37 protein-coding genes and 1 tRNA gene are annotated in these 41,143 nt (G+C 66.7%); 25 read left to right on the top strand and 13 right to left on the bottom strand.

The genetic code is table 11. From position 1 onward, the window contains the following. Window positions 1–551: phosphate ABC transporter ATP-binding protein (locus AC5RW2_RS34200; RefSeq protein WP_494075007.1), on the top strand; the 551-nt coding region annotated here is incomplete at its 5' end. A 175-nt stretch (window positions 552–726) separates the two neighbouring features. Here the strand turns inward: AC5RW2_RS34200 and AC5RW2_RS34205 are convergent. From AC5RW2_RS34205 to AC5RW2_RS34215, 3 genes are all read right to left on the bottom strand, one after another. Beyond that, window positions 727–1,737 carry an inorganic phosphate transporter gene (locus AC5RW2_RS34205; protein WP_493963554.1) on the bottom strand — a complete coding sequence of 337 codons (1,011 nt, stop codon included), beginning with the start codon at window positions 1,735–1,737 and terminating at the stop codon, window positions 727–729. Beyond that, the gene (locus tag AC5RW2_RS34210) at window positions 1,738–2,355 is read right to left on the bottom strand and encodes a nuclease PIN (RefSeq protein ID WP_493952512.1); all 618 of its coding nucleotides are present in this window, start codon (window positions 2,353–2,355) and stop codon (window positions 1,738–1,740) included. It lies immediately after the preceding gene. A gap of 378 nt (window positions 2,356–2,733) precedes the next feature. Then, window positions 2,734–3,381, bottom strand: coding sequence for a hypothetical protein (locus AC5RW2_RS34215; RefSeq protein WP_493963553.1), 648 nt, complete (start codon window positions 3,379–3,381; stop codon window positions 2,734–2,736). A gap of 191 nt (window positions 3,382–3,572) precedes the next feature. Between AC5RW2_RS34215 and AC5RW2_RS34220 the strand changes: the two genes are divergently transcribed. The 8 genes from AC5RW2_RS34220 to AC5RW2_RS34255 all read left to right on the top strand — a co-directional run bounded on the left by AC5RW2_RS34220 (window position 3,573) and on the right by AC5RW2_RS34255 (window position 13,063). Next, window positions 3,573–3,645 (top strand) — tRNA-Lys (locus AC5RW2_RS34220). A 323-nt stretch (window positions 3,646–3,968) separates the two neighbouring features. Further along, a complete protein-coding gene (ectA, locus tag AC5RW2_RS34225) occupies window positions 3,969–4,478 on the top strand; it encodes a diaminobutyrate acetyltransferase (protein WP_494075008.1) in 510 nt (169 codons plus the stop codon). Between the two features lie 152 nt (window positions 4,479–4,630). Beyond that, window positions 4,631–5,902 carry a diaminobutyrate--2-oxoglutarate transaminase gene (gene ectB / locus AC5RW2_RS34230; RefSeq protein ID WP_493963551.1) on the top strand — a complete coding sequence of 424 codons (1,272 nt, stop codon included), beginning with the start codon at window positions 4,631–4,633 and terminating at the stop codon, window positions 5,900–5,902. A 103-nt stretch (window positions 5,903–6,005) separates the two neighbouring features. Beyond that, window positions 6,006–6,404, top strand: a complete 399-nt coding sequence (locus AC5RW2_RS34235) for an ectoine synthase (protein WP_493945034.1) — start codon at window positions 6,006–6,008, stop codon at window positions 6,402–6,404. Between the two features lie 87 nt (window positions 6,405–6,491). After that, entirely contained in the window at window positions 6,492–7,397 is a 906-nt protein-coding gene (thpD, locus tag AC5RW2_RS34240) for an ectoine hydroxylase (protein WP_493963550.1), read from the top strand. A gap of 439 nt (window positions 7,398–7,836) precedes the next feature. Continuing rightward, on the top strand, window positions 7,837–10,803 hold the full coding sequence (locus tag AC5RW2_RS34245; protein WP_493963549.1) for an FAD-binding and (Fe-S)-binding domain-containing protein: 2,967 nt from the start codon (window positions 7,837–7,839) through the stop codon (window positions 10,801–10,803). 84 nt (window positions 10,804–10,887) lie between these two features. Next, on the top strand, window positions 10,888–11,520 hold the full coding sequence (locus tag AC5RW2_RS34250; protein ID WP_493963548.1) for a hypothetical protein: 633 nt from the start codon (window positions 10,888–10,890) through the stop codon (window positions 11,518–11,520). A gap of 97 nt (window positions 11,521–11,617) precedes the next feature. Then, window positions 11,618–13,063 carry a glycosyltransferase family 2 protein gene (locus AC5RW2_RS34255; RefSeq protein ID WP_493963547.1) on the top strand — a complete coding sequence of 482 codons (1,446 nt, stop codon included), beginning with the start codon at window positions 11,618–11,620 and terminating at the stop codon, window positions 13,061–13,063. A 197-nt stretch (window positions 13,064–13,260) separates the two neighbouring features. Here AC5RW2_RS34255 and AC5RW2_RS34260 read toward each other — a convergent pair whose 3' ends face one another. After that, window positions 13,261–14,172, bottom strand: a complete 912-nt coding sequence (locus AC5RW2_RS34260) for a LysR family transcriptional regulator (protein ID WP_493963800.1) — start codon at window positions 14,170–14,172, stop codon at window positions 13,261–13,263. Between the two features lie 153 nt (window positions 14,173–14,325). Between AC5RW2_RS34260 and AC5RW2_RS34265 the strand changes: the two genes are divergently transcribed. Continuing rightward, window positions 14,326–17,775: a bifunctional proline dehydrogenase/L-glutamate gamma-semialdehyde dehydrogenase gene (locus tag AC5RW2_RS34265; RefSeq protein ID WP_493963546.1), complete on the top strand. Its 3,450-nt coding sequence runs from the start codon at window positions 14,326–14,328 to the stop codon at window positions 17,773–17,775. Between the two features lie 138 nt (window positions 17,776–17,913). Here AC5RW2_RS34265 and AC5RW2_RS34270 read toward each other — a convergent pair whose 3' ends face one another. Continuing rightward, the gene (locus AC5RW2_RS34270) at window positions 17,914–18,387 is read right to left on the bottom strand and encodes a hypothetical protein (protein WP_493963545.1); all 474 of its coding nucleotides are present in this window, start codon (window positions 18,385–18,387) and stop codon (window positions 17,914–17,916) included. 277 nt (window positions 18,388–18,664) lie between these two features. Between AC5RW2_RS34270 and AC5RW2_RS34275 the strand changes: the two genes are divergently transcribed. Then, window positions 18,665–18,895: a hypothetical protein gene (locus AC5RW2_RS34275; RefSeq protein WP_493952522.1), complete on the top strand. Its 231-nt coding sequence runs from the start codon at window positions 18,665–18,667 to the stop codon at window positions 18,893–18,895. A 216-nt stretch (window positions 18,896–19,111) separates the two neighbouring features. Further along, the gene (locus AC5RW2_RS34280) at window positions 19,112–19,510 is read left to right on the top strand and encodes a hypothetical protein (protein ID WP_493952523.1); all 399 of its coding nucleotides are present in this window, start codon (window positions 19,112–19,114) and stop codon (window positions 19,508–19,510) included. A gap of 104 nt (window positions 19,511–19,614) precedes the next feature. On the opposite strand, the gene AC5RW2_RS34285 is transcribed toward AC5RW2_RS34280, so the two are convergent. Further along, window positions 19,615–19,866 (bottom strand): DUF6458 family protein, encoded by a 252-nt coding sequence (locus tag AC5RW2_RS34285; protein ID WP_493963544.1) that lies wholly within the window; start codon window positions 19,864–19,866, stop codon window positions 19,615–19,617. 179 nt (window positions 19,867–20,045) lie between these two features. On the opposite strand from AC5RW2_RS34285, the gene AC5RW2_RS34290 reads away from it, so the two are divergent. The 4 genes from AC5RW2_RS34290 to AC5RW2_RS34305 are packed head-to-tail and all read left to right on the top strand — an operon-like array spanning window position 20,046 to window position 23,167. Then, entirely contained in the window at window positions 20,046–20,930 is an 885-nt protein-coding gene (locus AC5RW2_RS34290; protein ID WP_493963543.1) for a hypothetical protein, read from the top strand. Further along, window positions 20,923–21,681 carry a LamB/YcsF family protein gene (locus tag AC5RW2_RS34295; protein ID WP_493963542.1) on the top strand — a complete coding sequence of 253 codons (759 nt, stop codon included), beginning with the start codon at window positions 20,923–20,925 and terminating at the stop codon, window positions 21,679–21,681. The genes AC5RW2_RS34290 and AC5RW2_RS34295 overlap by 8 nt, the downstream gene beginning before the upstream one ends. Window position 21,682: 1 nt before the next feature. Then, window positions 21,683–22,300: a 5-oxoprolinase subunit B family protein gene (locus AC5RW2_RS34300; protein WP_493963541.1), complete on the top strand. Its 618-nt coding sequence runs from the start codon at window positions 21,683–21,685 to the stop codon at window positions 22,298–22,300. 3 nt (window positions 22,301–22,303) lie between these two features. Further along, window positions 22,304–23,167: a 5-oxoprolinase subunit C family protein gene (locus tag AC5RW2_RS34305; RefSeq protein WP_493963540.1), complete on the top strand. Its 864-nt coding sequence runs from the start codon at window positions 22,304–22,306 to the stop codon at window positions 23,165–23,167. Between the two features lie 17 nt (window positions 23,168–23,184). On the opposite strand, the gene AC5RW2_RS34310 is transcribed toward AC5RW2_RS34305, so the two are convergent. After that, window positions 23,185–24,390, bottom strand: coding sequence for a DUF445 domain-containing protein (locus AC5RW2_RS34310; protein ID WP_493963799.1), 1,206 nt, complete (start codon window positions 24,388–24,390; stop codon window positions 23,185–23,187). A 262-nt stretch (window positions 24,391–24,652) separates the two neighbouring features. Here AC5RW2_RS34310 and AC5RW2_RS34315 point away from each other — a divergent pair, with 262 nt between their 5' ends. The 4 genes from AC5RW2_RS34315 to AC5RW2_RS34330 all read left to right on the top strand — a co-directional run bounded on the left by AC5RW2_RS34315 (window position 24,653) and on the right by AC5RW2_RS34330 (window position 29,071). Next, window positions 24,653–25,519 (top strand): glycerophosphodiester phosphodiesterase family protein, encoded by an 867-nt coding sequence (locus AC5RW2_RS34315; RefSeq protein ID WP_493963539.1) that lies wholly within the window; start codon window positions 24,653–24,655, stop codon window positions 25,517–25,519. Between the two features lie 57 nt (window positions 25,520–25,576). Next, a complete protein-coding gene (locus tag AC5RW2_RS34320; RefSeq protein WP_493963538.1) occupies window positions 25,577–27,835 on the top strand; it encodes a glycoside hydrolase family 15 protein in 2,259 nt (752 codons plus the stop codon). Between the two features lie 94 nt (window positions 27,836–27,929). After that, a complete protein-coding gene (locus tag AC5RW2_RS34325) occupies window positions 27,930–28,763 on the top strand; it encodes an AzlC family ABC transporter permease (protein ID WP_493963537.1) in 834 nt (277 codons plus the stop codon). Further along, window positions 28,760–29,071: an AzlD domain-containing protein gene (locus tag AC5RW2_RS34330; protein WP_493963536.1), complete on the top strand. Its 312-nt coding sequence runs from the start codon at window positions 28,760–28,762 to the stop codon at window positions 29,069–29,071. Before AC5RW2_RS34325 ends, AC5RW2_RS34330 begins: the two co-directional genes overlap by 4 nt. A gap of 79 nt (window positions 29,072–29,150) precedes the next feature. On the opposite strand, the gene AC5RW2_RS34335 is transcribed toward AC5RW2_RS34330, so the two are convergent. Next, the gene (locus AC5RW2_RS34335) at window positions 29,151–30,101 is read right to left on the bottom strand and encodes a zinc-binding dehydrogenase (protein ID WP_493963535.1); all 951 of its coding nucleotides are present in this window, start codon (window positions 30,099–30,101) and stop codon (window positions 29,151–29,153) included. A gap of 214 nt (window positions 30,102–30,315) precedes the next feature. Here AC5RW2_RS34335 and AC5RW2_RS34340 point away from each other — a divergent pair, with 214 nt between their 5' ends. Genes AC5RW2_RS34340 through AC5RW2_RS34350 form a run of 3 tightly spaced genes read left to right on the top strand, consistent with a single transcriptional unit; the run spans window position 30,316 to window position 32,210 of the window. Next, window positions 30,316–30,645 (top strand): thiamine-binding protein, encoded by a 330-nt coding sequence (locus tag AC5RW2_RS34340; RefSeq protein WP_493952533.1) that lies wholly within the window; start codon window positions 30,316–30,318, stop codon window positions 30,643–30,645. Continuing rightward, entirely contained in the window at window positions 30,642–31,349 is a 708-nt protein-coding gene (locus tag AC5RW2_RS34345; RefSeq protein WP_493963534.1) for an O-methyltransferase, read from the top strand. The genes AC5RW2_RS34340 and AC5RW2_RS34345 overlap by 4 nt, the downstream gene beginning before the upstream one ends. 3 nt (window positions 31,350–31,352) lie before the next feature. Next, the gene (locus AC5RW2_RS34350; RefSeq protein ID WP_493963533.1) at window positions 31,353–32,210 is read left to right on the top strand and encodes a spermidine synthase; all 858 of its coding nucleotides are present in this window, start codon (window positions 31,353–31,355) and stop codon (window positions 32,208–32,210) included. Between the two features lie 293 nt (window positions 32,211–32,503). Here AC5RW2_RS34350 and AC5RW2_RS34355 read toward each other — a convergent pair whose 3' ends face one another. Then, window positions 32,504–33,439, bottom strand: a complete 936-nt coding sequence (locus AC5RW2_RS34355; protein WP_493963532.1) for a LysR family transcriptional regulator — start codon at window positions 33,437–33,439, stop codon at window positions 32,504–32,506. Between the two features lie 158 nt (window positions 33,440–33,597). On the opposite strand from AC5RW2_RS34355, the gene AC5RW2_RS34360 reads away from it, so the two are divergent. Beyond that, the gene (locus tag AC5RW2_RS34360; RefSeq protein WP_493963531.1) at window positions 33,598–34,989 is read left to right on the top strand and encodes an MFS transporter; all 1,392 of its coding nucleotides are present in this window, start codon (window positions 33,598–33,600) and stop codon (window positions 34,987–34,989) included. A 149-nt stretch (window positions 34,990–35,138) separates the two neighbouring features. On the opposite strand, the gene AC5RW2_RS34365 is transcribed toward AC5RW2_RS34360, so the two are convergent. Together AC5RW2_RS34365 and AC5RW2_RS34370 are read right to left on the bottom strand one after the other, a co-directional pair. Then, the gene (locus AC5RW2_RS34365; RefSeq protein ID WP_493963530.1) at window positions 35,139–36,608 is read right to left on the bottom strand and encodes an NCS2 family permease; all 1,470 of its coding nucleotides are present in this window, start codon (window positions 36,606–36,608) and stop codon (window positions 35,139–35,141) included. A gap of 105 nt (window positions 36,609–36,713) precedes the next feature. Beyond that, complete coding sequence (locus AC5RW2_RS34370) at window positions 36,714–37,364, bottom strand: FAD-binding protein (protein WP_493952541.1); 651 nt, start codon at window positions 37,362–37,364, stop codon at window positions 36,714–36,716. Window positions 37,365–37,560: 196 nt separating this feature from the next. Between AC5RW2_RS34370 and AC5RW2_RS34375 the strand changes: the two genes are divergently transcribed. Beyond that, window positions 37,561–38,583 carry a universal stress protein gene (locus AC5RW2_RS34375; RefSeq protein ID WP_493952542.1) on the top strand — a complete coding sequence of 341 codons (1,023 nt, stop codon included), beginning with the start codon at window positions 37,561–37,563 and terminating at the stop codon, window positions 38,581–38,583. A gap of 64 nt (window positions 38,584–38,647) precedes the next feature. Here the strand turns inward: AC5RW2_RS34375 and AC5RW2_RS34380 are convergent, their stop codons facing one another. Continuing rightward, complete coding sequence (locus tag AC5RW2_RS34380; RefSeq protein ID WP_493963529.1) at window positions 38,648–40,240, bottom strand: C40 family peptidase; 1,593 nt, start codon at window positions 40,238–40,240, stop codon at window positions 38,648–38,650. A 344-nt stretch (window positions 40,241–40,584) separates the two neighbouring features. After that, the gene (locus AC5RW2_RS34385) at window positions 40,585–40,956 is read right to left on the bottom strand and encodes a metallopeptidase family protein (protein WP_493963528.1); all 372 of its coding nucleotides are present in this window, start codon (window positions 40,954–40,956) and stop codon (window positions 40,585–40,587) included. Window positions 40,957–41,143: the final 187 nt, after the last annotated feature.

A 41,143-nucleotide genomic window follows, 5' to 3' on the forward strand; every position in this document is an offset into this window, starting at 1 on the left:
GCGTGGACCCGGTGACCGTGCGCAGCCAGATCGGCATGGTCTTCCAGCGCCCCAACCCGTTCCCCACCATGTCCATCCGCGACAACGTGCTGGCCGGCGTCAAGCTGAACAACAAGCGGATGTCCAAGTCGGACGCCGACGCTCTGGTGGAGAAGTCGCTGACCGGCGCCAACCTCTGGAATGAGGTCAAGGACCGGCTGAACAAGCCCGGATCAGGCCTCTCCGGCGGCCAGCAGCAGCGCCTGTGCATCGCCCGCGCCATCGCTGTTTCCCCGCAGGTGATCCTGATGGACGAGCCGTGTTCAGCACTCGACCCCATCTCTACGCTCGCCATTGAGGACCTGATCGAGGAACTCAAGACGCAGTACACCGTGGTGATCGTGACCCACAACATGCAGCAGGCGGCCCGCGTGTCCGACAAGACCGCGTTCTTTAACATCGCCGGCACCGGCAAGCCGGGCAAGCTGATCGAATACGGCGACACACCGACGATCTTCAGCAACCCGATGGAGAAGGCCACCGAGGACTACGTGTCCGGACGCTTTGGATAAGCCCCACAGCAAGCACACGACGGCGGTGCCTCCCCACGCCCGGGAGGCACCGCCGTCGTGGTTAAGCCGTCGTGGTTAAGCGGCGGCGGGATCTCCACGCAGGCGCAAGCGCCTTTGGCCGATCACCGGGGCAACCTGCTGCCCGTCGTCAGGACCGCACGCTCCCTGTTCCGGCTTAGAGCACCGGATCCATGGCCAGCAGCAGGATGGCGCCGAGCAGCGAGGTGGCCACCAAGGTCAGCACCCAGGTGGCCAGCACGCGGATGGCGACCCGCCAGCGCACCGCATGCAGCTTCTGGCTCGCGCCGGCGCCCAAAATCGAAGAGGTCATGGTTTGCGTGCTGGAGAGCGGCATGTGCAGGCCGATCGCGCCGATGAACAGCATGGCAGAACCGACTCCCTGCGCGGCGGCCCCGTGCAAAGGATCGATCCGGACCAGCCGGGACCCGAGGGTGTAGGAGATCCGCCAGCCGCCGAAGAGCGCGCCCACCGCCAGCAGGATCGCGGCGAAAACTTGCACCCAGAGCGGCATCTGCTCGCCCGTGGCATAGCCGGCAGCTACCAGCGCCAGCAGCACCACAGCCATCGTCCGCTGGCCGTCCTGCAGGCCGTGTCCCAGCGAGAACGTCCCCGCGAAGACCGCTTGCGCCAATCTGGTGGTCCGGCCCACTTCACGCGGCGTCCGGTACCGGGCCAGCCAGGTCAGCGGCACCATCACCAGGTAGGACAACGCGAACGCCACCAGCGGGGACAGCAGCAACGGCAGCACCAGCTGGGCCCAAATCGGATTCTCGGTGGCGCTGATGTTCTCGCCGCCCAGTACGGTGGATGCCGCTCCGGCCCCCACCAAACCGCCGAGCAGCGCATGCGTGGACGAGGAAGGCATCCGCAGCCACCAGGTGAGCACTCCCCAGGCGCTGGCGCTCAGCAGCCCGGCCAGCAGGATAGCCAGTCCGGACTGCCCGGCGGGCAGGCCGATCCAGCCGGTACTGATCACCAACGCCAGCGTGCTGGACAGCAAGGCGCCGGCCAGGTTGCAGACGGAGGCCAGAACGACGGCGATGCGCGGCGTGAGGGCGCGGGTGCGCACGGCGGTCGCTACGGCATTGGAGACGTCATGAAAACCATTGATGAACGCAAAGCAGCCGGCGAAAGCAACGACCAGCACCAGCAGGACAAGCTCCACCTACGATTCCTTGACCAGGATCTGCCCTACATGGTGGGACGCCTGGCGCAGGGTCTTGGTGGCAGCTACCAGCTGGTCGGCCACGTCGCGGTGCCGGGCCAAGGTGGCACCCTTGTGGTCCGACAAGAGCTCCGACACCCACACTCGGTGGGTACGTTCGGCGCGCTTGGCCAGCCGGACCATCTCGATGCAGTACTCCTCGAGGTCCTCCAAAGAGTTCAGCCGCGGCATGGCGTCCCGGGTCATCTCCGACATCCGGCCGATGACTTCCAGCTGCTCGGAGGCCCGGGCAGACAGGCGTTTGACCCGGTTCAGGGCGATCAGTTCCGCGGCGGCGTCAAGGTGTTCGAAGGTGTGGACCAGATGCAGCGAGAGCTGGAACATGTCCTCGCGCGGAAGGGGATTCACAAAGCTGGTGCGCAAGGTGGTGAGCAGTGCGAAGCGCAGGCGGGAGACGTTGCCGTCCCGGTCGTGCAGCTCTTCGGAGAGTTTGTCGTAGTCGTCTGCAGGTGCCCCGAGGATTTCCGAGAGGCTCTTGACTCCTGCCATGAGCTCTGCTGCCGTCTGTGCGAGCAGTTCTAGGCTCTTGGTGTCCTGCGGGAAGAGGCTTAACTTCATGTCACCGGCGGTTTTCTCACTGGTCCGAACGGCGGAAGGGAAGCATCCGCCGTGCCTAGATTATCGCCTCTGGGTGAACAAGATTAATGGTGCCGAACCGGGAGCGCCTCTCGGCGGAAGGCCGCTCGAGGCGGCTAAAAGTTGGAGCCCGGGGCTGCCACGGTTCGACACCACCTTCAGTTTTCTACGCCTCAGAGCCGATGTCAACAGCCGCAGAAAACCGGGGAAAAACGTGTCAACCCGGCGTATTTGTGGTACACGCGCGCGTCATGTTTGGGCCGTTCGCAGTGCTTTGGGCCCTCCGGGGTGGCCGTTTGCCGGCAGCGGCGAAGGCACGAAATTCCTGCCGCGTGGGCGAGTGTGCTGGAGCTCCAGCCGTCAGTCGAGTTCGCCGCGGCGCCACGCGGCGGCCGCCGCCTCAAGGTCCTCGGCGGTCTTCACCAGCCGGTGCGAACTGAGCGTCAGCTTGCTGGCGTGGTTCTCGTTGGCAGGCTCAGCTGAGTCAGCGTGATGGGTCTGGCCGAGCGCGACGATCCGGCAGAAGGCCGCGGACCGGTCCAATGCCACATCGAAATCGCCGTCGAAGGCTCCGGACAGGATCGTGTCAGCCATGGCGCGCACTTCATCGGCGCCGGGCGGCTCGGCCACGCCCGCTATCACCTTGGACACCTCCGCAGATGAGGTGCCCGCCTTGAAGAACGCCGCCAGTTTGTCCGGATGGGACTGCACCGCGGCGCGGATGGCGTAGAGCCGCCAGAGCGCACCGGGCAGCGACCGGGCCGGGCTCTCGGACCACATTTCGGCTATGGCCTCGAGCCCCTGCTGGTCGGCGAGCTTGACCAGGCGCTTGGTGACCTCGGGATCGTCGGAGCCACGGCCGCGGTGCACCAAAGCCTGGGCTGCCAGATGGGCAGCCTCGGAAACTCGTGCCGGGTCGGCGCCGCCGGCGAAGTCCTCAAAGTCCAACGGGGCAAAAGGCTTCGGCTTGTGCGGCCTGGGGACGTCATTTCCGTTGTTCGGGCTCATGCCACGACCTTACTCCCGCCTCTGACGCCGGTACAGGGAGGCGGTCCGTCGGGGTTACGGCAGGCCGCAGCAAGGCGAACGCCACCGTCGGCACGGCGGATTCGAATGCGCGGCGGTGGGTGCGATAAACTGTGAACCGGCCAAATCCGCCCACCTCCGGGTCTCCACCAGGATGGACGGAACAGGCTGGCGGGCCTTTAGCTCAGTTGGTAGAGCATCGGACTTTTAATCCGCGGGTCGCGGGTTCGATCCCCGCAGGGCCCACCGCGAAAGCGGCTTCGACTGGTTGTCACCGGTCGGAGCCGCTTTTCCTTTGCCCGGCCCCGACGTCCACGTAACGGCCTCTAAGACGCTCATGACACCGTTCTCAGCGGCAAACGAGTAGTCCGTCACACAGCTAATGTCACGAAATGATAACGAAAGAATGTGTGCCGGGCACCGCCGTCGTAATTCCGCTGGAGCGCAACTGGCACAAGGGATCCAGCGGAAGCGGGCGGCGCCGACCCGGCCGCCAATCTGCCGGAAACCCTTGTCAAATTGCCGGAATGCCGGTTGATAACGCATCGATCCTCGTTAGGTTGGAGGTGATGGTTGAAGAACTAGCAGAAACCCAGACCAGTCCGAGGATCAAAGCAAAATTCCGTAAGCCAACCCTGAAGGACGGGCAGTCCCTGTGGCGCATGGCCAGGGACTCACAGGTCCTGGACCTGAACTCGTCCTACTCCTACCTGCTGTGGTCCCGCGACTTCGCCGAGACGTCTGTTGTGGCCACAGTGGACGGCGAGCCGGCCGGCTTCATCACCGGCTACATGCGCCCCGACGAACCGGGCACGCTGATGGTGTGGCAGGTCGCCGTGGACCACGAATTCCGCGGCCGCAAGCTGGCCGCCGAGATGCTGGACCGCTTGGCCGGGCAAGTGCGGGCCGAGCGCGTGGAAACCACCATCACAGCGGACAATGAGGCCTCCATCCGGCTGTTCGCCGGCTTCGCGTCGCGCCGAGAGGCGCCGATGGAACGCGAGCCGCTGTTCACCGCAGAGCTCTACCCGGACGGGCACGACACCGAGTACCTGTACCGGATCGGCCCACTCAACTAATTCCCGCCGGCGTCCAGCCTGCTGTGCGCAACGAACGCCGGCCAATCACCAATTGCACCAACGCACATCCGCACGAAATCGACCTGCGGCTGCTGTGGCGCTGTCCCGTACCCGGGATGGTGCGCGGCCGCGCTGAGGAAGGAAGCGTTTTCATGACTGACATTTTCGAAACCCTGGAGTCCGAGGTCCGCGGTTACTGCTGCAGCTGGCCCGCCGTGTTTACCCGCGGCGAGGGCAGCACCCTGACCGCCGAGGACGGCCGCACCTACCTGGACTTCTTCTCGGGTGCCGGCGCCCTCAACTATGGGCACAACAACCAGCAGCTGCTGCAGCCGCTGCTGGAGTACCTGGCCAGCGGCGCCGTGGTCCACTCGCTTGACATGAAGACCCCGGCCAAGCGGAAGTTCCTGGAAACCTTCCAGGACGTCATCCTGCGGCCGCGCAATCTGGACTACAAGGTGATGTTCCCCGGCCCCACCGGCACCAACACGGTTGAGGCGGCGCTGAAGCTGGCCCGCAAGGTCACCGGGCGCCAGCACATCCTGTCCTTCACCAACGCCTTCCACGGCATGACCCTGGGCTCGCTCTCGGTGACCGGCAACTCGATGAAGCGCCGGGGCGCGGGCATCCCGCTGACCAACAGCTCCAAGATCCCCTACGACGATTACTTCTCCGGCGAGACCACGGACTTCCTCTGGCTGGAACGCGTGCTCGAAGACAGCGGCTCCGGCGTGGATAAGCCGGCGGCCATCATCGTGGAAACCGTCCAGGGCGAAGGCGGCCTGAATGCTGCGCGCGCCAGCTGGTTGCGCGGCCTGTCCGAGTTGTGCCAGAAGCACGAAATCCTGCTGATCGTGGACGATGTGCAAGCCGGCTGCGGGCGCACCGGCACGTTCTTCAGCTTTGAAGAAGCAGGCATCACCCCTGACATCGTCTGCCTGTCCAAGTCCATCTCCGGCTTTGGCCTGCCGATGGCGCTCACGCTGTTCCGCCCGGAGCTGGACGTCTGGGACGCCGGCGAGCACAACGGTACGTTCCGCGGCCACAACCCGGCCTTCGTCACGGCGACGGCTGCGCTGGAGACGTACTGGCGGACCGGTGAGTTCCAGCAGCAGGTCAAGGCCCGGATCACCCAGCTGCACGAGGGCTTGGAGCGGATCGCCGCCTCGGTGGAAGGCGCCAGCGTGCGCGGCCGGGGACTGCTGGCCGGAGTCAAGTTCGCCGACGACGAGACCGCCGGCAAGATTGCCGCCGAGGCCTACCAGAACGGGCTGCTGGTGGAAACCTCCGGGCCGGAGAGCGAAGTTGTGAAGCTGATGCCGGCGCTGACCATCAGTGCGGCTGATCTGGACCGCGGCCTGGACATTCTGGTCGAGGCCACCCGCGCCGTCACCGCGGTTCCGGAACTGGTCGGCGCGCACTAGATCCCGGTGGCAGGGGCCGCACCGATCCCCGCCGCCGCCGCATAGGCAGCACAAACGGCTGCCGCACGACCGACTTGTAGATGATCCACATTGAGGAGTTCCCATGATTGTTACCAACCTGAATGACCTGAACGACACCGACCGCGACGTGAAGTCGGAGACGTGGCGGAGCCGCCGGATGGTGCTGGCCGGGGAAGGCGTGGGCTTTTCCTTCCACGACACGGTGATCTACGCCGGCACCACGTCCACGTTCCACTACGCCAACCACATCGAGGCCGTCTACTGCGTCCAGGGCGAAGGCACGCTGACCAACGAGGAAACCGGCGAGGTCCACGACCTGCGCGACGGCACCATGTATCTGCTGAACGGGCACGAGAAGCACACCGTCCGCGCCACCACTGAACTGCGGATGGCCTGCGTGTTCAACCCGCCCGTTACCGGCCGCGAAGTCCACGACGAGAACGGCGTGTACCCGCTCGTCGAGGCTGAGCCGGTTCACTGACTCCGGCGGCAGGAGGGCCCGGTCGGCAACCTTGTCGGCCGGGCTTTTCCGCACCCGGCACAAGAAATAACCCACAGGAGGATAAAGATGACTGCGACCGCAGACCGAAGCCGTGTTGACCTCTACCCGACACGATCCGCAGGCACCGCCAGCGTGCAACCCCGCCAGGACAAGGTCGTCTGGGGATCCGCGGAGTCGGGCCCGATGGACGCGGCCACGCTGGCAGGCTTCGAGGAGAAGGGCTACCTCAACATTAAGGAGCTGATCTCGCCTGAAGAGGTGAAGGAGTACCAGGCGGAGCTGGATCGGCTCGCCGCGGATCCGGCCGTCCGTTCGGATGAACGGTGCATTGTCGAGGCTAAGAGCCAGGAGGTGCGCTCCATCTTCGAAGTGCACAAGATCAGCGAGGTCTTCGCGAAGATCGCCAACGATCCGCGGGTGGTGGACAGGGCCAAGCAGTTGCTGGGCTCTGACGTCTATATCCATCAGTCCCGGGTGAACTTCAAGCCCGGTTTCGAGGGCAAGGAGTTCATGTGGCACTCCGACTTCGAGACCTGGCACGCGGAGGACGGGCTGCCGCGCATGCGCACGGTGTCCATCTCCATCTCGCTCACGGACAACTACTCCTACAACGGGCCGCTGATGATCATGCCCGGATCGCACCAGGAGTACATCTCCTGTGTGGGCGAGACCCCGGACGACAACTACAAGCAGTCGCTGGTGATGCAGGGCGCCGGAACTCCGGACAAGGCCACGCTGCGCGACTTCGCCGACCGCTACGGGATCGACGTGATGGAAGGCAAGGCAGGCGGGGCCACCATGTTCGACTGCAACTGCATGCACGCCTCCAACGGCAACGTCACGCCGTACCCGCGCTCCAACCTGTTCTTCGTGTACAACAGCGTGGAAAACACGGCCGTGGATCCCTTTGCCGCCAAGAATCCGCGGCCTGACTACATCGGAGCCCGGGACTTCACCCCGGCGGGCCGGTAGCTGCACCGTTTCCCAGCAACGGGGACCGTCCCCAGGGGACGCCCCCTTGCTGAAGAGCGGCACATAACGACGGCGTGGCTCGCCTTCCGCAGGACATCGGCGGAGGGCGGGCCACACCTCATCACCTCCGGGCTTCCGCAGCAAGCCCGCCGGCCGCCCCGCCGAGCTGTACGTTATACGCCACATTGCGGAATTCTCGTCGCTGCACGATCCGCAAAAGCGGAAGCATGCGCGCAGGAGCGCCGCGCTACGCCATTGCTGGTAGCTCTGGGAAGCCAATGTGGCGTATAACGTACGCGGCGCTCAGTACCCTGGCTGTCCGGAGCGGACACGCAGGCACGCAACGACGATCCAGGTCAGCTGACAGATCAGAGCCAGTCAAGACCCAGCCACCGCGAGGGGCAGACACCTGCCGGTGCCGGTCGGTAGTGTGAGCTGCATGCAAGCGGTTCACGGGGCTGCGGTGGACGGCGCGGCGGCGGCCGGAGTGATCGAGGCGCTGCGGCGGAACGGCGTGGCGGACGTCCGGGCCGACGCCACAACCCGGGACGTGTACTCTTCCGACGCCTCGCTCTTCCGGGTGCGGCCGGCGGCCGTGGCCTTTCCGCACGACGCGGACGAGGTGCTGGCGGTGCTGGCAGCCTGCCGCGAGGCGGGCGTCCCGCTCACCTCGCGCGGAGCGGGCACCTCCATTGCGGGCAATGCGGTGGGCCCCGGCGTGGTGCTGGAATTCAGCCGCCATATGAACCGCGTGCTCCAGTTGGACCCGGAAGCCCGCACTGCCACCGTGCAGCCCGGCACCGTCCACGCCTCGCTGCAGCGGATGGCGCTGGCCCAGGGACTGCGTTTTGGACCGGACCCGTCCACGCATACCCGCTGCACCATCGGCGGAATGATCGGCAACAACTCCTGCGGCGCACGCACCCCGGCCTACGGCCGCACCGTGGACAACGTGGAGCACCTCCAATTGGTCACCGGTTCCGGACGCCTACTGCGGCTGGACGCAGGACGGGTTCCCGACGCACCGGAAACCGGGGCGCTGCGTGAACTGGCGGCCGGACACCTGGAGGCGCTGCGCACGGAATTCGGCCGCTTCGGCCGCCAGGTCTCCGGCTATGCCCTCGAGCACCTGCTGCCGGAGAAGGGGTTCGACCTGCGCAAGGCGCTGGTGGGCAGCGAGGGGACCCTCGCCGTCGTGCTGGAAGCGGGCGTGCGGCTGGTCAAGGACCCGGCGCACAAGACGATGGTGGCGCTGGGATTTGCCGACATCGGCACCGCCGCGGACGTGGTGATGGACGTGATGGCATTTTCGCCGACCGCCTGCGAGGGGCTGGATCGGCGGATTGTGGACGTGGTGCGTCGCCGGAAAGGACCGGGATCCGTGCCGGAACTGCCCGCCGGCGGATCGTGGCTGTTCGTGGAATTGGCCGGCGACCGCGCCGCCGAAGTGGCCGACCGCGCCGCCCGGCTGGTCCGGTTGCCCGAGGCCGTGGAAGCCCGGGTGGTGGACCATCCGGCCGAGGCGGCCGCGCTGTGGAGGATCCGCGAGGACGGGTCCGCGCTGTCGGGGCGGTCGCCGGCCGGCGAGCCGGCGCACTCCGGCTGGGAGGATGCTGCCGTGCCGCCAGAACGGCTAGGCGCCTACCTGCGCGAATTCGACGACCTGGTGGAGCGGCACGGGTTCAGCGGCTTCCCGTACGGACACTTCGGCGACGGCTGCGTGCACGTGCGGCTGGACTTCCCGTTCGGCAACCGCGGTCCCAACGAAACCGACGGCCGCCCCGAATACCGCGCCTTCATGAGCGACGCCGCCGACCTGGTGGCCAGCTACGGCGGCTCGCTCTCCGGCGAGCACGGAGACGGCCGGGTGCGCAGCGAACTGCTGCCGCGGATCTATTCGCCAAAAGCCATCCGCCTGTTCGGTACGGTCAAGGGCATCCTGGATCCGGACAACACGCTCAACCCGGGCGTGCTGGTGGACCCGCGGCCGCTGGATGCGGACATCCGCACCGCCACCGTGAAGCCCGTCCGGATTCCGCTGGGCCTTTCCTACCAGCACGACGGCGGGGACTTCAGCCGTGCGGTTCACCGCTGCACCGGGATTGGCCAGTGCCGCACGGACGCGGCGACCCGCCCGGGCATGGTGATGTGCCCGTCCTACGTGGCAACCAAAGAGGAGAAGGATTCGACCCGCGGCCGCGCCCGCGCGCTGCAGGAAATGATCCTGCGTGCGTCGGGCGGTCATGACGACGGCGCTGCTCGGCTTGGCGACGGCGGCGCCGGCCCCGGCGGGGCAGGGGGCGGGAGCGGCGGTCCGGCCGAGGCTGCGCCGGACTGGCGCTCGCCGGCAGTGCATGAGGCGCTGGACCTGTGCCTGTCCTGCAAGGGGTGCCTCTCCGACTGCCCGACCGGCATCGACATGGCCTCCTACAAGGCCGAAGTTTTGTACCAGAGCTACCGTGGCCGACTGCGGCCGGCGTCGCACTACTCGCTCGGGTGGCTGCCGCGCTGGGCCAGATTGGCCTCGTTCGCACCGGCGCTTGCGAACGGGCTGCTGAAGGTCCCGGGCCTGCGGCAGGCCGGCTTACGGCTGGCCGGCGTGGACGCACGGCGCGGACTACCGCAGTTTGCGCAGGAGACGTTCGATCAGTGGTTTCGGGACCGGGATGCATCGGCTGGCTCAGCGCCGAACGGGCCGCTGCTGTTGTGGGCCGACACCTTCACCAACTACTTCTCGCCCGAGGTCGGACAGGCAGCCGTCAGGGTGCTGGAGCATGCCGGCTATGAGGTGCTCGTTCCGGGGCAACGGCTGTGTTGCGGGCTGACCTGGATCTCCACCGGACAGCTGGACACCGCGCGCCGGATCGTGGGCCGCACCGTTGATGCGCTCGCCGCATACGTTGCCGCCGGCGTGCCCGTGCTGGGACTGGAACCGTCCTGCACCGCTGTGCTGCGGTCCGATGCGCTGGAGCTGCTCGGTGGCACGGCGCTCCCGGTCGCCCAATCCACCCGGACCCTAGCGGAACTGCTCTCGGGCACCCCGGGGTGGGCACCCCCGTCGTTAGCGGGGGAGGAGATAGTGGCCCAGCCGCATTGCCACCACCACGCCGTCCTTGGCTGGCGAACCGATCTGGCCCTGCTGGGCGACGCCGGCGCCAACGTACAGAGCCTGGGCGGGTGCTGCGGCCTGGCCGGCAACTTCGGCGTCGAGCGCGGTCACTACGACGTTTCCGTGGCCGTCGCGGAGTCCCAGTTGCTGCCAGCGGTCAGGCGGGCCGGGGCCGACACCGTGCTGCTGGCCGATGGATTCTCCTGCCGGACCCAGCTCGCCGATCTGTCCGAACGTCGCGGAGTGCATCTGGCACAACTGCTGGATGGTGCGTCGGGCCCAGGCCGAGCGGGCTAAAGAGTGCGCCTGACGCGGTCAGCTGGCAGAATCGCCGGATGAACGACGTTTTTGCCAGGGCAAACGATCGACGGGGGCCGCCCGGTGACTACTGACTCGAGAGCCCGACCCCAGCAAACCGTGCTGAAGGAAAAATCCGGGTACTGGGCCGCGATCCTGCTGTGGACCGCAGCACTGGCGGCTCTGCTTCTGCTGTTCGTTCTGGCGGACGGGGAATCCCTCCTGACGTGGATCCCGTGGTCTCTGGTTGTTGCAGCCTTTGCCTACATCTTCCTGTGGATCCCCCGATTGGTTTTCGACGACGATTCCGTCCTCATCATCAACAGCTTCCGGTCGCACGCCATCCCCTTTGCCGTGGTGGACGATGTCAGCACCGGAAGCACGGTCACGATCAGGGCAGCGGGCAAGACCTACACCAGTTGGGGTGCGCCCTTTCCGCCCAGCGCGCGGGCAGCCGGCAGCCAGCGCAGCGGCGCGATCGGTCCGGCAACGGTGACACCCTGGGACAGGCCAGGCTCTGCCGGGCAACGGCAGGGACTGGAACAGCATCCTCTGGTACGCGCTTGGACAAGGTCCCGTCCGGACCGCACGCCGTCCGTACCGCCGGGTGAAGCTGCTGCCGCGACCAGTTGGAATAAATCGGCCCTCGTCTTGGGCCTCCTGTGCGGCCTCCTGCTCGCCGGGCAGCAGCTGATGCTGTTCCTGTTCCAAACGTGAGAACCAGCGGAGCAGCGGTCGGACCTCTCCGCGGCGGAGGTGCCCGACCGCTCGCGGTGGCAGAATGCAGTAACGGCAAACGATCGAAGGGGACATCGTGGCCATCAAGGACAAGCTGGCGGGCGCCCAGCGCAAGCTGAAGAAGTACGCGGCGCGGACGGGCCAAATCCGCGTAAGGGAGAGCGACTCCGGTCCGACGGCCAGTGCGCAGACCGCCAGGGTGTCCGTGGTCATCCCCGTGTTCAATGCAATGCCGTACCTCAAGGAACTGCTGGACTCGCTGGTGGCGCAGGACATGGACCCGGCGCTGTTTGAGGTGGTGGCGGTGGACGACGGCTCCACCGACGACGGCGGCAAGCTGCTGGACCAGTACGTGGCGCAGCATCCGAATTGGCGGGTAATTCACCAGCACAACAGCGGCTGGCCGGGCAAGCCGCGAAATGTGGGGATCAACGCCAGCACGTCCGACTACGTCTTTTTCTGCGACGCCGACGACAAGCTGGGCGTCGAGGCGCTGCGCCGGATGGTGGCTTTCGCCGACCGGCATCAGGTGGATGTGCTGGCGCCGCGCATGGTCGGGATCGGCGGCCGGCGGGTACAGTCCTCGCTTTTCACCGAGACCATCCCCGACGTTCCGGTACGGAAAATCCTAGGCACGCTCTCGCCGCAGAAGCTGATCCGGCGCGAGCTGCTCGACACCCACGGCATCCGTTTCCCGGAAGGCAAGGTCCGCCTGGAAGACGGCATGATGCTGACCCGCTGCTACCTGGCCTCGCGGCGGAATGCGATCGCGGCCGACTACGACTACTACTTCATCCGTACCCGGCAGGACGGTACGAACATCAGCTCGCAGTTGGCCATCCCGGAAAGCTACACCGGCTCGGTGGCAGAGATCGCCCGGATCATTACCGAGAACCATGACGACGCCGGTGAAGCCGAGCTACTGGTGCTGGACTTGTACCGGCGCAAACTTCTTCGCACATACGTGCCCTCCCGCTACCGTTCGATGTCCGCCGGAATTCGGAAGCGCTGGGTGGCAGCCCATGCGGACTTCGTGGAACGGTACATTCCGGAGCGGCTGGAGGCACAGCTGGGCTTCCCGTTCCAGCAGCGCTCAGAGCTGGTCCGGGCACGGGATGCGGAAGGCCTACTAAAGCTGGCGGCCACTGAGGAAGCTCTGAAGCCCACAGCACGCGCCCTGCTGCCGCAACTCGACGAAGAGTCGGTGGCGTTCGGTCTGCGGCTTGAACCGACAGCCGAATTCGAATCCGTCCGAATTGTCGCGCGTGGGCGCGGTACTGCTGAAGCACGCACGTTCGACGTCAAGCGCGACGCCGGCGAGCACCGTGCCGTCCTGCCGCGGGCCGACCTGGCCGGATTGGGCAATGTGCTGGTGGACCTCTTTGTGCAGCTGGGCCTTGATGGCGTGGAAGGGCCTCCCCGGCGGATCCTGGCGCCGGGGGAGGGGCTGCCGGTGAAGTCCGGCGGTCTGCGTGTTTACGCCACCGTCCACGGAAACCTCAGCCTGGACCAGCGCCGCTGAACATCTCGGCGGTCGAGGGGTCCTGTCGGTGGTCGATGGAGGCGCGCTGTTCTGGCGGTGGTCGATGAAGGCGCGCCAGATGTGGCGGTGGTCGATGGAGGCGCGCCAGCGCCGAGTAGAGACCCGAGGGACATCCAGGTCTCCATCGACCACCGGGGGGCTAGGGGCGATGGCTCGGTTGGCTACCGAAGGGAAGGCTAAGCGCGCTCGCCGCTGACCTTCCGGGCGGTTTCCTCCAATACTCCCCGGAGCGCAAGAATGGCGGGCCGGTTGGCCGAGCCCCGGCGGGCGGAGGTGAAGACGGTCCGACGCGGATGATTTGTCAGGTCCAGCATCCGGCAGGTGGTGCCCCGGCCGCTCCAGACCAGATCCGGGAGGAAAGCCACGGCATTGCCGGATTCGATCAGCCGGATGTGGGCCTGCAAGTCAGCGGTTTCGTAGCGGACATCCGGCTCAAACCCGGCTTGGCGGCAAGCCTGCTCGGCCCAGTGCCGGGACGCTGCCCCGCGCGGTTCCATCACCCAGGGCAGGCCGCCGGCATCCTCAAGGGATCTGGCCTCTCCGCCGGCCAGGTGGGCCGGCGGGACGGCCAGCCGGATGGCGTCGGTGGTGAGCCTCTTGCGGTCCAGTTCCGGATGGTGCGGCGCCGCGTGGCCCGGGTACTGCTCGGCTACCACCAGGTCGAAGTCGCGCGCCCACGTCTCGTACAGCGCGGTTTCCGGTTCCCGCTGGACCATTTCGATCCGCACCTCCGGGTACTGGCGACGCATGCTGGTGAGCGCATCCGGCAGCAGCGCCAGCGCCGCTGACTGGAAGACCGCCAGCCGGACGCTTCCGGTGACCGTGGTCAGCGATGCGGACAGGTCGGTTTCGGCCTGTTCGAGCCGGGACAGCAGCGATTCCGTGTGGGCCACCAGGATCTCTGCCTGCGGTGTGAGCTGTACGCGGCGGCCGGCCTTCCGCAGCAGTTCCACCCCGGCTTCTTTCTCCAGCAGCGTCAGCTGTTGGGATACGGATGACGGGCTCAAATTCAAAGCAGCGGCCACTTCGGCCAGCGTGCCGCGCACTTTGACCTCCCGCAGCAGCCGCAACCTCCGGACGTCCAGCACGAGCGCTCCATTCATCACGAAAGTCGATGATTACTGGTCGAAAAAGATCGCTTTTTCTTCACGAAGTCTAGTCCCATACTGGTCCTCAACGGGCAATGCAATTACGTTGAAAGGACTGATGCTGCCGTGACCGACGTCCTCAAGGAGGCACCGATGCAGACCACAAGCTTGGCGGATTCCCAGGTAGATGACCTCGCCGCCGACACCATCAAGCTGGTCCGGCACTGGCTGACCGAAGCAGAAAAGATTCCGGCCGACGCCGCGGCCGAGCAGTTGGCTGGTGTGCTGAACGATCCCAATGGTCTCGGTTTCACCGTCGGATTCGTCGACGGCGTGATCCGGCCCGAGGATCTGAAGGTTGCCGCCCGCAACTTGGCGGCGCTGGCGCCGAAGGCTCCGTCCTTCCTGCCCTGGTACATGCGCGCCGCCGTGCGTGTAGGCGGCACGATGGCGCCGGTGCTGCCGCAGGTGGTCATTCCCGCAGCCCGCAAGGTGCTGCGGGAGATGGTGGGCCACCTGATCGTCGATGCCACCGACGCCAAACTGGGGCCGGCGATCGCTAAGATCCGCCAAGAGGATGTCCGGCTGAACATTAACCTGCTGGGCGAAGCGGTGCTGGGCAGCCGCGAGGCCGAACGCCGACTGGAAGGCACCAAGCACCTGTTGGCTCGGGACGACGTCGACTACGTCTCGATCAAGGTCTCCTCCACCGTGGCGCCGCACTCTCACTGGGCTTTCGATGAGGCAGTGGAGCACGTCGTCGAAAGCCTCACCCCGCTCTACCGGCAGGCCGCCAAATCCCCGCAGCGTAAGTTCATCAACCTGGACATGGAGGAATACAAGGACCTGGAGATGACCATGGCGGTCTTCACCAAGATCTTGGACCAGCCCGAGTTCGAGCAGTTGGAAGCAGGCATTGTGCTTCAGGCCTACCTGCCGGACGCGCTCAAGGCCATGATCCGGCTGCAGGAATGGGCTGCAGCCCGGCGTTCCCGCGGCGGCGCCGCAATCAAGGTGCGGGTGGTCAAGGGCGCCAACCTGCCCATGGAACAGGTGGAAGCGTCGCTGCACGGCTGGCCGCTGGCCACCTGGGAAACCAAGCAGGACTCGGACACTAACTACAAGCGCGTGATCAACTATGCCCTGCAGCCGGAGCGGATCGGCAACGTCCGCATCGGCGTGGCCGGGCACAACCTCTTCGATGTCGCGTTCGCCTGGCTGCTCGCCAAGCAGCGCGGTGTGGAGGCGGGCATCGACTTCGAGATGCTGCTGGGCATGGCGCAGGGCCAGGCCGAAGCGGTGAAAAAGGACGTCGGTTCGCTGCTGCTCTACACCCCCGTGGTCCATCCTGCTGAATTCGACGTGGCGATCGCCTACTTGATCCGCCGGCTGGAAGAGGGCGCCAGCAGCGAGAACTTCATGTCCGCTGTCTTCGAACTCAGCAAGAATGAACAGCTCTTCGAGCGCGAAAAGCAGCGCTTCCTCGCATCGCTAGAGGCGCTCGACGACGAAGTGCCGGAACCGGCCCGGCAGCAGGACCGCTCGAAGCCGGAACCGGCCCGTCCCAGCGACTCCTTCGACAACATTCCGGACACCGATCCGTCGCTGCCCGCCAACCTCGACTGGGGCCGGGAGATCCTGGCCCGGGTGCCGTCATCGACGCTCGGCCTGGACACCGTCGCAGCCGCCCAGGTCAAGGACGAGGCAGGGCTGGAGCAAGTGATCGCCAAGGCCGTGGAGCAGTCCAAGAGCTGGGGCGCGATGAGCGGGGCCGAACGCGCCGAGGTGCTGCACAAGGCCGGCGACAAGTTCAACGCCAACCGCGCCCGGCTGCTGGAAGTGATGGCAGCCGAGGCGGGCAAGACGCTGGACCAAGGCGATCCGGAAGTCTCCGAGGCCGCCGACTTCGCGCATTTCTATGCCGAGTTGGCCCGGAAACTGGACACCGTGGACGGCGCCACTTTCATCCCGTCGCACCTGACGGTGGTGACCCCGCCGTGGAATTTCCCGACGGCGATCCCCGCCGGAGGTACCCTCGCCGCGCTCGCCGCTGGCTCCGCCGTCATTATTAAGCCTGCCCAGCAGGCCGCACGCACCGGTGCCGTGATGGTTGAAGCCGTGTGGGAGGCGCTGGACGAAGCGGGCGTGCCGCGCGACGTGCTGCAGTTGGTGCAGCTGGGCGAGCGCGAACTGGGCAGGCAGCTGATCTCCCACCCCGAGGTGGACCGCGTGATCCTCACCGGCGCGTACGAGACCGCCGAACTGTTCCGTTCCTTCCGTCCGGACCTGCCGCTGCTGGCCGAGACCTCCGGTAAGAACGCCATCATCGTCACCCCGAGCGCGGACTTCGACCTGGCCGCCAAGGACGTGGCGTACTCCGCGTTCGGCCATGCCGGGCAGAAGTGCTCCGCGGCGTCGCTGGTGATCTTGGTGGGTTCCGCAGCCAGCTCGCCGCGGTTCCGGAACCAGCTGGTGGACGCGGTCACGTCCATGAAGGTGGGCTACCCCCAGGACGCCACATCGCAGATGGGCCCGATCATCGCGCCGGCAGAAGGCAAGCTGCTGGACGGGCTGACCACGCTGGGCGCCGGGGAAAGCTGGCAGATCCAGCCCCGGCAGCTGGACGATTCCGGCAAGCTCTGGAGCCCGGGCGTGCGGACCGGAGTGAAGCGCGGATCCCGCTACCACTTGACCGAGTTCTTCGGTCCGATCCTGGGGGTGATGACCGCCGAAACTTTGGAAGAAGCCGTGGCCATCACCAACGACATTGAATACGGGCTGACCTCCGGCCTGCATTCGCTGGACGCGGACGAGCTGGATTACTGGCTGCAGAACATCCAAGCCGGCAACCTCTACGTGAACAGGGGAATCACCGGAGCCATCGTGCGGCGCCAGCCGTTCGGAGGATGGAAGAAGTCCTCGGTGGGCGCCGGTACCAAGGCCGGCGGGCCCAACTACTTGATGGGGCTGGGCGAGTGGGAGACTGCCCCGTCTACGGCAGCGGCGGAGGTGCACGGGGCAGCAGCCAAGCTGCTGGATGCCGCGCGCAGGGCCGGGCAGGCACTGTCCATCGAGGAACTGCGCGGACTGGAGCGTTCGCTGCGTTCCGATGCCGCAGCCTGGGCCGACGAGTTCGGCGTGGCCAGGGACGTCTCCGGGCTGACTGCCGAGCGCAATGTCTTCCGCTACCTGCCCGTCCCGGTCACCGTCCGGCTGTCCGAGGGCGAACCGCTGGCACAGCTGGTCCGCGTGCTGGCCGCCGGCGTGCTGGCCGGCTCCGAGGTGGCGGTTTCCACCGCCGTCGCGCTTCCTGCGTCATTGCAGGCGGTGGCCACGGAGCTGGGCCTTGCCGTGACGGTGGAGGACGACGGCGCCTGGCTGGCTCGGGTGCCCCGGCTCGGCGCCGGCAGGATCCGCCTGATCGGCGGGGACGCCAAGGCGCTCGCCGTCGCTACCGGCGGACGGCCCGATCTGGCGGTTTATGCCCATACCGTGACCGAAGCCGGCAGGCTGGAAATGCTGCCATTCCTGCACGAGCAGGCCGTCAGCATCACCGCTCACCGGTTCGGCACACCGAACCATCTGGCCGATGGCCTGATCTGACCGCTGCGGCAACCCGTCCCAACGACTGCTCAGCAGGCGCCCTTTTCCCGCATGGAAAGGGCGCCTGCTGAGCAGTGGATGCCCGCGGCCGCCCGGATCGGCCCGCGTCGCATAGCCGTGCCGCCGTTTAGCTGCCGCTTAGCCGTGCCGGCGCATCCAGCCGACCGCATGCAGGGTGAGCACACCGGCGATGGTGACCAGGCCTGCGACCAGCACGTTGGGTGCCACAGAGGACAACATGAAATACCATGGCGGTCCGAACGGGCTGGTCGGCGCGGTGGCTTGCATCTCGATTACGTACGGCGCGACCGACCACCACGCTCCGAAGGCGGAGAGCGCCAAGCCCAGCAACCAAAGCGCCACCAGGTAGGGATTGATTTTCCGGCGCGCAGCGGGAGCGCCTTCCAACTGGACCTGTGGCGCAGCACCCGGTGGAATGACCTCGGCAATGTCGGTGGACTGGGCGGCGACGTCGGCGGAAGGCTCTACAGCTGCGGTCCGGAATGCCGGGCTGGTGGTGGCGGACCGGCCGCCCGCTCGTGCCGCTTCACGGGCTTCACCGCCCCGCTGGTAGATCGAGTCATACCGCTGGTCGAACTGTGATGCGGACATGGTGCCCCCTTGTCGCCGTCCTTTGTTTGAATCTACCGGATGCCAAGCAACGCTGTTAGGCTGTGCGCCATGGGAATTCTGATTTTCGAGTAACCAGGTCCTGGACCGGTCAAACCGACAACCGAAAACAATGCTTGCTGAGGCTCTACCTCGCGAGTGGTTCCCTGAATCCACCTCCGCTTCCCGGATTTGATCCGGTTTTTTGGCGTCTTCGCCATGAACGCTGATCCGGCGGAAAAGTCTTCAGCAGGCTCGACGAGAATAGCGAAGGAGAGCCATGACTGATATTGATCCGCGGGCGCCGAAGCCCGCAGAACTCAGTGCACCGACCATCCACCTAGCTCCGGCTGCAGCAGCCAAGCTGACCGCTGAGCAACAGGCCAAGTTGGCGTCCCCACGGGGCGCGAAAGCCGGCGATCTGCCCGGCTGGCACAGCATCGGCAACAGCCACAAGCCGAAGCACGCCAGTGGCCGGCAGGGGCCGCCGGAGAAGAAGGTGCGCTGGTAATACCCGCGCAGTGCCACACGCAGTGCCCCGGACGGACATGTTCCGCCGGGGCACTGCTCTCTATGGGGCACCTGCATACAGCGGCACCGCATGCACTGGGCACTCAAGCTACGCAGTGCAGCCACTAGGGCATTGCCTTCTGTAGGGTGGTCGGACCAGTCACCCTGGTCCCGTGGGCTGCACCCATGGGCGCCGGACCTGCAGGGAGGAAGCAGCGTGAGACCTGATGTGCGCCGCATGCTGGTAATCCAGGCAGGCAACGTTCTGCTGCTGGCCATTGCGGCCGGCGTCATCGTGATGGCCGTGAACGCTCTGACCGCTTTCGCCACCGGGGCGCGGGACGAGCCGGACGCGGGCGGCGCCCTTGCCGTGATTTCCCTGGCCGGCGCGCTCACCGTCGTGGTGCTGGCGATTTTTGCGTACCGGTGGACGGCCCGGGGCGAACGCTATGCGCCGTTGTTCGCCGTGCTCGGCTGGGCCGTGCTCTGGCTGCCGCTCAGCCTGGCCTTGGGCGCAGCCAGCGGCACGCCGGCCCTGGCGTACATCGCCACACTCATCTGTGGGGCGGGCATCGTGCTCTCGCTGGTCGCGCTGGGGAGCAAGAAGCCGCGCTGACCCCCGCGGCCCACGCCGCCCGCTCAGACTTCCGTGGCCGCGCCGCCCGCTCCGACTTCCGTGGCCGCGCCGTCGGCCCTCGCCGTTGGCTCGAAAAGGTTGGCCTACAGGCTGCCCCGGGTTTCGTCACGACGGATGGTTTCGCCGGTGTTCGGGTCCTGCACCTGGCGGCTCTCAGTCACGCGGTGGTCGCCGCGCGGAATGGCCATGACAATCGAAATGATGAGGCCCAGTAGGCCGACCCCCATGAGGATCCAGCCGATCAGCGTCAGGTCGACGAAATCCACGACGTCCGCAACAGCGAAGGCAAGGATGGCGCCGATGGCAATCAACGCAATTGATGATCCGATTCTCATAGCCTGCAACTCCTTTTGTATTGGGCGGCCGGCGCAGCAAGTGCTGCTGCGGGCCGTCGGACAGGAAGTACGCGGTGCAATTGTCAGCATACTTGCTGTTTGCGGAATCGTCCCGGAAGCTGTGATTTACGCTTAAGACCGGAACAGCATTGCGGTGCTGAGAGTCTCCAGGAGGTTTTGTGGCCAAAGGACGGAAGATCAATCCAGCTATACGGGTGGCTACGGATGCGGCCTTCGACAAGCAGGGCAACCCGAAGCCTGGCACGACGACTGCCTTCATGCGGGCCCTGGACGTCCAGCGTCCGCTGGTGCTGGCCAACCTGGATCGGCTGCGGCGCAAGTATCCGGACGCCACGCCGGCGGAGCTGGCCGCGACGCTGGAGAAGAACTACCTGATAGCCGTGACCAGCGGCGGTACGGCGGTAGGGGCCACAGCCGTCATGCCCGGTGTAGGCACAGTGGCCACACTCGGCCTTTCCGCGGTGGCCACTATCGGCTTCCTGGAATCCACGGCGCTCTTCGCCCAGTCAATCGCCGAGCTGCACGGCATTGATACTGAAAACCCCGAGCGCTCGCAGGCAATGGTGATGGGCGTCTTGATGGGCGAGGAGGGGAGCTCGCTGATCAAGGAGTTCGCCGGACAGGTCGGCGGCCGCGGCGGGAATCCAGCCCGCGCCTGGGGGAACGCCGTGGGTAGCAGCATGCCCTCCGGAATGGTCAGTTCCTTGCTGGACAGCCTGCAGAAGCGCTTCCTGTCCAGATTGGTGGCCAAGCAGGGCACGGCATTGCTCGGTCGTGCCATCCCGTTCGGTATTGGTGCGGCGGTCGGCGGGGCCGGCAACCACGTGATGGGTCGGCGCGTCATCCGCGCCACCAAGACCGCCTTCGGCGAACCGCCGCTGGTGCTGCCGATGTCACTGGTGGAGGACCTGGTCGAAAACCGGTACCGGCTGGGCAAGCTCCCGGCGGCGTCAGGGCGACTGACTGCCAAGGTGCTGGAGAAACTCCCGGTACGGAAGCGTAAGGGGCAAAAAGCCATCGCGGAGTCGGTGGACGATGAGTGACCGGCCGGGGATCGACCTCAACAGCGACCTCGGCGAATCGGTCGACGGCCGGCTGATGGGCGACGACGCTGCGATGTTCCCGCTGATCACCAGCGCCAACATCGCCTGCGGCTACCACGCCGGCGACGACGAGACCATGCTGGCGAGCTGCCGCCGTGCTGCCGAGAACCGGGTGGCGGTGGGCGCGCACGTTTCCTACCAGGACCGGGCGGGGTTCGGCCGACGGTCCATGGACGTCTCTCCGGCCGAACTGATTGCCGACGTGGCGTCCCAACTGGCTGCCCTCGACCGAATCGGCCGCAGCGCAGGGACCGCCATTGCCTACGTGAAGCCGCACGGCGCCCTCTACAACCGGATAGTCCACGACCGCAGCCAGGCCGCGGCGGTGGTGGAAGCCGTCGGCGCTTTTGACCCGCAGCTTCCCATCCTGGGGCTGCCCGGATCCGCGGTGCTCGAACTGGCCGCCGGTGCAGGGCTGCCTGTCTTCCGGGAGGCCTTCGTGGACCGCGGCTACCGCGGCGACGGCACGCTGATTCCGCGCGGCGAGCCGGGCGACCTGCTGGAAGACCTGGAAGAGATCGCCGACCGCGCGGTGGAATTCGCCCTGAACGATGCGGCCGATTCGCTCTGCGTCCATGGCGATACCCCCGGCGCAGTGGCCATGGCGCGGTTGGTCCGGCAGCGGCTCGCGGCAGCGGGCATCAGCCTCCGTCCCTTCACCGATGCCGCCGCCCCGGCCGCTGGACGGTAGGGTGCGGATCCTGCCCTTCGGCGACGGCGCGCTGCTGGCCGAATTCACCACCCTCGACGACGTCCTGGCACACTACACTGCGCTCTCGGCCTCGCCGCCGCCCGGGGTAACCGAGCTGGTTCCCGCTGCCCGCACCATCCTGGTGACGTTCGCCGCCCCGGCGAGCACCGCCGTCGTCCGCCAATGGCTGGAACAAACGGCACCGCACGACGCCGAAGCAAGCAGCGCCGCAGACCCCGGGGAGATCGTCACGCTCGAGGTGGACTACTCGGGCCAGGACCTGCCGGAGGTCGCACGGCTGCTGGGCGTGAGCGACGCCGAGGTGGTCCGGCGGCATCAGCAGTGCGAATGGACGGCCGCATTCACCGGCTTCGCGCCCGGATTCGCCTACCTGGTGGCACCGGAGAATCCGCTCCAGGTGCCGCGGCTGGCTGAGCCGCGGACCCGGGTACCCGCCGGCTCCGTGGGCCTGGCAGGCGAGTTCAGCGGCGTCTACCCGTCGTCGTCGCCCGGCGGCTGGCAGCTGATCGGCAGGACCGATGCGCGGGTGTGGGACGCCGCGCGGGAGCAGCCGGCGCTGATCGTGCCGGGAACGCGCGTGCGCTTTAGGGCGGTGTAGCCGATGATTACCGTGCTCAAGGCCGGGCCGGAACTGCTGGTGCAGGACCTCGGCCGACCGGGCCATGCTGCCATCGGTGTGGGCCCGTCCGGGGCGCTGGACGCCCGGGCCCTGCGCGCAGCCAACCGGCTGGTGGGCAACCCGGAATCCGCGGCCGGCCTGGAGTTGCTGCTGGGCGGGGCGGTTCTGCAATTCGACGACGACGCCGTGGTTGCGCTGACCGGTGCCTTCGGCGCGGCGTCGGTCGCGGGAAGTAGCCAAGAGCGATACCGCCCGTTCCGGATCACGGCGGGCCAGCGCCTGGAAATCGCCGTCGCCACGTCCGGACTGCGCTACTACCTGGCGGTGGCCGGAGGCATCGAGGCCGAGACGCTGATGGGGTCGGCGGCCACCGATCTGCTCTCCGGCATGGGCCCGGCGCGATTACAGGACGGCGACGTGCTGCGGGTCGGCGCTCGCAGGCCGGGCAGCGGCGCCGGACTTGAGCCCCCGTGGGTTCCGGTGCCGCTGCCGCCCGCTGGAACGGTGGCAGTGCGGTTGCAGCCCGGTCCGCGGCTGGACTGGTTCGCCCCGGACATTCGGCAACGCTTGGCGCTGGGGAACTGGTCGGTGAGTGCCGACAGCAACCGCGTGGGACTGCGGCTGCTGGGGCGGCCGCTGCAGCGGGTGGTCGACGGCGAACTGCCCAGCGAGGGGATGGTCACCGGCGCAGTGCAGATTCCGCCGTCGGGGCTGCCCACCGTGTTCCTGGCCGACCACCCGGTGACCGGCGGCTATCCGGTGCCGGCCGTGGTGGCACCGGCGGACCTGCCGCTGCTCGGCCAGGCCCGGCCCGGCCAGCGCATCCGCTTCTTCTGGACCGGCTGACTCCGGCCGGCCCCCAGCTATCCGAACACCGCGGTGGCCAGCGTGAAGATCGCCAGCCCGGCCAGCGAGCCGACCACGGTGCCATTGATCCGGATGAACTGCAGATCCCGGCCCACTTGCAGCTCGATCTTGCGGGACGTCTCCTGGGCGTCCCAGCGCTCCACCGTCTCGGTGATCACGCTGGCGATTTGCGAACGGTAGGTCCGGACCAAATACCCGGCTGACTCCTCGATCCAGCCGTCGATTTTGGCCGCCAGCTCCGCGTCGGTCGCCAACCGGTGGCCGAAGTCCGCCACCGCCCGCTTGAACGCCAGGCTCAGCTCACTCTGCGGATCCTCCACCGCCTCCAGCAGCGAGGACTTCAGTGTCTCCCAGGTGCGTGTCGCCAGCGCCCGCACTTCCGGATCGCCCAGCGCATTGTGCTTGATCGCTTCGACCCGCGCCATCATCTCTGGATCGTGCTGCAGGTCCTGGGCCAGGGAGTTGAGATAAGTGTCCAGCTGCCGGCGCATCGGATGGTCCGGATCGGCCTGTACCGCAAGGATGAACTTGTACAGCTCCAAGTGGACCTTGTCGCCGACCAATGAATCCACGAACTGCGGCACCCAGGTCGGCGAGCGGTCGGAGACCAACCGGGCCACGGTCTCCTGGTTGTCCAGCACCCAGTCGGCAGCGCGGTCCAGCAACAGGTCCACCAGCTTCAGGTGGTGGCCGTCGCGCAGCAGATGCTCGGCCAGCCGACCCAGCGGCGGACCCCACGGCGGATTCAGCAGGTGCCGGCGGGCCAGTGACTCGATCAGTTCCTGCACGTCCTCGTCGTTGAGCACCTGCAGGGCCCCGCGGATGGCGGTGGCTCCCTCGCGGGCGACCCGCTCGGTGTTCTCCGGCCGTTCCAGCCAGAGCCCGGCCTTGGCAGTAATGCCGAGCGAGGCGATCTTGGCCTTGACCACGTCCTCGGCCAGGAAATTCTCCTCCACGAACTGGCCCAGGCTCGCTCCAATCTGGTCTTTGCGGCGCGGAATGATGGCCGTATGGGGGATCTTCAGTCCCATCGGATGCTTGAACAGCGCGGTGACCGCGAACCAGTCCGCCAGTGCGCCCACCATGCCGCCTTCGGCCGCAGCCCGGACGTAGCGCAGCCACGGGTAGCTTTCCTGCAGGGCAAAGGACACCATGAACACCAAGGCCAGCACCACCAGCAGTCCGGTGGCCAGCAACTTCATCCTGCGCAGGGCCGCGGCCCGGACGCTGTCCGGCAGCACAGCGGTCCGGCTTCCGCCGTGGGACCCGCTCCCGGTGATGTTTCCTGCGTACTCGCTCCTCGGCCCGTCCGTCCGTTCGTCCGCCGTGTCAGGTGCGACGCCGCCGCCCGTCTGAGTGCCCATGTTGCCTCCGAAGCCGAATCGCCGAACGATCATCGATCGTTCACCCTTCAGTCAACCCTACGGCGGTCCCGGTGGTCCGGTCATCGCGTACGGTGAATTCATGGACCAGAGGATCTACGCTCACCGCGGTTCCAGCGAGCAGTATGCGGAGAACACCCGTGCCGCCTATTTGCAGGCAATTGCCGACGGCGCTGACGGGATCGAGTGCGACATCCACCTGACCAAGGACCGCCGGCTGGTCTGCTTCCATGACTTCACGCTGGACCGCACCTCCAACGGCACCGGCAACGTTTCCGATCACACGCTGGATGAGCTGCTGCAGCTGGACGTCAGTTCGTGGAAGGGCGTGCCGATTCCGCCCGAATACGGCGGCACCGCGGACCAACTGGTCACCCTCGACGACCTGGTGGACCTGATCCGCGGGGCCGGACGGCCGCTGGGCCTGGCCGTGGAGCTCAAACACCCCAGTCCGTACGGGCAGGAGCTGGAAGACGAACTGCTCAAGTACCTGATGGCAGAGGGCTGGGACCCGGACACCTCCCGGCTGGACAACATTCAGATGAGCTTCATGAGCTTCCACCCCGACGCGGTGAAGTACCTGGCCGACAACATGCCAGGCGAGTATCTCTGCCAGTTGCTTGATGACATCGACGCCGAGGAACTCAAGGCCAGCCTCATGATGGGCGAGCTGACTGTCGGCGCCGTGGCGGGACTGTTGCGGCGCGCGTTGTCCGAAGGCGAAGGGCTGATCGAGGAGCACCGCGTTGGCCTGGCCGGACCTGGCGTGGACTACGTGCGCTCGCACCTGCCGCTGGTCCGCCGCTGGCTGGATGCCGGCGTGCAGTTCCGTGTCTGGACGGTCGACGATCCGCAGGACGTGGAGCTGTGCCGTGACTTGGGCTTCGGCGAGATCACGACCAACCGCCCGGCCGAGGTCCGCCGGCAACTTGAGACAGCCGGCGTCTAGCCCACCGCGACCGCCGTAAGAACAAGCAGCCCAAGGCCACTGCCGCAACCATGGCCTTTGTGGTTTATTTGGTGCATGGCATCTCCCATTGAGGATTATGCACTCATATCGGATCTGCACACGGGAGTGTTGGTGTCCCGGTCCGGAAGCATGGACTGGCTCTGTCTGCCCCGCTTCGACTCGCCCTCCGTCTTCTCCGCGCTCCTGGGCGGCCCCGGACACGGCCGCTGGCTGCTGGCCCCGGACGGAGCGCGTCCCCAGACCGGGGCGCCGATGGGCGCGGGCCAGGGAGGCGAACAGAGCAACAACCCGGCGGAAGTGCAGGGGAGCCAGCACCCGGTCTCCATCCGGGAACAAGACGAAGCAGTCTCCTCCGACCCTGGGAGCCACCGGCCGTCCGCCACGCAGCAGGCCAAGAAAGCCGCCGGGACAGGCCGCGCGGCCCGCGAAGCCGCGCAACGCGGCGATGCGGACGGCGACGCAGGACAATCCGGCGACGCCGCCGGCACTGCCGAGGCCGGGGCCTCCGGAGCCGCCACCAGCGCCACGGCCGAATCGGCGGCCGGCTCGGGATCCGGGCAGTCCACCACAACGGACGCCATGCACGACGGCGGCGCGGTCTCGGCGCCGGTCCACCCGCAGACCGCACGCAATCACCGTCCGCCAAGCGCCGCCGCAGGCGAAGGCGAGCCGCACGCCGTCGTCGTTGGGCGGTCCTACATTGTGTCCACGTTTGTGCTGCAGACCCGGTGGAAGAGCAGCACAGGCGAAGCGTTGATCACCGAGTTCATGCCGGTGGGCGACCGCAGGGCGTCGTTGGTGCGCCGGGTCGAGGGCCTGTCTGGGGAGATGAAGATCCGGCAGGAGCTGATCATGCGGTTCCACTACGGGGACGTGGTGCCGTGGGTGAACCGGGTCAAGGACGAGCAGACCGGGAAGGAGTCGATTGTCGCGATCGCCGGGCCGGATGCGCTGGTGCTGCACGGGAATGACCTGCCGCGCGCCACGGAACGCCGGCACCGGGGCGAATTCACCATCAGGGCCGGCGAGAAGGTCGACTACGAGCTGTGCTGGTTTCCCTCCCACCAAACGGTCCCGCCGATGATCGACGTCGATGCCGCACTGGACGAGACGGTGAACTTCTGGCAGAACTGGTGCTCGCGGTTCCCGCCGCAGGGCGACTACCACCCCATAGTCAAGCGCTCGCTGTTGGTGCTGCGTGCCATGACGCACGAGACCACTGGAGGAATCGTTGCCGCGCCGACCACCTCGCTACCGGAGTCCTTCGGCGGGGAGCGGAACTGGGACTACCGGTACGTCTGGCTCCGCGATGCCGCGCTGACGCTGGAATCGATGATGACCCACGGCTATGAGACCGAGGCCCTGCAATGGCGCAACTGGCTGCTGCGCGCGGTCGCCGGCGACCCGGAAGACCTGCAGATCATGTACGGCGTGGCCGGAGAACGCGATCTCCCAGAGCGCATCATCGAGCACCTGCCAGGTTATGAGAACTCCGCACCGGTCCGGGTGGGCAACGGCGCGGTGTGCCAGTACCAGGCGGACGTGATCGGCGAGGTCATGGTGGCGCTGGAGAAGCTGCGCAACTTGGGCGGCACCGAGGACCACTTCTCCTGGCCGCTCCAGAAGGCCATGCTGCACTACATCGAGAAGCACATTGACGAGCCGGACCAGGGCATCTGGGAGATGCGTGGTCCCCGGCGATATTTCACGCACTCCCGGGTGATGATGTGGGCGGCCTTCGACCGCGGCGTCCGGGCGGTCCGGGAGCACGGGCTGGACGGCAAGGCCGTGCGGTGGGCGGAACTGCGGGACCGGCTGCGCGAGGAGGTCATGAAGCGCGGCTTCAACCGGGAGATCAACTCCTTCACGCAGGCCTACGACACCACCGAAGTGGACGCGTCGCTGCTGGTGCTGCCGCAGGTGGGCTTTTTGAAGTACGACGACGACCTGATGCTCGGTACCGTGGCCCGGCTGGAGCAGGAGCTGGTGGATGCGGACGGGCTGATCCTGCGCTACCGGACCGACTCCGGAATGGACGGGCTGGCGCCGGGCGAACACCCCTTCCTGGCCTGCTGTTTCTGGCTGGTGGAACAGTACGCCCGCTCCGGGCGGATCGGCGATGCTCGCGATCTGATGGACCGGCTGGTGGGCTACGCGAACGAGCTGGGGCTGATGGCAGAAGAGTACGACACCGTGAACAAGCGGATGACGGGCAACTTCCCGCAGGCGTTCTCGCACCTGGCCTTGATCCGGGCGGCGGACGCGATCAACGGCCACGCGCAGGACGCGGTGTAGACCGCCCACCCCTCTCCCTGCTCTGCCCTGCCCGACGGCGGCGGAACCCCGCCAGGGCCGACACCGCACCCGCGTGCCCGGCTACTGTAGATGAGTGAAGTTTCTCCAGTCCCCGGCCGTGAAGGTGGGGCTGTCCATATCCGTCGCCACCGGGCTGTACGGGATCTCCTTCGGCGCGCTGTCTGTGGCATCCGGACTGGACCTCTGGCAGACCATGGCGCTGAGCCTGCTGCTGTTCAGCGGCGGCTCGCAGTTCGCGTTCATCGGAGTCATCGGCGGCGGCGGAACCGGACTGGCCGCGATGACTGCTTCCGCCTTGCTGGGCATCCGCAACGGCATCTACGGCATGCAGATGAATGCGCTCGTTTCTCCGCGCCGCTGGCGGCGCCCGCTGGCTGCCCACGTCACCATCGACGAATCAACCGCCACCGCGTCCGGCCAGGAGGATCCCGGCGAGCAGCGGCGCGGTTTCTGGACTGCCGGCGTGGGCATATTCCTGCTCTGGAATGTTTTCACGCTGGTGGGTGCGCTCGCTGGCAACGCCATGGGGGATCCGAAGCAGTGGGGGCTGGACGGGGCCGCAGTCGCCGCCTTCCTGGCCCTGCTCTGGCCGCGGTTGAAAGGCAAAGAGCCGGCTGCCATCGCCGTGGTGTGTGCCCTGGCCACCCTGCTGGCCGTGCCGTTCGTGCCCAGCGGCGTGCCCATCCTGGTGGCGGCAGCCGTAGCCGCGGCCATCGGGTGGTTCACGCACAAGCCCGTTCCGGCCGGGATGGCTCCGGACATCGAGCCCTACGACGCACCGTACGCCGAGCACGACTGCGCCCACACGTTCGCCGAGTCGGAACTTCGCGCCATGGGGCAGGACGGCGCTCCCACCCGGCACGACGGCGGTCCCGCCGAGAGCGCAGACGGAAAGGAAGCCCCGTGACCCTGTGGATCTGGATCCTCGCCGCCTGCGTGATTTCCTACCTGACGAAACTGGCCGGCTATCTGGTGCCGGCCAAGTGGATGAAAAACCAGCGGATGTCACGCGTCGCCGCCACCATGACCATTGGGCTGCTCGCGTCGCTGACGGTGGTCAACGCCTTCTCCACAGGCCAGCAGTTGGTGTTCGACGCCCGGCTCGGGGCCCTGCTGGCCGCCGCCGCCGCGCTGCTGCTGCGGGCGCCCTTCCTGGTGGTGGTCATTGCCGGAGCCGTCGCGGCCGCCCTGCTGCGGCTGGCCGGTTGGGGATAGCCGCACGGTCTCCTCACCCTTTAAAGCAGGACGGACGACGGCGGTGCGCACCGCCGTCGTCCGTCCTGCTTATCAGGAGTCAGTCAGCAATCTTGGCGACCAGCCGGCCAACGACTTCGCCCTTCTTGAGTTTCTCGAGGCCTTCCGGGATCTCGTCGAAGGTGATCTCGGTGACGGTCGGGTTGAGCTTGCCGGTGGCGAAGTAGTCGTAGACGCCTTGCACGTCTTCCTTAGTGCCGCCCTGTGAGCCGACCAGGGTGACCTCGGACAGAATCAGGGCCTTGGTGCTGATGGTCGACTCGAGCCGGCCCATGCCCACCTGGACCACGCGGCCGCCGCGGCGGACCGTCTCGATGGCCTCGGCGGTGGTGGTGCCGAAGCCGGCGAAGTCCACGATGACGTCCAGGCCGATTTCCTTGAACTCGGCGATGGACTTGGCCACGTCCTTGGCGCCGATTTCCTTGGCCTGGTCCCAGATCGTCTCGTTGACTTCGGCGATGTAGACCTCGGCGCCGGCCAGCACGGCAACCCGGGCGCCAATCGAGCCGAGGCCGCCGAAGCCGATGATGCCGACCTTGTCGCCGGCCTTCACCTGGCCGTTGGCGATCACTGCGTGGTGGCTGGTCATGCCGGCATCGGTGCCGGCTGCACCCTGCGAGAAGCTGACATTGTCCGGAATGCGGACCAGTGCCTGCTGGTCAATCGCTGCCTTGAAGGAGAAGCCGCCGTCGAACGCGTAGCCGGGAGCACCCGCCGGGGTGGTGGGGCAGAATCCGACACGGTCCCCGACCTTCCAGTCGGTCACGCCGTCGCCGACCTCGGCGATCACCCCGGCGACTTCGTGGCCGAGCGTGATGGGGCGCTTGGCCAGGGTGGAGAGCCAGCCCTCGTCTTCGAGCATGCCGACGTCGGAGTGGCACAAGCCGGCGGACTTGATGTCAACGACCACACCGCCAGGGGCGGCTGTTGGCTCGTCGACGTCGGCCAGTACGAGGGGCTCGTGGGTATTGGTGAACTGCCAGGCTTTCATGGGATCTCCTTGGGCTGCGTTTCGTTCCGCTCCGTGGCGTCTGCCGGAGCAGTAGGGCTTGTGGTCCTCCTGTCACCGTAGCCCGGCAGGCACATTATTTCCATGTATATGCATGTATCCTCCATCACTCTCCAGCGTGAGCCTGGCGCCCCGCCGATTGCGGCAGGTGACGGTGGGCCTGTCGTTGGTCGTGGCCCTGTGGAAGACTGAAGCCATGCTTGTAGCCTTCTCTGTTGCACCCTCCGGCGTTCCCACGGCCGGTCCCGCACCGCACGACGCCTCGGTGCACGACGCCGTCGCCGAGGCCGTCCGGGTTGTCCGGGAATCGGGCCTGCCGAACAGGACCGACGCCATGTTCACCACCATCGAGGGCGAATGGGACGAGGTCATGGACGTGGTCAAGCGCGCCACCGAAGCCGTGGGCCGGTACGGATCACGGGTCTCGCTGGTGCTCAAGGCAGACATCCGTCCGGGCTATTACGGAGAGCTCACCGGGAAGGTGGACCGGCTGGAGGCCGCCATCACCGAGCGGGAGCAGCAGTGACGGCCCGGCCGGACGCCTCGGCCGCCGACCCCGTGGCGGAGTGGACCGCCGTCGAGGATTACCTGACCGTCACCTTGGTGGGCGAGGACCAGTCCCAGGTCTCCGCCAGGGAGGGTGCCGCGCGGGAGGGCCTGCCGGCCATCGAGGTCAGCGCGCCGCAGGGGAAGCTGCTGATGCTGCTGGCCAAGTTGACCGGCGCGAGCAAGGTGCTGGAGATCGGTACGCTCGGCGGCTACAGCACCATCTGGCTGGCCCGCGGAGTGCCGGACGGCGGCGAAGTGGTCAGCTGCGAGTACGAGCCGCACCACGCCGAGGTGGCCCAGCGGAACCTGGAGGCCGCCGGCGTGGCGGATAAGGTCAGCATCCGGGTGGGTGCGGCGCTGGAAACGCTGCCGCAGTTGGCCGCCGGGAACGCCGGGCCTTTCGACCTGGTGTTCATTGACGCGGACAAGGAAAACAACCGGAACTATGTGGAGTGGGCGCTGCAACTGACGCGTCCGGGCAGCCTCATTGTGGTGGACAACGTGGTCCGCTCCGGACAGGTGCTGGTCGGCGGCGGCGACGGAAGTACCGAGGACCGCGACATCCGCGGCACCCGCGATGCGCTGGCGCTGCTGGGTTCCGACGAGCGCCTGGACGCCACCGCGATCCAGACCGTTGGCGGCAAGGGCTGGGACGGTTTCGCACTGGCTCTGGTCAAGTAGCCGATGGGGCGGCGGAGTGCCCGTGCCGACCAGTCCCGGGAGGCGGAGGCGTCCCTTGGGCCGGCCGAAGGGCGCTACGAAATCTCCTCCGGGACGGCCGAGCTGATCCGGGAACCGGATTCTGCGGACAGCTGGCTGCTCAAGATCAACGGCGTGCAGTCGTCCCACGTGGTGGTCGGCGATCCGCTGCGCCTGGACTTTGAATACATGCGCTGGATGGCGGCGCTGATCGGGTCCCGCTGGGCGCCGGGGGCAAAGCTGCGGGTCCTGCACCTAGGCGGCGGAGCCTGCTCGATGGCCCGCTATCTGGCGGCTGCCTATCCGCAGGCCCGGCAGGTCGTCGTCGAGATTGATGCGAAGCTGGCCGATCTGGTGCGGCGGTGGTTCGACATCCCGCGGGCGCCGCTCGTGCGGATCAGGGTAGGCGAAGCCCGGGCGGTGACCGAATCGCTGAGCGAAGACAGCAGGGACCTGCTGATCCGCGACGTCTTCTCCGGCAGTGCCACCCCGGAGGGGCTGACCACGCTGGAATTCACCCGCGCGGTGCGGCGGGTGCTCTCGCCCGGCGGCGTCTATCTGGTGAACTGCGGCGATACGCCCCAGTTGACTGGAGTGCGCGAAGAGGCGGCGACCATCGGTGAGGTTTTCGAGCACCTGGTGATGATCGCCGACCCGCCGATGTTCAAGGGCCGGCGGCACGGAAACGTGGTGATCGCCGCCAGCGACGAGCCGTTGGAGACCGGCCCGGCCTTGGTCCGCGAACTGCTGCAGGGCGCAGTGCCTGCACAGCTGTGGGACGGGGCTAAAACAGCGCAGTTTTGCAGAGGATCGGCGATCAGGCAAGACCAACCGGTCAAATAGCTGCCGTTCCTGGAACGTTATGACTTCGGCTCGAAATTGTTTGTAAGATGGAAGCGAACGGCCGATCGGCGGCCGTACTAGGCCCGGGAGCGAGCCGCTTGCGGCTGGCTCTCCGGAGGCAGGCATAGAAAAAACGGCTTCGACACTATGGATGGTGGCTGGAGCGCTATGTCTGCTCAGCCGGACTTGATCCGGCGCCGGATGCCGGGTGCTGACAACCTAATCCCCCCAAGTTAGGTCCAGTACCCGGCATCTCGGTCTAATTAATCCTTTCACCGGATGTTTGGCCGCCCTTAACCGGCTGCCTGTCCACCTTTTGCCGGCCGTCCCATCAGCTCTGCCTCCCGGGTACGCGCCTCCCGCCTGAGCACATCGACGACGGCGGCGACGGCCGGCTGCCGCAGCGACTCCGGGCGCGCCACCAACCAGTAACCCAGGCGCTCCTCCAGTTCCTCCGGCAGGATGCGGACCAGATCCGGATGCCGGTTGGCCATGAAGCACGGCAGCAGGCCGAGGCCGGCACCTGCCCGGGTGGCCTCCACGTGGACAAACACATTGGTGGAACCGAGAGCGGTCACCATCGCCGGCAGCAACCGGCGGGGGGCGTCCAAGTCGTCCACTTGCAGCATCGAGTCGATGAAATACACCAGCGGGTGATTCATCGCCGCGCGGACGCTGTCCGGCGTGCCGTGTCTGGCCAGGTACTCGCGGGAGCCATACAGGCCCAGGACGTAGCTGCCCAGCCGGATGGATCGCGCACGGTTGACCTGCGGGCGTCCGACGACCACTTCGAAATCCAAACCCGGGCGGTGCTGTGACGCCCGCCGGGCGGCGGTCACGATCTCCACGCTGAGCTTTGGGTGGTCCTGCTGCAGGCGGGCAATCGCCGGCGCGGCGACGAAGGCGCTGAAACCATCGGTGGCGGACATTCTCACCACGCCTGCCAGTTGGTCTGCTTCCTCTGGCGCGCGGTTGAGACCGGCCAGCGATTCCTCGATCCGTTCGGCCACCGCCGCCGCCTTGCGCCCGAGGTCAGTCAGTTCCCAGCCTCCCGGCGCGCGGGAGAACAGTCGACCGCCCAAGGCCTTCTCCAGGGCGGTGATTCGACGCGAGACCGTGGTGTGGTTCAGGCCCAGGTTTTCGGCCGCGGAGGTGTACCTACCGGTGCGGGCAACGGCGAGCAGAATGATGAGGTCGTCCGGATTGGTGGGCGGAGGCGCGGAGGTCATGTCTGCATTTTTGCAGAATATACGTGCAAAGTTTGCCATTGATGCACACCTATTTACAGGGAATACTCAGGTTCGTCGTATTGTGACCTCACTCACAGGCGGCCGGAATATCCCGGCGGCCAGGCACCGCAGTATCCGCACGCCACGCAAGGAGAAAGATGAGCGCCCACGCCACCCCCACCGGACCCGGGTCCGGCACCTCGCACGAGTCGCCGCCGTCGGTCCTGCGCAAGGTTGTAACGGCTTCCATGGCCGGCACGGTTGTTGAATGGTACGAGTTCTTCCTCTACGCCACGGCGGCAACGCTGGTTTTCGGCGCCCTGTTCTTCCCGGATGCCGGCACCGAACTGGACGCGATTATCGCAGCGTTCGTTACCTTCGCCGTCGGCTTCATCGCCCGGCCGCTGGGCGGCATCGTGTTCGGACACTTCGGTGACAAGGTGGGCCGGAAGAAACTGCTGCAGCTGAGCATCATCCTGATCGGCGCAGCCACCTTCCTGATGGGCTGCCTGCCCGGGTTCGACCAGATCGGTTACTGGGCGCCCGGCCTGCTCGTGGCCCTGCGATTCATCCAGGGCTTCGCCATCGGCGGCGAGTGGGGCGGAGCAGTGCTGCTGGTTGCCGAGCACAGCCCGGCCGCCAAGCGCGGCTTCTGGGCTTCCTGGCCGCAGGCCGGCGTGCCGATGGGCAACATGCTGGCCACCGTGGTGCTGTGGGTCATGTCCGGCATCCTCTCCGAGGCCGAATTCCAGGCCTGGGGCTGGCGCGTTGCCTTCTGGCTCTCTGCAGTGATCGTGATCGTGGGCTACTACATCCGCACCAAGGTCACCGAGGCGCCGATCTTCCTGGAAGCGCAGGCAGAGTCCGCCAAGGTCAAGTCCACCTCCTACGGTGTGGTGGAAGTAATGAAGCGGTACCCGCGCGGTGTCTTTACCGCCATGGGCCTGCGCGTGGCGGAGAACATCATCTACTACGTGGTTGTGGCGTTCTCCATCACCTACCTGAAGACCGTGCACGATTTCGACGTCACCACCGTGCTGGGCCTGCTGATCCTGGCGCACGCCTTCCACTTCGTGGTGATCCCGTTCTACGGGCGGATGTCGGACACCCTCGGCCGCCGGCCGGTGTACATGGCCGGCGCCGTGCTGTCGGGCGTCTGGGCCTTCGTCGCCTTCCCGATGTTCGACACGCAGAACCCGATCATCATCCTGGCCGCGATCTTCCTGGGCCTTGCCGTGCACGGTCTGATGTACGCAGGCCAGCCGGCCATCATGGCCGAGATGTTCCCCACCCGGATGCGCTACTCCGGCGTCTCGCTCGGCTACCAGGTGACGTCGATCTTCGCCGGCTCGCTTGCCCCCATCATCGCTTCCACGCTGCTGAAGGACTTTGGCCACTGGCTGCCGGTTGCCCTCTACCTGGTGGTCGCGTCAATCATCACCATTGTGGCCGTGTACTTCGCACGCGAAACCAAGGGCGCCTCGCTGCGCGATCTGGACCGCGCGGACATCGCCGCCCAGACCGGATCCGAGGTGCAGACCCGGGCCTAAGCAGCCCCGGGCCGGGCTGACTCCGGCCAAGGCAAGCCCTGATCAGGGCAAATTGAAGGGACCGGTGCCATCCGTTGGGGGACGGCACCGGTCCCATCCGTTGGGGGACGGCACCGGTCCCTTCGTTGTTCAGGGGGAGAGGCGGCTGGTCAGCGGAAGCCGATGAGCTGTTCGATCGGTCCGATGCCAAAGAAGAGCACGAAGGCAGCGGCCACGACCCACATCAGCGGGTGGATCTCCCGGGCCCGGCCCTGGAACGTGCGCACCAGCACATAGGCGATGAAGCCCGCGCCCAGGCCGTTGGCGATGGAATACGTGAACGGCATCAGCGTGAAGGTCAGGAACGCAGGGATGGCCACGCCCCAGTCGGACCAATCGATCTTGCCCACCTGGGACACCATCATGAAACCAACGACGACGAGCGCCGGCGCCACTGCCTCGAAGGGCACCAGCGAAATCAGCGGGGTGAAGAACATGGCCATCAGAAACAGCAGCCCGGTGACGACGTTGGCCAGGCCGGTGCGCGCGCCTTCGCCGATGCCTGCACCGGATTCCACGTAGATCTGGTTGGAAGAGACCGATGCGGCGCCGCCGGCAACAGCGCCCACAGCGTCGACGATCAGCACCCGGTCCACGTGCGGAATGTTGCCCTGCTTGTCGGTCAGCCCTGCCTCATTGGCCAGGCCCACCATGGTGCCCATAGCGTCGAAGAAGATGCTCAGCAGGATCGCAAAGGCCAGCAGGGAAGCGGCCGTGAAGCCCAGCGTGCCGAAGGAGCCGAAAACGCTCACCTGGCCGATCAGGCTCAGGTCGGGCAGTCCCACCCAGTTGCCGTTCGGCAGTTCGGGCACCACCAGGGACCAGCCCTGCGGGTTGAAGCCACCGGGGCCCACCGAAGGCCCGACCTTGGCCACCGCTTCGATGATCACCGCGAGCACCGTAGCGGACAGCACACCGATCAGGATGCCGCCCTTGACCTTGCGCACCACCAGGGCGATGGTCAGGATCAGGCCGAAAATGAAGACCAGCGTCGGCCAGCCCAGCAGCACGCCCTCGAACCCGAGGCCCACCGGAACCGTGGTGCCCGCCGCGTCCGGAATGCGGCGGATGAAGCCGGCGTTGACCAGGCCGATCAGGGCGATGAACATGCCGATGCCCACCACAATGGCGGTCTTGAGGCTTTGCGGCACGGCGTTGAACACCGCGGTCCGGAACCCGGTCAGCACCAGGATCAGCATGGTGATACCGGAGAGCACCACCAGGCCCATGACGTCCGGCCAGGTCAAGCCAGGATTCGTCGCAACCGTGATGGCGACGAAGGCGTTGACGCCCAAACCGGTGGCCAGGGCGAACGGGTACTTGGCCCACGCGCCCATCGCAATCGTCAGCACGCCGGCCACCAGGGCCGTCACCGCTGCGACGCGTTCGGCGCCGAGCATGGCTCCGGTTGAATCGGCGCCGCCCAGGATCAGCGGGTTCAGCACCACGATGTAGCTCATTGCGAAGAACGTGGCCAGGCCGCCGCGGATTTCACGTGAATAATTGGAGCCGCGCTTGGTGATCTCGAAGTAACGGTCGAGCACCGGAGTCTTGTCGGCTACTGCTGCCTTTGCGGGCATGGGGAATGTCCTCCACAGGTGAGTGGCATAGTTGGAAGTTTCCCCAGAATTCTACGCTCCTACAGCGTGCAGAGGCGTGCGACGGCGGCGCTCGGCTACCGAGGGTCAGGCGACGGCAGTGCGGCAGGAGGAGGCGATGGCGTTTCCGGCCACTTTAGCCTGCCGGATGATCTCCCGCGTGCTGGGGGCCAGCAGGTCTGCAACGCCTACCAGGTAGAGGCCGATGGCGTTCAGGACGGCAGCCGCGTTTTCCCCTGCCGCGATGCCCAAGCTGCGGAGCAGGCGCCGCATCTGGTTCTGCGCACAGCCGGTCAGGACTACGGAATCGGCTACCAGCAGCCCGCGTTCGGTGCGGATGACCCAGCGCTGCTTGCTGTCCCGGCTGATCGACGGGACGCGGGCCGTGCGTGCCTCCAGCGCTCCTGGGTGCGGGTCCAGTTGCAGCGCCGGCGCAGTCTTACCGGAGGTCCGGCTGACTCCGCAGGCAAAGGTGCTGCGCCGAATGTCGAGCTCATGGCTCGCGGCGTATGCCTGCAGCAACCGCAGCAGGTCATTGCGTTCGCCGCGGACCGACGAGTCGGGCAACGCGGACCGGCGGATGGGGTCGGACGGCTGCGAGAGCAGGCCCTCAACGACTATCGAGGACACGCCTCGGCGGCTCAGTTCACTGGCCACCGCCAATCCGGGCAGTCCGGAGCCGATGACCACCGTGGTGGTGTACTCAGTCGGAACCTCTGGGGTGGAAACTCCACTCACTGCACGGACTCCTTGAACGGTAGGGAGAACCTCGGACGGCGAACGGACCGCCCGCAACGCATTTGTGAAACTGTTGTTCAACAGTAATTTCATCGAAGCCTACATAACTTTCCGGCCACTGAGAAGGCTTTTGTTGCAGAGTAAGCTGAAGATAGCTGGCGAGGATGCCCGCGCATCGTTGAGGGAGGCGGAACGAATGACAGAAGGCATGGCCGGAAGCGCCGGACAGGATGCCGCACCACGCGGCATCGTCGTCGGAGTCGATGGCTCCGACCAGAGCATCTGTGCGTTGGTTTGGGCTGCTGAGGAGGCGCAGCGGCGCCGCACTCCACTGCATGTCGTGACTGCCTATACCGTTCCGGTCTTTGCTGCCTCAAGCATGGATGCCGGCTATGCCACGCTGGACGATTCCGTGATCCGCGAAGGTGCAGAAGCCGTGCTGGAGGAGGCCGTGGCGAAAATCGCTGGCTATAACCTCGATGTGGACTCCAGGGTGGAAACCGGCGACGCTGCCGGCGTCCTGCTGGAGCTTTCCGAGCAGGCCGAACTGATAGTGGTCGGCACTCGCGGGCGCGGCGGCTTCATGGGCCGGTTGCTCGGCTCGGTCAGCAGCGCCGTCCCTGCCCATGCTGACTGCCCCACCGTGACCATTCCGCTGGCCTGCGCACCCCGGCTCGGTGGCCTGGACATTGAAGTCCCACGGTCCAAGGAACAGACCGTGCGGCCGGAGGACATCGAGAAGGTCGTCGTCGTCGGCGTCGACGGCTCGGAGCAGGCACGCAACGCCACCCTGGTGGCAGCGGAGCAGGCGGAACGGCTTGGTTATCCGCTCAAGCTGGTGTGCGCGCTGCCGCCGTTCACCGGCTCGCTGGCGTGGGTGCCCGCGCCGCTGGACCGGGAGGCGCTTTACGCCGACATCCGCGAGCAGCTCGACGCCGGCGTGGCCTGGATCAAGAGCCACTTCCCGGGCTTGCGGGTCATCGGCGAGGTACAGGACGGCTCGCCGGTGGAACTTCTGATCGACGCTTCCCGTACGGCCGAACTGCTGGTGGTCGGTACGCGCGGCCGCGGCGGCTTCGCCGGCATGCTGCTCGGCTCTACCAGCCAGGGCGTGCTGCACCACGCCAAGGGGCCGGTCATGGTGGTCCCGGACCGGCAGGATCCCCGGCTGGACGACCGCCGGAACTTCGGTCCCCTCCCGGACGCTGAAGGCCAGTAACCACTTAACAAGCCGGGCCCGGAACCAAAAAGGTCCCGGGCCCGACCCATAAGCCGTTGTCGACCTAGACGGCCCAGCGTGCCCCCGAGGTGTGCAGCTTCCCGTACATGTAGCTGATGTTCGTCACCGTCAGGCCGTCCGTTTCATTCAGCGCATGCACGACCTGCCAATTGCCAATGTAGATGGCTACATGCCAGATGGCCTTCGGCTCTCCCCAGAACACCAAGTCGCCGGGCTGCAGTTGCGAGAGTGGAACCTGGTATGGGGCGTCGTCGAGTTGGGCCTGTGCAGTCCGCGGGAGCCACCGCCCCGCGCTGCTGAATGCCTGCTGTGTCAGGCCGGAACAGTCGTAGCCCAGCGGTCCGTTGCCACCCCAGTCGTAAAAGGACTTCTTGTTGGCTTGCTTTGCCATCGCGTAACTGATGGCGGCGCCGGCGATGCCGCCGTTTGCTGCGGGAGCATTCACGACGGGCGGAGGTGCCACGACCTCGGGCTCCGGCTTGGGTTGAGGCTTTGGTTTAACCGGCGGCGGAGTTGGCCGGGGCGTTACGGGCGCGGCGGGAGCGGACGGCACGGGGGTGGACGGCCTCGGCGTCGAAGGCCGGGGCGCCGATGGAGTTGACGCCGGCGGGGTGGGAGGCCTGGATGTCGACGGCGTGGAAGGTCGGGACGGCGTCGGGGTGGAGGGCCGGGACGGCGTAATTTCGTCGCTGGCCGGCGCCACCGTGGAACCTTGTGCCGTGGAGTTGCTGCTGGCCGGCCGCTGGGCTGCGGCCGCCTCTTGCGCCGACTGCTCGACTAACGCCTGGAGTTGGCGGTCCTGCTCGGCCTTCTCCAGGGCCGCGATGCGTGCGTCTTCTTCGCTGGTGCTGGTGCCGCGAAGTTCCGCCAGATGCCCCAGGAGCGCCTGTCGCTGTTCCTCATAGCGGATCACCAGCTGCTCCTGGGCTGCGCTGGCGGCCTTGGCGTCAGTCTCGGCAGCTTCCGCTGCTACTGCGGCGTCCTTGGCGGCCTCTTCGGCCTGCGTGACGTAGAGCTCCCAGGCGGCCCACAGTTGGGCGGCCTGCTGGGATTCGGTCAGGGTCTGTGAGCGGTTAGCGGTTAGGGCGTCCAGAGTGGAAGCCTTGTACAGCACGTCGCTGGTGTCTTTGCTGTCCAGCAGCGCGCTCAAAGCGGGGTTGACCCCGCCGTTTCGGTACAGCTCGCCAGCCAGCTGGCCCACCTGGTTCTTGACTGAGTCGAAGTATTCGGCGGCCTGCGAGGCCTTCGCCTTGGCATCATCGAGCTCTGCGGTCCGCTCTTGCTGCTTCAGCAGCGATTCGCTGTACGTGTTCTGCGATCGCATCGAGTCGAACTGGGCGTTGGCCAGGTTCCCCGAAGCCGCCTTCAGCTGCTCTTCGATCCGGTCCACCAGTGCCTGGGTGGCGGCTGCATCGCCCTTGGCATCGTCGATCTCGTCACCGGAAGGAAGTGCCGGCGCTGCCGGAAGCATCATTCGAACTGACGACACCTGCGGCAGCGCTCCGGCCGGAGCGGCGACGGCCGGCGCCAGTGCCGGGACGCAGACGAGCAGGGCGGTAGCCGAGAAGAGCGCGACGGCGCGCACCGGCGTCGTCGATCGATGCGGGGCCGGACGCCCCGAGGGAAGCAGCCTCATCCGAACGGGTCCTTAATACGAGCGCAGCAAATGCGCGCGCCCTTTCGGGACGGCCGGCCTTGGGGCCGAGAGCGGTCAATGTGCGAACGGGGCACCCCAACTAGACCGAACTGCATTCACACAGCACGTTGAGAATATGCACCTTTGATCACTTAAGCAACATTTACCTCATGAGTAACATAAACAACATCAGTGTCATTTCAATGCTTTGGTGGGGAAGCGGCGTGTCGCGGGCAGTTCAGGCGTGCAGCCCGCGCTGACAGGGCAGCCGTGCCGGGGGAGGTGTTCCAGGGGCAGGCGAAGTTGATCGCGCCGGCAGAGTGCGGGCGAGGGGAGCCGAGGGGTTAGCCCCAGCCCAACTCGTGCAAGCGATCGTCGTCGATGCCGAAATGGTGGGCGACTTCGTGGATCACCGTGACCAGAACCTCGTGGACTATTTCTTCCCGGGAGGAGCACATCCGCAAGGTGGGGCCGCGGAAGATCACGATCCGGTCTGGCATCGACCCGGCACCCCACCAATGGTCCCGCTCCGTGAGCGGCGTGCCTTCATAAATGCCCAGTAACTCCGTCTGCGGGTCCTCCCACGGCTGCGGGACGTATTCCTCTTCGACGAAGATGCCGACGTTGCTCATTTCGCGCATGATGTCTTCCGGAATCTGGTCGATCGCGTCGTTGACCGCGTCCTCGAATTCCGGCAGGGACATCTCCATCGGCATGCATTCGACTCTACCCGCGGCGGGTGGGGCAAAAAGGAGGTTCCGGGGCTGCCACCGCAGGGCAGGATGGCTCGTTTTGGTTTTTCCCGAAGCAGGCCCTATAGTTTTATAGGTCCACAGCGGGGAAATGAATCCCAAGTGGTCCTGGCCCCCATCGTCTAGCGGCCTAGGACACCGCCCTTTCACG

The sequence above is a fragment of the Arthrobacter sp. B0316-1-20 genome (assembly GCF_059091865.1).

Excerpts from the sequence above, each read along its gene's own strand:
- AC5RW2_RS34315 (WP_493963539.1), top strand. The coding sequence starts at position 24,653 with ATGGACCAGAGGATCTACGCTCACCGCGGTTCCAGCGAGCAGTATGCG.
- AC5RW2_RS34275 (WP_493952522.1), top strand. The coding sequence starts at position 18,665 with ATGACTGATATTGATCCGCGGGCGCCGAAGCCCGCAGAACTCAGTGCA.
- AC5RW2_RS34265 (WP_493963546.1), top strand. The coding sequence starts at position 14,326 with ATGCAGACCACAAGCTTGGCGGATTCCCAGGTAGATGACCTCGCCGCC.
- AC5RW2_RS34270 (WP_493963545.1), bottom strand. The coding sequence starts at position 18,387 with ATGTCCGCATCACAGTTCGACCAGCGGTATGACTCGATCTACCAGCGG.
- AC5RW2_RS34215 (WP_493963553.1), bottom strand. The coding sequence starts at position 3,381 with ATGAGCCCGAACAACGGAAATGACGTCCCCAGGCCGCACAAGCCGAAG.
- AC5RW2_RS34310 (WP_493963799.1), bottom strand. The coding sequence starts at position 24,390 with ATGAAGTTGCTGGCCACCGGACTGCTGGTGGTGCTGGCCTTGGTGTTC.
- AC5RW2_RS34245 (WP_493963549.1), top strand. The coding sequence starts at position 7,837 with ATGCAAGCGGTTCACGGGGCTGCGGTGGACGGCGCGGCGGCGGCCGGA.
- AC5RW2_RS34340 (WP_493952533.1), top strand. The coding sequence starts at position 30,316 with ATGCTTGTAGCCTTCTCTGTTGCACCCTCCGGCGTTCCCACGGCCGGT.
- AC5RW2_RS34235 (WP_493945034.1), top strand. The coding sequence starts at position 6,006 with ATGATTGTTACCAACCTGAATGACCTGAACGACACCGACCGCGACGTG.
- ectA (WP_494075008.1), top strand. The coding sequence starts at position 3,969 with ATGGTTGAAGAACTAGCAGAAACCCAGACCAGTCCGAGGATCAAAGCA.
- AC5RW2_RS34210 (WP_493952512.1), bottom strand. The coding sequence starts at position 2,355 with ATGAAGTTAAGCCTCTTCCCGCAGGACACCAAGAGCCTAGAACTGCTC.
- AC5RW2_RS34285 (WP_493963544.1), bottom strand. The coding sequence starts at position 19,866 with ATGAGAATCGGATCATCAATTGCGTTGATTGCCATCGGCGCCATCCTT.
- AC5RW2_RS34375 (WP_493952542.1), top strand. The coding sequence starts at position 37,561 with ATGACAGAAGGCATGGCCGGAAGCGCCGGACAGGATGCCGCACCACGC.
- AC5RW2_RS34335 (WP_493963535.1), bottom strand. The coding sequence starts at position 30,101 with ATGAAAGCCTGGCAGTTCACCAATACCCACGAGCCCCTCGTACTGGCC.
- AC5RW2_RS34365 (WP_493963530.1), bottom strand. The coding sequence starts at position 36,608 with ATGCCCGCAAAGGCAGCAGTAGCCGACAAGACTCCGGTGCTCGACCGT.
- thpD (WP_493963550.1), top strand. The coding sequence starts at position 6,492 with ATGACTGCGACCGCAGACCGAAGCCGTGTTGACCTCTACCCGACACGA.
- ectB (WP_493963551.1), top strand. The coding sequence starts at position 4,631 with ATGACTGACATTTTCGAAACCCTGGAGTCCGAGGTCCGCGGTTACTGC.
- AC5RW2_RS34360 (WP_493963531.1), top strand. The coding sequence starts at position 33,598 with ATGAGCGCCCACGCCACCCCCACCGGACCCGGGTCCGGCACCTCGCAC.
- AC5RW2_RS34305 (WP_493963540.1), top strand. The coding sequence starts at position 22,304 with ATGATTACCGTGCTCAAGGCCGGGCCGGAACTGCTGGTGCAGGACCTC.
- AC5RW2_RS34295 (WP_493963542.1), top strand. The coding sequence starts at position 20,923 with ATGAGTGACCGGCCGGGGATCGACCTCAACAGCGACCTCGGCGAATCG.
- AC5RW2_RS34355 (WP_493963532.1), bottom strand. The coding sequence starts at position 33,439 with ATGACCTCCGCGCCTCCGCCCACCAATCCGGACGACCTCATCATTCTG.
- AC5RW2_RS34380 (WP_493963529.1), bottom strand. The coding sequence starts at position 40,240 with ATGAGGCTGCTTCCCTCGGGGCGTCCGGCCCCGCATCGATCGACGACG.
- AC5RW2_RS34350 (WP_493963533.1), top strand. The coding sequence starts at position 31,353 with ATGGGGCGGCGGAGTGCCCGTGCCGACCAGTCCCGGGAGGCGGAGGCG.
- AC5RW2_RS34385 (WP_493963528.1), bottom strand. The coding sequence starts at position 40,956 with ATGCCGATGGAGATGTCCCTGCCGGAATTCGAGGACGCGGTCAACGAC.